Annotated in this window: 39 protein-coding genes and 3 tRNA genes; 34 read left to right on the forward strand and 8 right to left on the reverse strand. The window is 60.7% G+C overall.

Going from position 1 to position 41,727, the window contains the following annotated elements:
- Positions 1-58: 58 nt before the first annotated feature.
- The gene (locus tag FP2506_RS03275; RefSeq protein ID WP_007065960.1) at positions 59-355 is read right to left on the reverse strand and encodes a hypothetical protein; all 297 of its coding nucleotides are present in this window, start codon (positions 353-355) and stop codon (positions 59-61) included.
- Between the two features lie 106 nt (positions 356-461).
- Positions 462-537, reverse strand: a tRNA-Val gene (locus FP2506_RS03280).
- A 333-nt stretch (positions 538-870) separates the two neighbouring features.
- Here FP2506_RS03280 and FP2506_RS03285 point away from each other — a divergent pair.
- The 25 genes from FP2506_RS03285 to dnaE all read left to right on the forward strand — a co-directional run bounded on the left by FP2506_RS03285 (position 871) and on the right by dnaE (position 28,770).
- Positions 871-947: transfer RNA gene (locus tag FP2506_RS03285), tRNA-Asp, on the forward strand.
- Between the two features lie 309 nt (positions 948-1,256).
- Entirely contained in the window at positions 1,257-1,622 is a 366-nt protein-coding gene (locus tag FP2506_RS03290) for an NADH-quinone oxidoreductase subunit A (protein ID WP_007065961.1), read from the forward strand.
- Complete coding sequence (locus FP2506_RS03295; protein ID WP_007065962.1) at positions 1,613-2,197, forward strand: NuoB/complex I 20 kDa subunit family protein; 585 nt, start codon at positions 1,613-1,615, stop codon at positions 2,195-2,197. The genes FP2506_RS03290 and FP2506_RS03295 overlap by 10 nt, the downstream gene beginning before the upstream one ends.
- A gap of 10 nt (positions 2,198-2,207) precedes the next feature.
- The gene (locus FP2506_RS03300) at positions 2,208-2,816 is read left to right on the forward strand and encodes an NADH-quinone oxidoreductase subunit C (protein ID WP_007065963.1); all 609 of its coding nucleotides are present in this window, start codon (positions 2,208-2,210) and stop codon (positions 2,814-2,816) included.
- Positions 2,817-2,829: 13 nt separating this feature from the next.
- Complete coding sequence (locus FP2506_RS03305; protein WP_040488877.1) at positions 2,830-3,255, forward strand: GFA family protein; 426 nt, start codon at positions 2,830-2,832, stop codon at positions 3,253-3,255.
- A 4-nt stretch (positions 3,256-3,259) separates the two neighbouring features.
- Entirely contained in the window at positions 3,260-4,450 is a 1,191-nt protein-coding gene (locus FP2506_RS03310; protein WP_007065965.1) for an NADH-quinone oxidoreductase subunit D, read from the forward strand.
- A gap of 326 nt (positions 4,451-4,776) precedes the next feature.
- The gene (nuoE, locus tag FP2506_RS03315) at positions 4,777-6,279 is read left to right on the forward strand and encodes an NADH-quinone oxidoreductase subunit NuoE (RefSeq protein WP_007065966.1); all 1,503 of its coding nucleotides are present in this window, start codon (positions 4,777-4,779) and stop codon (positions 6,277-6,279) included.
- A gap of 15 nt (positions 6,280-6,294) precedes the next feature.
- Complete coding sequence (gene nuoF, locus FP2506_RS03320; protein ID WP_007065967.1) at positions 6,295-7,599, forward strand: NADH-quinone oxidoreductase subunit NuoF; 1,305 nt, start codon at positions 6,295-6,297, stop codon at positions 7,597-7,599.
- A gap of 101 nt (positions 7,600-7,700) precedes the next feature.
- A complete protein-coding gene (gene nuoG / locus FP2506_RS03325; protein WP_007065968.1) occupies positions 7,701-9,776 on the forward strand; it encodes an NADH-quinone oxidoreductase subunit NuoG in 2,076 nt (691 codons plus the stop codon).
- Positions 9,777-9,788: 12 nt separating this feature from the next.
- Complete coding sequence (gene nuoH / locus FP2506_RS03330; protein WP_007065969.1) at positions 9,789-10,841, forward strand: NADH-quinone oxidoreductase subunit NuoH; 1,053 nt, start codon at positions 9,789-9,791, stop codon at positions 10,839-10,841.
- Entirely contained in the window at positions 10,841-11,044 is a 204-nt protein-coding gene (locus FP2506_RS03335; protein ID WP_007065970.1) for a hypothetical protein, read from the forward strand. Before nuoH ends, FP2506_RS03335 begins: the two co-directional genes overlap by 1 nt.
- A 153-nt stretch (positions 11,045-11,197) precedes the next feature.
- Entirely contained in the window at positions 11,198-11,689 is a 492-nt protein-coding gene (gene nuoI, locus FP2506_RS03340) for an NADH-quinone oxidoreductase subunit NuoI (protein WP_007065971.1), read from the forward strand.
- 97 nt (positions 11,690-11,786) lie between these two features.
- The gene (locus FP2506_RS03345) at positions 11,787-12,404 is read left to right on the forward strand and encodes an NADH-quinone oxidoreductase subunit J (RefSeq protein ID WP_007065972.1); all 618 of its coding nucleotides are present in this window, start codon (positions 11,787-11,789) and stop codon (positions 12,402-12,404) included.
- A gap of 27 nt (positions 12,405-12,431) precedes the next feature.
- Positions 12,432-12,740, forward strand: a complete 309-nt coding sequence (gene nuoK, locus FP2506_RS03350) for an NADH-quinone oxidoreductase subunit NuoK (RefSeq protein WP_007065973.1) — start codon at positions 12,432-12,434, stop codon at positions 12,738-12,740.
- A 7-nt stretch (positions 12,741-12,747) separates the two neighbouring features.
- Entirely contained in the window at positions 12,748-14,754 is a 2,007-nt protein-coding gene (gene nuoL, locus FP2506_RS03355) for an NADH-quinone oxidoreductase subunit L (protein WP_007065974.1), read from the forward strand.
- Positions 14,754-16,262: an NADH-quinone oxidoreductase subunit M gene (locus FP2506_RS03360; RefSeq protein ID WP_007065975.1), complete on the forward strand. Its 1,509-nt coding sequence runs from the start codon at positions 14,754-14,756 to the stop codon at positions 16,260-16,262. Before nuoL ends, FP2506_RS03360 begins: the two co-directional genes overlap by 1 nt.
- A gap of 18 nt (positions 16,263-16,280) precedes the next feature.
- On the forward strand, positions 16,281-17,723 hold the full coding sequence (gene nuoN, locus FP2506_RS03365; protein WP_007065976.1) for an NADH-quinone oxidoreductase subunit NuoN: 1,443 nt from the start codon (positions 16,281-16,283) through the stop codon (positions 17,721-17,723).
- A gap of 6 nt (positions 17,724-17,729) precedes the next feature.
- Positions 17,730-18,473: a biotin--[acetyl-CoA-carboxylase] ligase gene (locus FP2506_RS03370; protein ID WP_007065977.1), complete on the forward strand. Its 744-nt coding sequence runs from the start codon at positions 17,730-17,732 to the stop codon at positions 18,471-18,473.
- Between the two features lie 235 nt (positions 18,474-18,708).
- Positions 18,709-20,319: a ribonuclease J gene (locus FP2506_RS03375; RefSeq protein WP_081448394.1), complete on the forward strand. Its 1,611-nt coding sequence runs from the start codon at positions 18,709-18,711 to the stop codon at positions 20,317-20,319.
- A gap of 10 nt (positions 20,320-20,329) precedes the next feature.
- Positions 20,330-20,734: a methylmalonyl-CoA epimerase gene (gene mce / locus FP2506_RS03380; protein WP_007065980.1), complete on the forward strand. Its 405-nt coding sequence runs from the start codon at positions 20,330-20,332 to the stop codon at positions 20,732-20,734.
- Between the two features lie 84 nt (positions 20,735-20,818).
- Positions 20,819-21,088 (forward strand): DUF1467 family protein, encoded by a 270-nt coding sequence (locus tag FP2506_RS03385; protein ID WP_007065981.1) that lies wholly within the window; start codon positions 20,819-20,821, stop codon positions 21,086-21,088.
- 485 nt (positions 21,089-21,573) lie between these two features.
- Entirely contained in the window at positions 21,574-22,896 is a 1,323-nt protein-coding gene (gene proS / locus FP2506_RS03390) for a proline--tRNA ligase (protein ID WP_007065982.1), read from the forward strand.
- Positions 22,893-24,203, forward strand: coding sequence for a lipoprotein-releasing ABC transporter permease subunit (locus FP2506_RS03395; protein ID WP_425277082.1), 1,311 nt, complete (start codon positions 22,893-22,895; stop codon positions 24,201-24,203). The genes proS and FP2506_RS03395 overlap by 4 nt, the downstream gene beginning before the upstream one ends.
- Complete coding sequence (locus FP2506_RS03400) at positions 24,200-24,883, forward strand: ABC transporter ATP-binding protein (RefSeq protein ID WP_007065984.1); 684 nt, start codon at positions 24,200-24,202, stop codon at positions 24,881-24,883. Before FP2506_RS03395 ends, FP2506_RS03400 begins: the two co-directional genes overlap by 4 nt.
- 431 nt (positions 24,884-25,314) lie before the next feature.
- Complete coding sequence (gene dnaE / locus FP2506_RS03405; RefSeq protein ID WP_007065986.1) at positions 25,315-28,770, forward strand: DNA polymerase III subunit alpha; 3,456 nt, start codon at positions 25,315-25,317, stop codon at positions 28,768-28,770.
- A 15-nt stretch (positions 28,771-28,785) separates the two neighbouring features.
- Here dnaE and FP2506_RS03410 read toward each other — a convergent pair whose 3' ends face one another.
- The 3 genes from FP2506_RS03410 to FP2506_RS03420 are packed head-to-tail and all read right to left on the reverse strand — an operon-like array spanning position 28,786 to position 31,084.
- Positions 28,786-30,090, reverse strand: coding sequence for a DNA polymerase IV (locus FP2506_RS03410; RefSeq protein ID WP_007065987.1), 1,305 nt, complete (start codon positions 30,088-30,090; stop codon positions 28,786-28,788).
- Complete coding sequence (locus tag FP2506_RS03415) at positions 30,087-30,785, reverse strand: hypothetical protein (RefSeq protein ID WP_007065989.1); 699 nt, start codon at positions 30,783-30,785, stop codon at positions 30,087-30,089. The genes FP2506_RS03410 and FP2506_RS03415 overlap by 4 nt, the downstream gene beginning before the upstream one ends.
- Positions 30,782-31,084, reverse strand: coding sequence for a DUF3572 domain-containing protein (locus FP2506_RS03420; RefSeq protein WP_007065990.1), 303 nt, complete (start codon positions 31,082-31,084; stop codon positions 30,782-30,784). Before FP2506_RS03420 ends, FP2506_RS03415 begins: the two co-directional genes overlap by 4 nt.
- A 124-nt stretch (positions 31,085-31,208) precedes the next feature.
- Here FP2506_RS03420 and FP2506_RS03425 point away from each other — a divergent pair, with 124 nt between their 5' ends.
- Entirely contained in the window at positions 31,209-31,580 is a 372-nt protein-coding gene (locus FP2506_RS03425) for a response regulator (protein ID WP_007065991.1), read from the forward strand.
- A gap of 12 nt (positions 31,581-31,592) precedes the next feature.
- Positions 31,593-32,957, forward strand: a complete 1,365-nt coding sequence (locus FP2506_RS03430) for a PleD family two-component system response regulator (protein WP_007065992.1) — start codon at positions 31,593-31,595, stop codon at positions 32,955-32,957.
- A 509-nt stretch (positions 32,958-33,466) separates the two neighbouring features.
- Here FP2506_RS03430 and rpmG read toward each other — a convergent pair.
- From rpmG to FP2506_RS03445, 3 genes are all read right to left on the reverse strand, one after another.
- Positions 33,467-33,634 carry a 50S ribosomal protein L33 gene (gene rpmG, locus FP2506_RS03435; protein ID WP_007065994.1) on the reverse strand — a complete coding sequence of 56 codons (168 nt, stop codon included), beginning with the start codon at positions 33,632-33,634 and terminating at the stop codon, positions 33,467-33,469.
- 210 nt (positions 33,635-33,844) lie between these two features.
- The gene (gene rpoH, locus FP2506_RS03440; protein WP_007065995.1) at positions 33,845-34,759 is read right to left on the reverse strand and encodes an RNA polymerase sigma factor RpoH; all 915 of its coding nucleotides are present in this window, start codon (positions 34,757-34,759) and stop codon (positions 33,845-33,847) included.
- A 150-nt stretch (positions 34,760-34,909) separates the two neighbouring features.
- Positions 34,910-35,929 carry an RluA family pseudouridine synthase gene (locus FP2506_RS03445; RefSeq protein ID WP_007065996.1) on the reverse strand — a complete coding sequence of 340 codons (1,020 nt, stop codon included), beginning with the start codon at positions 35,927-35,929 and terminating at the stop codon, positions 34,910-34,912.
- 72 nt (positions 35,930-36,001) lie between these two features.
- On the opposite strand from FP2506_RS03445, the gene FP2506_RS03450 reads away from it, so the two are divergent.
- The 7 genes from FP2506_RS03450 to FP2506_RS03485 all read left to right on the forward strand — a co-directional run bounded on the left by FP2506_RS03450 (position 36,002) and on the right by FP2506_RS03485 (position 41,589).
- Positions 36,002-36,370 carry a hypothetical protein gene (locus tag FP2506_RS03450; protein WP_007065997.1) on the forward strand — a complete coding sequence of 123 codons (369 nt, stop codon included), beginning with the start codon at positions 36,002-36,004 and terminating at the stop codon, positions 36,368-36,370.
- Positions 36,371-36,495: 125 nt separating this feature from the next.
- Positions 36,496-36,571 (forward strand) — tRNA-Glu (locus tag FP2506_RS03455).
- A 951-nt stretch (positions 36,572-37,522) separates the two neighbouring features.
- Positions 37,523-37,762: a hypothetical protein gene (locus FP2506_RS03465; protein ID WP_007066000.1), complete on the forward strand. Its 240-nt coding sequence runs from the start codon at positions 37,523-37,525 to the stop codon at positions 37,760-37,762.
- Positions 37,759-39,216, forward strand: a complete 1,458-nt coding sequence (locus tag FP2506_RS03470; RefSeq protein ID WP_007066001.1) for a TolC family protein — start codon at positions 37,759-37,761, stop codon at positions 39,214-39,216. Before FP2506_RS03465 ends, FP2506_RS03470 begins: the two co-directional genes overlap by 4 nt.
- A gap of 14 nt (positions 39,217-39,230) precedes the next feature.
- Positions 39,231-40,622, forward strand: a complete 1,392-nt coding sequence (locus tag FP2506_RS03475) for a multicopper oxidase family protein (RefSeq protein ID WP_007066002.1) — start codon at positions 39,231-39,233, stop codon at positions 40,620-40,622.
- Between the two features lie 214 nt (positions 40,623-40,836).
- Complete coding sequence (locus tag FP2506_RS17860) at positions 40,837-41,271, forward strand: cupredoxin domain-containing protein (protein WP_425277087.1); 435 nt, start codon at positions 40,837-40,839, stop codon at positions 41,269-41,271.
- 33 nt (positions 41,272-41,304) lie between these two features.
- A complete protein-coding gene (locus FP2506_RS03485; protein ID WP_007066004.1) occupies positions 41,305-41,589 on the forward strand; it encodes a copper-binding protein in 285 nt (94 codons plus the stop codon).
- Positions 41,590-41,727 lie beyond the last annotated feature (138 nt).

Raw genomic sequence — 41,727 nt, forward strand, 5'->3', positions numbered from 1 at the left:
CCACCCGCCGTTCGGTTCCTGGAGAAGCGAAGGCCGAACACGCGCGACGGAACGAGTTTCAGCGGGTTTGGTCTTCGATGCGGCGGAGGGTCCGCTGGCCTTCCTCCACAAGGCGGCGGCCTTCACGAAGCTGATCTTCGCTGGCGTCGCGACTCGACCGCGCTTCGCTGATCATTGCGTTGCCACGCTCGATGTCTGCTTCGGCAGCCATAGCCTCGCGGCCCAGCCTCTGCCGCCTTTCGCCGTCTGCGATGAGGCGCTCGCCGAATGTCGGCTCATTGGCGCAGCCTGAGAGGGCGAGGCCAACTGCGAGAAGCGCTGCAGGAATAAGGGCGGTTCTGATTAATTGGGCCATAAAGCGACGTTTAACGGGTTCCAACATTCGGTTTTCGTCTAGCTTTGCGAACGTCATGGGGAGATTGGCCGAACAGCCGGGCACCTGTCGTCTATGGCGCTGGACGTGGTGGGCGGTGAGAGACTCGAACTCCCGACATCCTCGGTGTAAACGAGGCGCTCTACCAACTGAGCTAACCGCCCGCTCTGCGTCGGGACCGCTTGTCTATTTGCTTCGCCGGGTTCTTTCAAGAGCGGCAGACCTCCTCGCTTCAATCTCTGGGCTGATATGATCGGCTGGGCAGTCGGCTGGAGAACGCGCGGCACAGGTTTTCCCTGCGCTAGAGCTCATTGCGCGCGCTCCGATTGTTTGGTTCATTCGGCTTATTGCATCCTGGATCGGCACGACACGATCGTCGGAGATTAAAGCCTCGAGCACCCTCATTTCGACACGCTGAATGTTTCTGGAGGGCCGCTTGACTTGCCTCTGACGAGCCCGTAAATGACCGCCATCGCTGCCTTGGCTGGCGATAAAACGCGGGTGTAGCTCAGTTGGTTAGAGTGCCGGCCTGTCACGCCGGAGGTCGCGGGTTCGAGCCCCGTCACTCGCGCCATTTCATCGTGGGATCCTGTTGCGGTCTGCGGAAATGGCTTTGCGTTTATCTTCTTGAAAATCAGTTCTGTTGGGGCATGTCGTTTTGTAGGCATGGCGCGTCCATCTGACAACGCTGCCCGCGCTTGCGCGTTCAATGGCAAGGGGCTAGGTGTTGCCCGAAACAGCCCGTGAGGTTTCGGTCCGCGCTTTCGGCTTCTCCCAAAGGTCGGAACGAGGCGGCGCCGGCTCATGATCGCGGGCCAATTTTTCGGGCGCATCGTTTCTGCAGCGACGTCCGACCGTCGACGAGCGAGGGCCAATCTTTTCGATGGAAGAACTTCTGACTTCGTATCTGCCGATCGTCATCTTCGTCGGCATCTGTCTGGTGATCGGGTTGGCCCTATTGGTCTCGCCGTTCTTGCTGGCCTACAAATCGCCAGATGACGAAAAGCTGTCGGCTTACGAATGCGGGTTCGATGCATTCGACGACTCCCGCATGAAATTCGATGTCAGGTTCTATCTCGTGTCGATCCTGTTCATCATCTTCGATCTCGAAGTCGCGTTCCTGTTCCCCTGGGCGGCGAGCTTCGGCGAAGTCGGATGGTTCGGCCTCTGGTCGATGATGTTCTTCCTGGGCGTCCTCACCGTCGGCTTCATATATGAATGGAAAAAGGGAGCTCTCGAATGGGAGTGATCCACGGAACGAATAAGCCGCTCTTAGCGCCGCAGACGGATGTCGCGAGCGTCGGCGCACCGGGCTCGGTGACCGCGGCACCCGATCCTTTCGTCACGGCGATCAACGACGAGCTGGCCGACAAAGGCTTTCTCGTCACATCGACAGACGATCTCATTCAGTGGGCCCGTAACGGCTCCTTGATGTGGATGACATTCGGTCTTGCGTGCTGCGCTGTCGAGATGATGCAGATGTCGATGCCGCGTTACGATGCCGAGCGGTTCGGTTTTGCACCGCGAGCCTCGCCGCGTCAGTCCGATGTGATGATCGTTGCCGGGACGCTGACGAATAAAATGGCACCGGCTCTGCGCAAGGTCTACGATCAGATGCCGGAGCCCCGCTACGTGATCTCCATGGGTTCCTGCGCCAACGGCGGCGGCTATTACCATTACTCCTATTCGGTGGTCCGTGGCTGCGATCGCGTTATTCCAGTTGATATCTACGTGCCTGGCTGTCCACCGAGCGCAGAGGCGCTGCTTTACGGCGTGATGCTTCTCCAGAAGAAGATACGCCGCACCGGCACGATCGAGCGCTGAGGAGACGCAAATGGCTCACGAGCAAATCAGCTCGGACGTTCGCGACGCGGTTCTCGAATCGCTGGAAGATCGGATCGAGGATCATTTCTTCCGCTTCGGCGAACTCACCCTCGTCGTGACGCCGGAGAACGTCGTGAAGGTGATGACGACCCTTCGCGACGATCCAAAGATGCAGTTCATCAATTTCGTCGATCTCTGCGGCGTCGACTTCCCGCAACGGGAAAAGCGGTTCGAGGTGGTCTATCACCTCCTCTCGCCGCGGCAGAATTGCCGGATCCGGGTCAAGACGATGACGGCTGAGGATGATCCGGTGCCGTCGGTCTCCGACGTCTTCCCGGCGGCCGACTGGTTCGAACGCGAGGCCTATGATCTGTACGGCATCCTGTTCACAGGACATCCGGATCTCCGTCGCATCCTCACTGACTACGGGTTCGAGGGCTATCCGCTGCGCAAGGATTTTCCGCTGACCGGCTTCGTCGAGGTTCGCTACGACGAGGAGCGCAAGCAAGTGGTCTACGAGCCGGTCGATCTGCGTCAGGAATTCCGCAATTTCGATTTCCTCTCGCCCTGGGAGGGCACGGAATACGTGCTGCCGGGGGACGAGAAGGCGCCGAACTGAGCGGAGACGAGCGATGGCGAAACGGCGGCTTCACGCTCACTGCCTCTGCGGCGACATCAAGATCGACGCTAAGGTCGATCGACTCCGGGTTTCCGTATGTCATTGTGACACCTGCCGACGCTGGTGCGGCGGCCCCTTCATGGCGATCGAAGGGGCAGGCGACGTTACGATTGCGGGGATCGACTCGCTCGGGGTCTATGCGTCTTCGGAATGGGGCGAACGCGGCTCGTGCAAAAGATGCGGTTCTGCTCTGTTTTTCCGCACGAAGGACGCGTCCCATTATGGTCTTTCGGCCATGGCATGCACCGATATCGACGACGCTGAACTATCCGAGCAGATCTTCATCGATTCGAAGCCCAGCTGGTACGACCTCGCAAATGACACGAAGAAACTGACCGGCATGGAGTTTCTCGCCCAGTTCGCTTCCGACGAAGGATAGGCCGATGGCTGAAATCGACGTCCGTAACTTCAACATCAATTTCGGTCCCCAGCATCCGGCGGCACACGGCGTTCTCAGGCTGGTTCTCGAGCTCGACGGCGAGATCGTGGAGCGGGTGGACCCGCATGTCGGACTTCTTCATCGTGGCACCGAGAAGCTGATCGAGCACAAGACCTATCTCCAGGCGATCCCCTATTTCGACCGACTCGACTATGTCTCGCCGATGAACCAGGAGCATGCTTTCTGCCTCGCGATCGAGCGGCTGGCAGATGTGGACGTTCCGAAGCGCGGCCAACTTATCCGCGTTCTCTACTGCGAGATCGGACGCATCCTGTCGCATCTCCTCAACGTGACGACCCAAGCCATGGACGTGGGCGCTCTCACGCCTCCGCTTTGGGGCTTTGAGGAGCGCGAAAAGCTGATGGTTTTCTACGAGCGCGCTTCCGGCGCCCGGCTCCATTCCAGCTATTTCCGCCCCGGCGGTGTCCATCAGGATATCGATCAGAAGCTGATCGACGATATCGGCGAGTGGTGTGATCCGTTCCTAAAGGTCTGCGACGATCTCGAAGGCCTGCTCACCGACAACCGCATCTTCAAGCAGCGCAATGTCGATATCGGCGTCGTCAATCTCGACGATGCCTGGGCGATGGGCTTTTCCGGCGTGATGGTGCGCGGTTCGGGAGCGGCCTGGGATCTTCGAAAGTCGCAGCCCTACGAGTGCTACGACGAGATGGAATTCGACATTCCGGTCGGCAAGAACGGGGATTGCTACGACCGCTATCTCATACGCATGGTTGAGATGCGCGAAGCGGTGCGCATCATGAAGCAGTGCATCGAACGGCTTTCCGGCGAGGAAAAAACCGGCCCGGTCTCTGCGCCCATGGGCAAGGTCGTGCCGCCTAAGCGGCCAGAGATGAAACGCTCCATGGAAGCGCTTATCCACCACTTCAAGCTTTACACCGAAGGCTTCCATCTGCCGGAAGGGGAAGTCTATGCGGCGGTCGAGGCGCCGAAGGGCGAATTCGGTGTCTATCTCGTTGCGGACGGCACTAACAAGCCGCACCGCTGCAAGATCAAGGCCCCCGGCTTTGCCCACCTCCAGGCGATGGACGTCATGTGCAAGGGACACTTGCTCGCGGACGTTTCGGCTATCCTCGGCACGCTCGATATCGTGTTCGGAGAGGTGGATCGATGACCGCCTCGGTAATTTCAACGGGAGGGTGTCGATGGGCGGCCGAGGAAGCAATTGCTCGCTCCTCTATGGCGCGTGTGAAACTCGAAATGGTTGACGGAAAGCTCTCGGATAAAGATGAAGAGCGAGAGAAGCGTTTGCCTGCTGTTCGAGACCATCGGCGCAGATCGCGTGTTATGGTTGGCGGTCCGCAGGTTTGCAGTTCGGCATAAACAATCGCCGGCTAGGCAGTAAGGAAACAGAGTTTCCATCGCTGCTTATCCGCGTAGCCGACCACGAGCCTGCATTCGTCCATGCCAAGCCTTTGATGAGAATGAAGAGAAGTCCCGATGTCTGTTCGACGTCTTGCCGATGACAGCATACAGCCCCAAAGCTTCGCGTTCACAGACGAAAACGCGGCGTGGGCCGATGCGACCGTCCGCAAATATCCAGAAGGCCGGCAGCAGTCGGCCGTGATACCCCTTCTGATGCGTGCACAAGACCAGGAGGGTTGGGTCACGAAGGCGGCGGTCGAACACGTTGCCGATCGACTGAAGATGCCGCTGATCCGTGTTCTCGAGGTCGCTACGTTCTACACCCAGTTCATGCTGCAGCCGATCGGCACCCGCGCTCATGTTCAGGTCTGCGGAACTACGCCCTGCATGCTGCGCGGTGCGGAAGATCTCAAGGCGGTCTGCAAGAAGAAGATTCACCCCGTTCCGTTTCACCGCAATTCATCCGGCACGCTCTCCTGGGAGGAGGTCGAATGTCAGGGCGCCTGCGTTAACGCGCCCATGGTCATGATCTTCAAGGATGCCTATGAGGACCTCACTCCAGAACGGCTGGAGGAAATCATCGATGAGTTCGAAGCCGGCAATGGCGCGAACGTCACGACCGGACCCCAGAACGGTCGGCATCAATCCGTTCCGATCGGTGGTCTCACCTCATTGACTGAAGACTACGGCGACCTGATCGCGAAGCAAAAACGCGAAGGTGCGCATGGGCCTGCAAATGGTGCGCCCAGCCAAGGTAACGGCGCGGGCAGGACCATTTCGACGCCACCCTCCGAAGCTGGGCGGCCGGATAGCCACTCAGAATACACCGATCCGTCGATTGCATCCGAGGGCAAAGCGGGCAACGGCAACGCGCCGCAGTCGGCGGAAGACATCGAAAGCGACGAACTCGTACGCGAAGCACAGTCCGGCGCACCCGGGCAGGAGGGCGGCACGGAGAGCGGCGGTACCGATCAGGCCGAGCGGGATGCCGCCGAGTCGGGTGTCGTGACTGGCGACGACGAAAGCGCTGTGGCGCAGATGTCAGGCGGTACATTCCTCGATAAGGAGGCTTCCGCGAGGGATGCCGTCGTCCAGGACTTCAAGGTCGTCGATGACGCAGTGGGTACGGATATCGAACGGGCTCGCGAGGGTGAGGCCAACTCCGATCGGCTGGCAGCCGAAGGTCGCCCGATCGAAGGCAACAGGACCGGAACCCAGGACGAGACTGCCGGCCCGGTCTTCGACGATACGTTCGAGACCAGATCGGAGACGGGCGGCGAATCCGACGATGCGGGCGATCTCGGAGAGGGCGAGAAGCCCGGCGATCTCCTCGATGCGCCGAAGGATGGCGAGAAGGATGATCTGAAGCAGATCAAAGGCATCGGCCCGGTCATCGAAGGCAAGCTCAACGACGTCGGGGTCTACCACTTCTGGCAGATCGCGGCATGGCGACGCGAAGAGCTTATCTGGATCGACAATTATCTTAATTTCCGTGGACGTGCCGTGCGCGATCGCTGGGTCGATCAGGCCAAGGAGCGGGCGGACTATGGTGCCGGCAACGGCAATTCGGACGGGTAAGAAGGAGCGGCTCGCATGCTGGCCGATAAGGACCGCATCTTCACGAATATATATGGGCTTCGCGACAAGAGCCTGAAGGCTGCGATGAAGCGCGGCCATTTCGATGGCACGAAAGAGATCGTCGAGAAGGGCCGCGACTGGATCATCAACGAGATGAAGGCATCCGGTCTTCGCGGGCGTGGCGGCGCGGGCTTTCCGACCGGTCTCAAATGGTCCTTCATGCCGAAGGAAAGTGCAGGGCGGCCACACTATCTGGTCGTGAATGCTGACGAGTCCGAACCCGGGACCTGCAAGGACCGGGAAATCATGCGGAACGACCCATTCACGCTGATCGAGGGCTGCCTCATCGCCGGCTTCGCAATGGGCGCACACACCGCCTACATCTACATCCGGGGCGAGTATATCCGCGAGCGTGAGGCGCTCCAGAAGGCGGTCGACGAGTGCTACGAGGAAGGTCTCCTCGGAGCGGACAACAAGTGCGGCTGGGACTTCGACATTGTCGTTCACCACGGTGCCGGCGCATACATCTGCGGCGAGGAAACAGCGCTTCTCGAAAGCCTTGAAGGCAAGAAGGGCCAGCCTCGCCTCAAGCCGCCGTTCCCGGCCAATGTGGGCCTTTATGGTTGCCCGACGACGGTGAACAACGTCGAATCGATCGCCGTCGCGCCGACGATTCTGCGCCGCGGTGCGGGTTGGTTTGCCGGCATCGGGCGCGAGAACAACACCGGTACCAAACTCTTCTGCATTTCAGGGCATGTCGAGCAGCCCTGCACAGTGGAAGAGGCGATGAGCATCTCGTTCCGCGAGCTCATCGACAAGCATTGCGGCGGCGTGCGGGGCGGCTGGGATAATCTCCTCGCCGTCATTCCGGGTGGGTCGTCCGTCCCGCTCGTTCCCGCCAAGGACATAATCGATGCGCCGATGGACTTCGACGGCCTCAAGGACATCAAGACCTCCCTCGGCACAGCCGCGGTTATCGTGATGGACAAGTCCACCGATATCGTGAAGGCGATCGCCCGCATCTCCTACTTTTACAAGCACGAGAGCTGCGGCCAGTGTACGCCATGCCGCGAGGGCACGGGCTGGATGTGGCGCGTGATGGAGCGCATGGTTGTCGGCAACGCGAAAAAGAGCGAGATCGACATGCTGCTTCAGGTCACGAAGCAGGTCGAAGGCCACACGATCTGTGCCTTGGGTGATGCAGCGGCATGGCCAATCCAAGGCCTGATGCGGCATTTTCGGCCGGAGATCGAGCGCCGCATCGACGAGTTTTCGCGCAATGCCGATCTCGACCGGCCGCATCTGGTGGCGGCGGAGTAGGGCGGTTTATGTGTGCGCTCGCGCCGCAACTTAAGTTTTACCGGGAGCTGGAAGCGCGTTTACAGTGCATTGGCCGCCTGGAAGAGGAAGTTTAAGAGACTATGACACAGCTCAAAGTCGACGGCCGCGAGGTCGAAGTTCCTGACCACTTCACGTTGCTGCAGGCATGCGAGGAAGCGGGTGCAGAGATTCCCCGGTTCTGCTTCCATGAGCGGCTGTCGATCGCGGGCAATTGCCGCATGTGCCTGGTCGAAGTGAAGGGCGGTCCGCCCAAGCCCGCGGCTTCGTGCGCCATGGGCGTCAAGGATCTGCGCAAAGGACCGAACGGCGAGCTTCCGGAAGTTTTCACCACCACGCCGATGGTCAAGAAGGCCCGTGAGGGCGTGATGGAGTTTTTGCTGATCAACCATCCGCTCGATTGCCCGATCTGTGATCAGGGCGGCGAGTGCGATCTGCAGGATCAGGCGATGGCCTACGGCGTCGATTCCTCGCGTTATGTCGAAAATAAGCGCGCTGTCGAAGACAAGTATATCGGCCCACTCGTCAAGACGATCATGACGCGATGCATCCATTGCACTCGCTGCGTCCGCTTCACGACGGAGGTCGCCGGGATCTCCGAGCTCGGCCTCGTCGGCCGCGGCGAGGATGCCGAGATCACCACCTATCTCGAACAGGCGATGACCTCCGAATTGCAGGGCAATGTCATCGATCTCTGCCCGGTCGGTGCGCTGACCTCGCGCCCGTACGCCTTCCAGGCGCGGCCGTGGGAGCTGACGAAGACCGAGACCATTGACGTGATGGACGCGGTCGGCTCGGGCATTCGCGTCGACACACGCGGCCGCGAGGTCATGCGTATCCTGCCGCGCACCAACGAGGCGGTGAACGAGGAGTGGATCTCCGACAAGACGCGTTTCGTTTGGGACGGTCTGCGCGTCCAGCGCCTCGACAAGCCCTATGTTCGTAAAGACGGTCGGTTGCAGCCGGCAAGTTGGCCGGAAGCGTTCGCGGCCGTTAAGGCGCAGCTCGATTCAACAGATCCTTCGAAGGTCGGAGCAATCGCCGGCGATCTTTCGGCGGTCGAGGACATGTGGGCGATGAAGCGCCTGATGGGCGAGATCGGTTCGCCGAACATCGACTGCCGGCAGGACGGATCGATCAGCCATCCGGCGGACGGTCGGGCGTCCTACATCTTCAACACGACGATTGCCGGCATCGAAGACGCGGATGCGCTTCTTATCATCGGTGCCAATCCGCGTTTTGAAGCCTCTCTGCTCAACGCCCGCATTCGCAAACGTTGGCGTATGGACAATTTTCCGATCGGCGTCGTCGGCGAGAACACCGATCTTCGCTACGATTACACCTATCTCGGAGCAGGCACGGATACGCTTTCGGACATAGAGGGCGCTAGCCAAGGGTTCTTCGAGGCGCTGAAGGGCGCCGAGCGACCGATGATCATCGTAGGGCAGGGCGCTCTCTCGGGGAGGAATGGATCAGCCATTCTCGCCTCCGCAGCTGCGCTTGCTCGCGAGATCGGAGCGGTCACGGACAGCTGGAACGGTTTCAACGTCATGCAGACCGCGGCCTCGCGGGTCGGCGGCCTGGATATCGGTTTCGTGCCGGGCGAGGGCGGCCATACGGCAGGCGAGATGGTGTCCGGCGGTGTCGACCTTCTCTTCAACATGGGCGCTGACGAAATCGACATTCCGGAAGGGCCGTTCGTCGTTTACATGGGCAGCCATGGCGACAAGGGTGCGAGCCGTGCCGACGTCATCCTGCCGACTGCGGCCTATACCGAAAAGTCCGGCACTTACGTCAATCTCGAGGGCCGGGCGCAGGTCGCGAGCCGAGCCTCTTTCCCGCCGGGCGAGGCTAAGGAGGATTGGGCGGTGATCCGCGCTTTGTCCGCCGTCATCGGCAGGCAACTGCCCTTCGATTCCCTCATGCAGCTTCGCAAGGAACTCTACGCCGAGCACGGCTTCATGCGAACCGATGCCATCGTTCCCGCGGAGCCAGGTGCGATCACCAGCCTTGCGGACCGGGCCGAAAAGCTGCAATCCATGCCGCTGACTTCGAATGTGACGGACTTTTACCTGACGAACCCAATCGCACGGGCCTCGAAGGTGATGGCCGAATGTTCGCGGCTCGCGAGCCAGGCGCATCTCGAAGCGGCGGAATAAGGACGAAACGGCTTGACTGACTTCTTCTCGCTTTACCTCTGGCCCGGCCTGATCATCCTCGCGCAAAGCGTTCTGTTCCTAGTCGTACTTCTCGTCCTGATCGCCTACATCCTGCTCGCCGACCGTAAGATCTGGGCGGCTGTGCAAATGCGGCGAGGACCGAACGTCGTAGGTCCCTTCGGCCTTTTCCAATCTTTCGCCGATCTTCTGAAGTTCGCGCTGAAGGAGCCGATCATACCGGCGTCTTCGGACAAGCCGGTTTTCCTGCTCGCTCCGCTCGTCGCTGTGACGCTCGCGCTCGCGACCTTCGCGGTGATTCCCGTGGCGCAGGGTTGGGTGATCGCCGACATCAATATCGGCATTCTGTTCGTCTTCGCGATCTCCTCGCTCGAAGTCTACGGCGTGATCATGGGCGGTTGGGCGTCCAACTCGAAATACGCCTTTCTCGGTGCGCTACGTTCGGCCGCGCAAATGGTCTCCTACGAGGTCTCGATCGGCTTCGTCATCGTCACTGTCCTCCTCTGTGTCGGCTCGCTGAATCTCTCGGAAATCGTTCTGGCCCAGACGACAGGCCTCGGAACCATGCTCGGGCTGCCGGCCACGTTCCTCGACTGGCACTGGCTGGGACTCTTCCCGATGTTCGTGGTGTTCTTCATCTCGGCGCTTGCCGAGACGAACCGGCCGCCGTTCGATCTTCCGGAGGCCGAGTCGGAGCTGGTAGCGGGTTACATGGTCGAGTATTCCGCGACGCCGTACATGATGTTCATGCTCGGCGAATATGCCGCGATAACCCTGATGTGCTGCCTGACGACGATCCTGTTCCTGGGCGGCTGGCTGCCACCGTTTGATTTCGCGCCCTTCACTTGGGTGCCGGGCTTCATATGGTTCGTAATCAAAGGTGGTCTGGTCTTCTTCATGTTCGCCATGGTGAAGGCTTTCGTGCCGCGTTACCGCTACGACCAGCTCATGCGTCTTGGCTGGAAGGTGTTCCTGCCGATCTCTTTGGGGATGGTCGTCCTCACAGCGCTGGTGGTCCAAACGTTCGGCTGGGGCGCGGCCGCCTGATGTCGATGGGGTTGATCGGTGCTCTGATCGGCCTCGCCATCGGCATTGCGGATTATTTCGTTCTGGGTCTCATCCGGGACCGGTTCAGGGAGCAGCGGCCGACGGAGCGTGTCGGAGGTGGGCTGATTATCGAGATCGTCAGGATCTCTCAGCTGATCTTCTTCCCGATCGCCGGCTGGTATGTCGAGGCCTATGTGTTTTAGGCTCGACACGAAAACAGACTGAAAGCCATGCCGGTCGGGCAAGAGCGCGACGTTGGCCTGGCCAGAAATCATCAAGCTCTCGTCAAGGCGTGCAGGCTGTCGTTCGGACGGCGAGGCGCAGGAGAGCAGAAGGAAGCATCTGGGACTTTCATCATGTCCGCACTCGCACAAACGGTTCGATCACTCTTTCTCATCGAGTTCGTGCAGGCCTTCGGCCTTGCGCTCCGCTACTTCTTTGCCCCGAAGGCGACGGTGAACTATCCGTTCGAGAAGGGGCCCGTCTCCCCGAGGTTCCGCGGCGAGCACGCGTTGCGACGCTATCCGAACGGCCAGGAACGCTGCATCGCTTGCAAACTCTGCGAGGCGATCTGCCCCGCCCAGGCGATCACCATCGAGGCGGGCCCGCGCCAGAACGACGGCACCCGCCGCACGGTGCGCTACGACATCGACATGGTGAAGTGCATCTATTGCGGCTTTTGCCAGGAGGCTTGTCCGGTCGATGCCATCGTCGAGGGCCCGAACTTCGAGTTCGCCACCGAAACTCGCGAAGAGCTCTATTACGACAAGGAGAAATTGCTCGCGAACGGTGATCGCTGGGAGCGGGAAATCGCACGCAACATTGCGCTCGATGCGCCATACAGGTAAGCCGGGCCGAAACCGGCGAACGGTCTAGCGTTCGACGGTCCGACACCGATTGTGGAAGCCCGATCGGGCCCCGCGAGAACGACTACAGGGAGCTTCAATGCTCGGTCTTCAGGCATTTTTCTTTTACATCTTTGCCTTCATTGCCGTAGGCAGCGCCCTGATGGTCGTCCTTGCGAAGAATCCAGTGCACTCTGTGCTCTTCCTGATCCTGACCTTCGTCGCGGCGGCGGGCCTTTTCCTACTCGCGGGAGCCGAGTTCCTCGCTCTAATCCTCATCGTCGTCTACGTCGGTGCAGTTGCGATCCTCTTCCTGTTCGTCGTCATGATGCTCGATCTCGACGTCGGCCAGTTGAAGAGTAGGGCAATTCAATATGCGCCCTTCGGCGCGATCATCGCCGTGTTGCTCCTCGCTGAGCTCATTATCGCAGGTTCCGGCACGATCGCAGATCCGGTACTCGCGAGCCAGACCGCGTTGCCGATGGCGGAGGCTGGCGGCGCCTCGAACATCGAGGCGCTCGGCAACGTGCTTTATACTCGCTACATCCTGTTCTTTCAGCTGGCCGGCCTCATCCTCTTCGTTGCGATGATCGGGGCGATCGTCCTGACCCTTCGCCATAAGGAAAAGGTGCGCCGCCAGTCGATCCCCGATCAGGTTGCGCGCAACCCGTCGACCTCTATTGAGGTCAAGCAAGTCGAGAGCGGGCGGGGAATATGACGACGAACGAACGAGGGGCCTGAGAACATGGAAGTCGGTCTCAGCCAGTACCTGACCGTTGCGGCGATCCTCTTCGTGATCGGCGTCTTCGGCATCTTCATGAACCGGAAGAACATCATCACAATCCTGATGTCGGTCGAACTGATTCTGCTCGCGGTCAACATCAATTTTGTGGCGTTCTCGGCCTTCCTGAACGACCTCGCGGGGCAGGTGTTTGCTCTCTTCGTTCTGACGGTCGCCGCCGCCGAGGCCGCGATCGGCCTTGCGATCCTGGTGGTCTTCTTCCGTAATCGCGGCTCGATCGCCGTCGACGACGTCAACACGATGAAAGGCTGATCGAGACGTGTATCAGATCATCGTCCTTCTTCCGCTCGCCGGCTTCCTGATCGCTGGCCTCGCGGGCAATACGATCGGCGCGAAGGCGTCGGAATACATCACTTCGAGCTTCCTTGTCGTCGCGGCGATCCTTTCCTGGATCGGCTTCCTGACCTTCGACGCCGACGAGCCGATGGCGCCGATCACCATGCTGCAATGGATGCAGTCGGGTGGCCTCGACGTCGCTTGGGCTCTGAAGATCGACCGCCTAACGCTCGTCATGCTGGTGGTCGTGAACACGGTGTCGGCGCTCGTCCACATCTATTCGATCGGCTACATGCACCACGACCCGCATCGGCCGCGCTTCTTCGCCTATCTCTCGCTCTTCACCTTCGCCATGCTCATGCTGGTGACGGCCGACAACCTCGTGCAGATGTTCTTCGGCTGGGAGGGCGTCGGTCTCGCGTCCTATCTGCTGATTGGATTCTGGTACAAGAAGCCGTCCGCGAATGCGGCCGCGATGAAGGCTTTCATCGTCAACCGCGTCGGAGATTTTGGGTTTATTCTCGGCATCTTCGGCGTCTTCGCGATCTTCCAGTCGGTCAATCTCGACACGATCTTCGCCGGCGCCGCCGATGTCGCCTCCCGCATGGGCGAAGCGGGCGGCGAGGGCGCGGAAGCGGCTGCCGAGGGCGCGGCCAATATGGGCGACGTCGTCCTGAATTTCGCCGGCTATTCGCTGACCATGGGCGGCGCGATCACCTGCGTCTGCCTGCTCCTCTTACTTGGCGCTATGGGCAAGTCGGCCCAGCTCGGCCTCCACACCTGGCTGCCGGACGCCATGGAAGGCCCGACGCCGGTCTCCGCGCTGATCCACGCGGCGACCATGGTTACGGCGGGCGTCTTCATGCTGGCGCGCATGTCGCCGATCTTCGAGCTCAGCCATACGGCGCTGACGGTGGTGACATTCGTGGGGGCGTCGACCGCCATTTTCGCCGCGACGGTCGGTCTCGTCCAGAACGACATCAAGCGGGTCATCGCTTATTCGACCTGTTCGCAGCTTGGTTACATGTTCGTCGCGCTTGGCGTCGGAGCCTATTCGGTGGCGATCTTCCACCTCTTCACCCACGCCTTCTTCAAGGCGCTCCTCTTCCTTGGAGCGGGTTCGGTGATCCACGCCGTCTCCGACGAGCAGGACATGCGACGCATGGGAGGACTGAGGAAGCACATTCCAGTCACCTACTGGACGATGATCATCGGTACGCTCGCCCTGACGGGTTTTCCGTTCACGGCCGGCTATTTCTCCAAGGATGCCGTGATCGAGGCGGCCTATGTCGGCCATAATGCCTTCGCCCTCTACGGCTGGGGCCTGACCGTAATCGCGGCGCTGCTGACGAGCTTCTATTCCTGGCGCCTGATCTTCCTCACTTTCCACGGCAAGCCGCGTGCTTCGGCCGACGTGATGCACCACGTGCACGAATCGCCGTCAGTCATGATCGTTCCGCTGTTTTTCCTTGCGGCAGGTGCGATCCTGGCGGGCTTGCTGTTCGAGCACGAGTTCGTGGGTGATGCCTACGAGCACTTCTGGGGTGCTTCTCTCTTCACCAGTGCCGAGAACCACGTACTGCACGATCTCCACGAGGTCGCGTTCGGCGTCGCGATCATCCCGACTGTGATGATGGCGGTCGGTTTTGCTCTCGCCTACTATTTCTACATCGCCAATCCGGCAATGCCGAAGCAGCTCAGCCAGACCCATCGCGGGCTCTACAAGTTCTTCCTCAACAAGTGGTACTTCGACGAGCTCTACGACTTCCTCTTCGTACGCTCCTCCAAATGGATCGGGCGGACGCTCTGGAAGACCGGAGACGGCCGCATCATCGACGGGCTGGGTCCTGACGGCGTCTCGGCGCGCGTGATCGACGTCACCAATCGGGTCGTGAAGCTTCAGACCGGCTATCTCTACCACTACGCCTTCGCGATGCTCATCGGCGTCGCGGCGCTCGTCACCTGGATGATGATCGGGGGTATCTCCTGATGACCGGTTGGCCGATTCTTTCGACCGTCACCTTCCTGCCGCTCGTCGGGGCGTTCCTGATCCTGCTTATCCAGGACGACAACGAACTTGCGCGTCGCAACATTCGCAATGTCGCGCTGTTGACGACGGTCTTCACCTTCGTCGTCTCGCTCTGGATCTGGGGCGAGTTCGACTACCAGACGACGGGCTTCCAGTTCGTCGAGCAGGCCGAATGGCTTGGCACCGGCATCACGTACCACATGGGCGTCGACGGCATTTCCATGCTGTTCGTCATCCTGACGACCTTCCTGATGCCGCTCTGCATCCTCGCGAGCTTCGAAAGCGTGAAGACACGGGTGAAGGAGTACATGATCGCGTTCCTCGTGCTGGAGACGCTGGTCATCGGCGTCTTCTGCGCGCTCGACCTGATCCTGTTCTACATCTTCTTCGAGGGCGGCCTCATTCCGATGTTCCTGATCATCGGCGTGTGGGGCGGCAAGCGCCGCATCTACGCGAGCTACAAGTTCTTCCTCTACACCTTCCTCGGCTCCGTACTGATGCTCGTCGCAATGATGGCGATGTATTGGAATGCCGGGACGACCTCGATTCCCGAGCTTCTGGCGCACGACTTCCCAGCCTCGATGCAGGCTTGGCTCTGGTTTGCGTTTTTTGCGAGCTTTGCAGTGAAGATGCCCATGTGGCCTGTCCACACTTGGCTCCCGGATGCCCATGTGGAAGCGCCGACGGCGGGCTCGGTGATCTTGGCGGGCATCCTCCTGAAGCTTGGTGGCTACGGCTTCCTGCGCTTTTCGCTGCCGATGTTCCCGATTGCATCTGCCGATTTTGCGCCCTTCGTTTACTCGCTCTCCGTCATCGCGATCATCTACACCTCGCTGGTCGCGTTGATGCAGGAAGACATCAAGAAGTTGATCGCCTATTCGTCAGTCGCCCATATGGGCTTCGTGACCATGGGTATCTTCGCTGCGAATGCGCAAGGCCTGCAGGGCGCGATTTTCCAGATGCTCTCCCATGGCCTGATTTCCGGCGCGCTCTTCCTCTGCGTCGGCGTTGTCTACGACCGCATGCATACCCGCGAGATCACGGCCTATGGCGGGCTGGTGAACCGCATGCCGAAATATGCCGTCGCTATGCTGATCTTCACCATGGCGAATGTCGGTCTTCCCGGCACCAGCGGGTTTGTCGGCGAATTCCTTACGCTTTTGGGCGTATTCCAGGTCAATAGCTGGGTGGCGATCTTCGCCGCCACGGGGGTCATCCTCTCAGCGGCCTATGCGCTCTGGCTCTATCGTCGCGTGATCTTCGGGGCGCTCGAGAAAGAGAGCCTCCGCCAGATCCTCGACCTGTCGCGACGCGAGAAGGCGCTCCTCTATCCGCTGGTCGTTCTGGTCATCTTCTTCGGCGTCTATCCGATGCCGGTCTTCGACGTGACGGCCGCATCGGTCGAAAACCTTATCAATACCTACAGTGCCGGATTGGAAGCTGCCCAGTCCGTTGCGCAGGCCAACTGAAGCGGGGACCGCTAGCACATGGTTTCGGACATGCTCACGAGCAGCCTGTCGATCGCCGGGCCCGAATTCATCCTGACCATCGGGGCGATGGTGCTTTTGATGGTCGGTGTCTTCATGGGCGGCAAGAGCGCGCAACTCGTCACCGCACTTTCGGTGGCGCTGCTCATCATCGCCGCGCTCTGGCTTGTCTTCGTTGCACCTGAAGGCGTCGCTTTCGGCGGCTCGATCGTGAGCGACAGCTTCGCCTCCTTTATGAAGATCCTCGTGCTCATCGGATCGGCGGCAGCGATTGTGATGTCCGCCGGTTATGCCGAGAGCGAGCGCTTCAATCGCTTCGAATTCCCGGTGCTGATCGTCCTGTCGACTCTCGGCATGCTGGTCATGGTCTCGGCCGGTGACCTGATCTCGCTGTATATGGGCCTGGAACTGCAGTCGCTGGCGATCTACGTGCTCGCGGCGATCAACCGGGAGAGCGTGCGCTCGACCGAAGCGGGCCTGAAATATTTCGTTCTCGGCGCTCTGTCCTCCGGCATGCTGCTCTACGGCGCATCGATGATCTACGGCTTCACTGGCCAGATCGAACTGACGGCGATCGCCGAGACGCTGACCGCCGGTGAACGCTCGCTGGGACTTCTCGTCGGCCTCGTATTTCTGTTGGCCGGCCTTGCCTTCAAGATTTCCGCCGTCCCGTTCCACATGTGGACGCCGGACGTCTACGAGGGTGCGCCGACGCCGATTACGGCGCTGCTCGCCGGTGCGCCGAAGATCGCCGCCATGGCGCTCCTTGTGCGGTTCGCCATGGAGGGGTTCCTGCCTGTCGTCGTCGATTGGCAGCAAGTTATCATCTTCATTTCGATAGCCTCGATGGGCTTCGGCGCCTTCGCCGCGATCGGCCAGAAAAACATCAAGCGCCTGATGGCCTATTCCTCAATCGGTCATATGGGCTACGCGCTCGTCGGCTTGGCGGCTGCCAACATGGAAGGCGTGCGGGGCGTCGCGCTGTACATGGCGATCTATCTTGCGACGACACTCGGTACTTTCGCGGTGATCCTCTCCATGCGCCGCGACGACGGACCGGCCGACCAGATCGAGGATCTCGCTGGCCTGTCGAAGACCAATCCGGTGATGGCGACTTTCCTGACGATCATGATGCTGTCGCTCGCCGGACTGCCGCCGCTCGCCGGCTTCTTCGCGAAGTATTTCGTCTTCATGGCGGCGGTGGAAGCTGGCCTCTATGCGCTCGCAGTGATCGGCGTTCTCGCCAGCGTCGTCGGCCTCTACTACTACCTGCGCATCGTCAAGCTGATGTGGTTTGACGAGGAGGCGAAGCCCTTCCTGCCTGCGCCGATCGAGCTGAAGCTCGTGCTCTGGGTGGCGGGGCTCTTCGTCTTCCCGATCTATCTCTTCGTCGGCGGTCCCGTTTTCGCGGCGGCTGGAGAAGCCGCGCAGTCCTTTTTCTGATCGACAATGCGGGCGGGATCGACGCGGTATCGCCGGCTCTCGTTCGCGGCAGTTTCCTCGACCAATACCCTGGCCCTCGAAGCCGCACGATCCGGCGATCCGGGCGATCTCTGGATTACTGGGGAACGTCAACTCGAAGGTCGCGGCCGGATGGGTCGCAAATGGGTTTCCGAAGCCGGCAATCTTTATGCGAGCTGGCTCGGCATCGACGTCGCGCCGCCGGCCGAACTCGCCAAGCTTCCCTTTGTCGTATCGCTCGCCATACGCAACGCTGTGCAGCGCTTCGTGGAGCCGCCGGCTTCCGCACAGATGAAATGGCCGAACGACATCCTCATCGACGGTAAGAAGCTCGTCGGTATCCTGTTGGAGTCGAGCAGGCTTCCAAGCGGGCGGCAGGCGCTTATCCTCGGCTGCGGCATCAATATCGCGCACAAGCCGAGCGATGCGCCCTACGGCGTGACCTCGCTGCAGGACGAGGGGTATCGATCGGGCCCCGAACCGGTCTTCGAGGTGCTAGCGGAAGAGTGGCATCGTCAGCTTCTACGATTTGACGGCGGAGCGGGCTTTGCCCACATTCGCAGCGATTGGCTCGAGCACGCCGTTGGTCTCAGTCGACCCTGCACCGTTCGCCTCCCGGACCGGACGCTAGAAGGCATCTTCGAGACGCTCGACGCGGATGGACGGTTGATCCTCCGGTTCGCGGATGGCACGAGACGACCTATATCGGCGGGCGATGTTTTTTTCAGCTGAGCGCTCTCTTCGGATCGAAGCGCTTGCGACTCGAGTATGCGGAAAGAAGGCTTTCCAGCCCGGTTCCGCACCCTGATGACATCTCGCGACGCGGTTCAACGTGGCGCGGTCAACGAACGAAAACGGAATGATAAACCTGCGACGGCGCATTATCAGCGCCGCGCTGAACGCATGAAAGAATGAAAGCTTGACACAATTGGTATTCGTGCCGCTCGGCGGCATTGGCGAGATCGGTATGAACCTCGCCCTTTATGGCTATGGGCCCGAGCATGACCGCGAATGGATCATGGTCGATTGCGGCATTTCCTTCGCAGGGCCCGATATGCCCGGCGTCGATCTCGTTTTTCCCGATATCCGCTTCATCGAAGACCACGTGAAGGCCTTGAAGGGCATCGTGATCACGCACGCCCACGAGGATCACTACGGCGCGCTCCTCGATCTGTGGCCTCGCCTGAAGGCGCCGGTCTATGCCACCGAATTTACGGCAGGCTTGCTAGCTGCAAAGCGCGAGGGGGAGCCCGGGGCGCCGAAGATACCTGTCGAGGTGTTCAAAGCCGGCGACCGGTTTAGGATCGGCCCGTTCGAGATCGAGGCGATCAACGTGACCCATTCGATCCCCGATCCTGTGGCACTCGCAATCCGAACCGACGCTGGAACGGTTCTCCACACGGGCGACTGGAAAATCGATGCAACGCCGGTTCTAGGCGAGCCGACCGACGAGAAGCGGCTGCGCGAGATAGGCGACGAGGGCGTCATGACCCTCGTCTGTGACTCGACCAACGCCATGCGAGAGGGTGAAAGCCCGAGCGAAGCGGAGGTCGCAGCTTCGCTGACCAAGATCATCATGAGCGCCAAGGCCCGCGTCGCCGTGACGACCTTCTCCTCCAATGTCGGTCGTATTCGGTCGGTCGCACGAGCCGCGACCGACGCCGGGCGTCAGGTTCTGCTCATGGGCCGCTCGATGCGTAGGACCATCGATGTCGCCCGTGAAGCCGGCTATATGGACGATGTGCCCGAGTTCCTGTCGGAACAGGATTTCGGCCATATCCCGCGCGACAAGGTCGTGATCATCCTGACCGGCAGCCAGGGCGAGTCCCGCGCGGCGTTGGCGCGGCTCTCGCGCGATGAACATCCGAGCGTCGCACTCTCGAAGGACGACATGGTCATTTTCTCGTCCCGAGCGATTCCAGGAAACGAGAAGCCGATCATTGAGATCAAGAACGCCTTCCTCGAACGCGGCGTGAAGATCATGGAGGACGGCGACGGGCTTGTGCACGTTTCCGGCCATCCGAGGCGCAATGAGTTGAAGAAGATGTACGAATGGATCCGCCCGCAAACGGCGATCCCGGCTCATGGCGAGCCGGCCCATCTGGCGGCTCACGCTGATCTCGCTCGTGAACTCGGCGTGAAGCACGTCGTCGAGGCCCGCAACGGCCATCTCGTCCAGCTTTCGCCTGGCAAGGGTGCCGTCATCGACGAAGTCCCCTTCGGCCGCCTTTATAAAGACGGTCACTTGCTGGGCACCGCCGAGGACATGGGCATAATCGAGCGCCGGCGCTTGTCCTTTGTCGGTCAGGTCTCGGTGTTGATCGAGCTCGATTCAAAGCGCAACCTGAAGGACGACCCCGATCTCGTCTCCATCGGTCTTCCAATCGAGGACGAAGAGGGAGAAGATCTGGAGGATCTTCTCGTCGACGCGGCCGCAGGCGCTGTGGAAAGCATCCCGCACGGCCGCCGGAAGGATCCGAGTACCGTACGGGAGGCCGTGCGGCGTGCCGTTCGCAATGCGGCTCAGGAGATTTGGGGGAAGAAGCCGATGACCACCGTCTTCATCTCGATGGACTGACGAAGAGCCAATGATCGGACGTCTGAACCATGTCGCTCTCGCAGTGCCCGATCTCGCAGCCGCGAGCGAGCGCTACCGAGACGCTCTTGGCGCAAAGGTCTCCCAGCCGCAGGCGCTGCCTGAGCATGGCGTGACCGTTGTCTTCGTCGAATTGGACAACACAAAAATCGAGCTTCTGGAACCGCTAGGTGAAGACTCGCCCATCGCGGCGTTTCTTGCCAAGAACCCAAAGGGCGGTATGCATCATGTCTGTTACGAGACTTCCGATCTCCGCGCGGCGCGCGATCGGCTGACGGCGACCGGCGCACGTGTCCTCGGCGATGGTGAGCCGAAGATCGGAGCGCATGGCAAGCCGGTGATCTTTCTTCATCCGTCCGATCTGTTTGGGACGCTGACTGAGTTGGAAGAAGTCTGAGTGCTCCGAGCATGGCTCGGGTATATCGAAAGCGTCGGGCGGTCACTGATGATCGCCCGGCTCTCAGGACTGAGGAGGTAATCCATGGGCTGGGTTTCGGGGATCGCGATTTTCTTCATCATCTGGTGGACAGCGCTTTTCGCCGTCTTGCCGTTCGGGAACCGCATTCCCGACGATGAGGCGCAGCTTCTCGGTACTCAGGAAGAGACACCGACCAATCCGCATATGATGAAGAAGGCAGGCATCACGACGATTGTCGCCGTCATCGTATTCGCTCTGTTTTATCTGGTCACCGAAGTCCTCGGGTTCAGCTTGGCCGATTTCCCTGAGATCATCCCCGATCCTTCGACCTGATCGGGTCGCAATCTTCACCCGAAAGTCCAATTGCGCCAGATGCTTTCGCGGGGCAAAAAAAATGCAAGGCCGAAACCTTGCATTTGAAAACTCGCGTGTCTGGATCTCGCACCGATCCGAGTGGATGTGGCAGCGGTTGACCCGCGCCGGAGATCTCGTCCTCCCAAGACTAGACCGCTCAGCCCGGCTTTTCTGACGAAGCCGTGACGACGAGCGGGACGATAGGCAAGTCGTCATGGATTGTCACGCGAAATTTAAGCGCACTTCGTCATTTGAGCAACATGCAGATTTGCACTTAAAATACGCAGATTAAAGTCGTCATCTGAAGTGTTTAAATAACGAATATTGCGTTATCTGCTCGTGCATCACTTGAACTGCATGCGCCATGGAAATGCCGCTTTCCATATGGGTTTCGAACCGGTAAACGCCGGGCTTGCCCCGGATCTGGGGTCGATCCCATCCCGCCGAAACGACGGTAACATTCCATGCGATTGTCGCGCTATTTTCTGCCGATACTGAAAGAGACGCCGCGAGAGGCAGAGATCGTCTCCCACCAGTTGATGCTGCGGGCCGGAATGATCCGACAGCAGGCAGCGGGTCTCTACACTTTTCTGCCGCTCGGCCTGAAGGTGCTGAACAAGGTCTGCGCGATCATTCGCGAGGAACAGAATCGGGCGGGCGCCAACGAACTTCTGATGCCGACGATCCAGTCGGCCGACCTCTGGCGCGAATCCGGCCGGTACGACGCATACGGCGAAGAGATGCTGCGCATCACCGACCGGCACAAACGCGATCTTCTCTACGGGCCGACCAACGAGGAGATGGTGACGGACATCTTCCGTTCCTATGTTCGGTCCTACAGGAGCCTGCCGCTCAACCTCTATCACATCCAGTGGAAGTTCCGGGACGAGGTGCGTCCGCGCTTCGGCGTTATGCGTGGCCGCGAATTTCTGATGAAGGACGCCTATTCGTTCGACCTCGACTTCGAAAGCGCGCAGACCGCCTATCACCGTATGTTCGTCTCCTATTTGCGGACGTTCGACCGCTGCGGTCTACAAGCGATCCCAATGCGCGCCGATACTGGCCCGATTGGCGGGAACCTCAGCCACGAATTCATTATTCTCGCCTCGACCGGCGAGAGCGAGGTCTTCTGCCACCGCGATTATCTCGGGATGGAGATCCCATCCGAGGCGATCGATTTCGACGATGCAGGGCAACTCGCCTCGATCGTTGAGAAATGGACGACGCCCTACGCCGCGACCGATGAGATGCACGACGAGACCGCCTGGAATACGGTGCCGGCAAACCATCAGCTTAATGCGCGCGGCATTGAGGTCGGCCACATCTTCTATTTCGGCACGAAATATTCCGCGGCGATGAACGCGGCCGTCACGGGGCCGGACGGTAAAGACGTGCCCGTACATATGGGCTCCTACGGCATCGGGCCGAGCCGGCTCGTCGCCGCCGCCATTGAAGCCTTCCACGACGAGGCTGGCATCATCTGGCCGCGCTCGATTGCGCCGTTCGATGTGGGGCTGATCAACATGAAACCGGGCGACGCCGAGTGCGACGCAGCCTGCGAAAAGATCTACGAGGAAATGAAACAGGCCGGTATCGACGTGCTCTACGACGATCAGGAAGGCAGGGCCGGCGGCAAGTTCGCGACGATGGACCTTATCGGTCTGCCGACACAGGTCATCATCGGCCCGCGTGGCGCCAAGAGCGGTGAAGCAGAAGTCAAGGATCGCGCAAGCGGCGCGCGCGAGACCATTCCGATGGACCAGGTTATCGCCAAGGTGAAGGCGTGAGCACGACAGCAGCCGATATGGCGAAACCGTCTTTAAAACAGGACAGCAAGGGTGCCTCGGCGTTCTCGCGGTTCGAATGGCTGCTCGCCGGTCGCTACTTGCGTTCACGCAAGCGCGAAGCGGGCGTCTCCGTCATCGCCGGTTTCTCTTTCGTCGGCATCATGCTCGGCGTTGCAGCGCTCATCATCGTCATGTCGGTGATGAACGGCTTCCGTACGGAGCTTCTCAGCCGCATTCTCGGCGTCAATGGCCATGTCATCGTGATGCCGATCGATCAGCCGCTGAGCGATTACGACGAGGTCGCCCAGCGGATCGATCAGGTGCCTGGCGTTGCTTATTCCATGCCGCTCGTTCAGGGCCAGATCCTCTCCCAAGGCATGGGCACGTCCTCCTCCGGCGCGCTCGTGAAGGGCGTTTCGGAGGCTTCGCTGAAGAGCCTCACACCGGTCTCCGACAATATCTCGCAAGGCTCGATCGAGAATTTCGACGGGGGCGAGGGGGTCGCGATCGGTGCAAGGCTGGCCGAGCGGCTGGGTCTTCGCATCGAAGACCGGATCACGTTGATCTCGCCCGAAGGCGACGTAACGCCTCTCGGGACTACTCCTCGGGTCAAATCCTATCCGGTGGATGCGATCTTCGAGATAGGCCTGTCGGAATATGATGCAGCCTATGTCTATATGCCGCTTTCGGAGGCCCAACTCTTCTTCAATTCGGAAGGCGAGACCCAGTCGGTCGAAGTCTTCGTCGATGATCCCGACAATGTCGCCGATCTCCAGCCCGCGATCGAAGCGGCCGCTCAGAGACCCGTCTATTCAGTCACCTGGCAAAGCCAGAACCAGTCCTTCTTCTCCGCGCTTCAGGTCGAGCGGAACGTGATGTTCATCATCCTCACGCTGATCGTGCTGGTAGCGGCGCTCAACATCATCTCCGGCCTCTTCATGCTGGTGAAGGGCAAGGGACGCGATATCGCGATCCTCAGAACCATGGGCGCGACACGCGGCTCGATCATGCGCATCTTCTTCATCACCGGTGCCTCGATCGGCGTCTCGGGCACGATCGCCGGCTTCGTTCTAGGCCTACTCTTCTGCCTCAACATCGAGAGCATCCGCGCATTCTTTTCCTGGCTTTCGGGTGTCGATCTATTCAATTCGGAGATCTACTTCCTCAGCGAACTGCCGGCGGAGGTCCAGGCCTCCGAAGTCACCCTCGTCGTTCTGATGGCGATCGGGCTGTCATTCCTCGCGACGATCCTCCCGTCCTGGCAGGCGTCCCGGCTCGATCCCGTCGAGGCTCTGCGATACGAATGACCGCCGCCCTCGAACTGAAGAATGTCGGACGTAGCTTCATCCAGGGCGAGAAGGAACTCGTCGTGTTGAAGGGCGCTGATCTCGCTATTTCTCGCGGTGAGATGGTGGCGCTCGTCGCCCCTTCCGGTTCTGGGAAATCGACCCTCCTTCAGATCGCCGGCCTTCTGGAGAAGCCAAACAACGGGGAGGTCATGGTCGACGCCCGCGAGTGCTCGAAGTTGGAGGACAGGGCCAGGACGGCTATGCGCAGGCGTTCAATCGGGTTCGTCTACCAGTTCCACCATCTCCTGCCCGAACTCTCGGCCCTTGAGAACGTCATGATCCCGCAGTTGATACTAGGGCGTTCGCGCAACGACGCTTCGGCGAGAGCGAAGACACTGCTCGACCATATGCGGATTGCCGCCCGCTCGGATCATCGCCCGGCAGAACTTTCTGGCGGAGAACAGCAACGGGTCGCCATTGCCCGTGCCGTCGCAAACGAGCCGCAGGTGCTCCTTGCCGACGAGCCTACCGGCAATCTCGATCCGTCGACTTCCGACCACGTTTTCCAATCGCTGACGGAGATCGTCCGCGAATCTGGTCTCGCGGCTCTGATCGCGACTCACAACTACGACCTTGCGGACCGGATGGACCGGATTGTCACACTGGAAAATGGGCAGGTCGTCGCGAAGACCAGTTGACCGCTGCCTGGCCGCCGGCTCATCCGATCCGAACAAATCACGATATTTCAAAGGGATGCCGCTGCGCATGACGTGTGGGGCTGGCGTAAACCCTTCCGTGCTTGACAATTAGAACAAAACAAGAACAAATACAGTCATGCAATGAGAAATCGGGAGAATGTCGATGGTCGGATTGACGAAGGATCTTGCCTCATTGGTCGCGGTTGCAGGGTTCGTCTTGTCTTTGATGATGATCGCACACGGGATCTGAGCCATCGTCGCAGAAGTGCCCACGGCGACCGGCGCACCTCCGAAGGGTCCATCGTCAGTCTTGAAAACTGTGGAAGTGGTGGAGACTGGCGGTTTATCCGAACGCACGTCGCAAGTATTTGAAGAGGGTTAGGCGAGCGAGGTGTCGAAGGCAGCTCGGCAGTGAAGGTAGGAGGTGAGGTATGACCGAGACTACGGATCGCCTGTCGTTCATCCACCTGAGGAGTCACAGCGCGTTTTCATTGCTCGAAGGCGCGCTCAAGCTCGATCAGATCATCAAGTTTGCCCTGGCCGACGGCGCGCCGGCAGTGGGAATCGCGGATACGAACAATCTCTTCGGCGCGCTCGAATTCTCTGAAAAGGCCGCGAAAAGCGGACTGCAACCGATTATCGGTTGTCAGCTCGACGTCGATTTCGAAGACGGCGAAAACGACCGCGAAAAAGCTGCACTGTCGCCTGCACCTGTGGTACTGATCGCGTCGTCGGATATCGGTTACGCCAATCTCGTCGAGATCGTATCCAAGGCCTATCTTGGCCACGAGGCGAACGTCCGACCCCATGTGAAGGCGTCTTGGCTTGACGATCTCGCAGAGGGTGTGATCGCCCTTACCGGCGGACCCTCTGGTCCGATCGGCCTCGCAATTGCCGCCGAACGTCGACCGATCGCCGAAGCCCGGCTAGATCGGCTCAAGACGGCCTACGGCGACCGGCTCTATGTCGAGCTCCAGCGACAGCATGGCTACAGCCGCCGGCTCGAAGCGGGGACGCTTGAACTGGCGTATGGCTGCAACCTTCCGATCGTGGCGACGAACGAGCCCTACTTCTATTGTGCGGAGGACTACGACGCACACGACGCGCTGCTCGCTGTTGCTTCCAACCGGCTGGTCAGCCACGAGGATCGCCGCCGTCTGTCTCGCGACCATTGCCTGAAAAATCAAAACGAGATGGCGGAGCTATTCGCTGATCTACCAGAAGCACTCGAGAATACGATCGAGATCGCCAGGCGCTGCAATTTCCGCCCGAAGGTAAGGCAACCGATCCTGCCACGCTTTGCCGGCGCCGATGCCGATCCCGCCGACGCGGAGAGGGCCGAAGTTGCGGAGCTCCGCCGTCAGGCCTTCGAAGGGCTTGATCGCCGGATGGAGAAGCTCGGCATTGCCGATGGCCATACGGTCGAGGAATACAGGGAACGCCTCGATTTCGAACTGACGATTATCGAGCGGATGCAGTTCCCGGGCTACTTCCTGATCGTCGCCGACTTCATCAAATGGGCAAAGGATCACGGCATTCCAGTTGGGCCGGGTCGCGGCTCCGGTGCTGGCTCGCTCGTTGCCTATGCGCTGACGATCACGGATCTCGATCCGCTTCGCTTCTCGCTTCTCTTCGAGCGCTTCCTCAATCCCGAGCGCGTCTCGATGCCAGACTTCGACATCGACTTCTGCCAGGACCGCCGCGAAGAGGTAATCCGTTATGTGCAGGAAAAATACGGGCGCGAGCAGGTCGGACAGATCATCACCTTCGGAACCTTACAGGCGAGGGCGGTGCTGCGCGATGTCGGCCGCGTGCTGGAGATGTCATACGGCCATGTCGACAAGCTCTGCAAGCTCGTACCGGCCAACCCCGCAAACCCGGTGACCCTTGCCCAGGCGCTGGAAGAAGAGCCACGGCTCAAGGAAGCGCGCGAGAAGGAAGAGATCGTCGATCGGCTGATCTCCATTTCGCTCAAGCTCGAGGGCCTTTACCGACACGCATCGACCCATGCGGCGGGTATCGTCATCGGCGATCGCCCGCTTCAGAAGCTGGTTCCGATGTATCGGGACCCGCGCTCCGACATGCCGGTGACCCAGTTCAACATGAAATGGGTCGAGCCGGCCGGGCTCGTGAAGTTCGATTTCCTCGGCCTCAAGACCCTGACGACGCTGCAGACTGCGGTCTCCTACGTCGAGCTCAACAAGCAGACGAAGATCGATCTGTCGGCGATCCCGCTCGACGACAAGCCGACCTATGACATGCTGACCCGCGGTGAGACAGTCGGCGTGTTCCAGCTGGAATCGGTCGGCATGCGCAAGGCGCTGATCGGCATGCGCCCCGACGTTTTCGAGGACATCATCGCGCTCGTCGCGCTCTATCGTCCCGGCCCGATGGAGAACATCCCGACCTACAACGCACGGAAGCACGGCGAGGAAGAGCCGGACTTCATCCACGAGAAGATTGCGCCGATCCTGAAGGAGACCCAAGGGGTCATCATCTATCAGGAACAGGTGATGCAGATCGCACAGGTCCTCTCGGGCTACTCCCTGGGCGAGGCGGATATGCTTCGCCGCGCGATGGGCAAGAAGATCCGCGCGGAGATGGACAAGCAGCGGGTACGCTTCGTCGATGGCGCGGTCGAGCGCGGCATTCAGAAGAAGCAGGCAGACATGATCTTCGACCTGCTCGCCAAATTCGCCAACTACGGTTTCAACAAGAGCCACGCGGCGGCCTATGCGCTCGTCGCCTATCAGACGGCCTATCTTAAGGCGAACTATCCGGCCGAGTTTCTTGCCGCCTCTATGACCCTCGATGCGGGCAATACGGAAAAGCTCAACGAATTTCGCCTCGATGCGAGGCGGCTCGGCATTGAGGTGGTGCCGCCGTCAGTCCAGACGTCGTTCCGCAAGTTCGAGGTCTCCGGAAACAAGATTTTTTATGCGCTAGCGGCGATCAAGGGTGTCGGCGAGCATGCGGTCGACCACATCGTCGAGAAACGCGGCGACAAGCCTTTCAAGTCGCTGGAGGACTTCTGCGGCCGTGTCGATCCGAAGATCATCAACAAGCGGACCTTCGAGTTCCTCATCGCGGCCGGTGCGTTCGACTGCTTCGGCCACGAACGCGCGGTGCTGATGAGTAATGTCGAGCGGATGATGGGCTATGCGGCCAGGATCGCAGAAAGCCGCACGTCAGGGCAGGCCGACATTTTCGGCGCCTTCTCGTCCGAACCCGAGCCGTTACGGCTGGGCCCGGCGCCCCTGTGGACGGCGTCCGAAAAGCTGTTGCGCGAATTTCAGGCGATCGGTTTTCATCTGTCGGCCCATCCGCTCGACGAATACCGGTCCACGTTGAAACGGCTTCGCGTCCAGTCCCACGCGGATGCCGTCGCAGCGGTCAAGCGCGGGGCCAGCGCTGTTCGGCTCGCGGGCACCGTCACCAGCCGGCAGGAGCGCAAGACGCGCTCTGGCGGCAAGATCGGCATCATCCAGATGTCCGACGCGAGCGCGCAATACGAGGTGGTTCTGTTCTCCGAATCGCTCTACGCCTTTCGCGACGTCATGGAGCCCGGCGCCTCGGTTATCGTGACGGCGCAGGCGGAAGAACGCCCGGAGGGTGTCTCGTTCCGGGCGAGCAATGTGCAGTCGCTCGAGGACGAAGCGGTCCGCATGCAGAAGGCGCTGCGCATCTTTCTGCGTGACGAGAACCCGATCGACGCCTTCCAGAGCCATCTTCAGCCGAACGGCGACAGCGAGGTCTCAATCGTCCTCCTGCGCGATGACGGCGGCCGCGAGGTCGAAATTATGCTGGCCGACAAATATCGGGTTTCGCCGCAGATCGCGAGCGCCATCAAGGCAGCTCACGGCGTGGTCGACGTCGAACTGGTCTGAACATCGCTGCCAGGCTCAGGGCCGCCGCGGCTCCGATTTCGGGGAGGGGGCGCCGTAGGTATAGCCAGTCTCGATCGCCTTCTGGCCGAAGCGGTTGCGCAGACTGTCGAGAGCGGCCTCGGCCTTGGCGCGCTTGGCGAAACCCGGATCCACGAGATCGTCCGGATCGGCACTCGCAGCCGGCGCGAAACCGGAGCAGCCGATGCCGATTAGCCGGAAGCGTGTCCCGTCGAGTTCATGTTCGAGCAGCGATCGGCCGGCGGCAAAGATGCGGTCGGCGAGGCGGGTCGGATCCTGAAGCTTGCGCTGGCGCGTGCGCAGCCTGAAATCGCTGGTCTTCAGTCTGAGGGTGATGCCAGTTGCCGCCAGATCGGTGGCCTTGAGACGGCCCGAGACCTTCTCGCAGAGACGTCTTAAAACTGGAACCAGATCGTCCGCCCGGTGAAGATCGCAGTTGAAGGTCGTCTCGGCAGAGATGCTCTTTGCTTCGCCGTCCGGTTCGACCGAGCGATCGTCGATACCGTGCGCAAGCTTGGACAGCCGCAGCCCCATCGCACCGTACCGACGGATGAAATCCGTGTCGTCCATGTCCTGAAGCTGCGAAATCATTGTCAGCCCGTCGGCTTTGAGCTTTGCCGCCATGGCATCGCCGACACCCCAGATCGCGGAGATCGGTTTCGCGCGCAGGTAGTCGCGCGTCTCCGCCCGTCCGATGACCGAGAAACCGCGCGGTTTCTCGAGATCGGACGCCATCTTCGCGAGAAACTTGTTGTGTGAAAGACCGATCGAGACGCTAACCCCGATCTCGTACTCGATCCGCGCGGCGAGACGCGTGAGCGTGACGGAGGACGGCTCCCCATGCAGCCGTTCGGTGCCTTTGAGGTCCATGAAGGCTTCGTCGATCGAGACCGGCTGCACGAGAGGCGTCAGATCGCGCATCATCTGCCGAATCTCGCGGCCGACACCGGCATATTTTTCCATGTTCGGGCGGATGACGGTCGCTTCGGGGCAGAGCTTCAGCGCCTTGAACATCGGCATGGCCGATCTGACGCCGCGAATGCGGGCGATGTAGCAGGCAGTGGTAACGACACCGCGTGTGCCGCCGCCGACGATGACGGGCTTTTGCGCAAGGCTCGGATCGTCGCGCTTTTCGATACTGGCATAGAAAGCGTCGCAATCGAGATGGGCGAGGCTTAGGCTGCCGAGTTCGTTGTGAGCGACGACACGCGGGCTGCCGCAAGCCGCGCAACGATGCCGGTTCTCGCCGCCGATCCGGTGGCAGTCGCGGCAGACGCTGAACGCGGCGGTCGGGGCTGTCATCCCGCCCGGTTCGCGTTCTGAGGTCGAACGAGATTTTCCGCGATCGGTGCTCGGAGGATCGCCTCGATATGACCAGCAGCATCCCACCAATCGTTGGCAGAATAGACGCCCTTAGGCAGCGGCGGCAGGTGCGGGCGAAAGCCAGGATGGGCCATGATCTGCACCAGACGGGCTCGCGGAACGCTGCGCTGGACCGTTTGCAGATTGGGCGCCAGATCGTCGACGAAAACGACCGGCCCTTGCCAGCGCTCCGAAAGCTCGGCGACGACGCCGCCTTTGGAGCGCTCGGTGGCGATCATCGGATGGGTCAGGCCTGCTTCGTCGAGCGTCCGCCGCCTCTCATCGTAGAAACGCGGCTCCATCGCCGTCAGGAAGACGATGTCGGCATGCGCGGCGAGCCGTGCCAGTGCTTCGCGGCTTCCCGCAACCGGTGCCTGCCGCGTCTCCTGCTCGGCATAAAGGCGTTGCATGATGCCGTCGAGATCACCCCCACTGAGCGCAGCGCCTGTCGACAGCGAGCGAGCATTGCCGGTCAGTTTATAGCTGTCGAAGTGCAGGCGGGCGCCGTGTTCGGCGAGGAGGTTGTCGAACGGCCCGATGAATTCGAGAATGACCTCGTCGATATCGAGTACGACGAGCGCATCACATGTCTTGGGGATGTCGGCTATCGGAACGCCGCGAGTCTCCGGCTTCATGGGTGGTCCCAGCCGTGCGGAGTAGCGCCGGGAAGTTGCCGGGCAGCTGCGCCGATTGCCTGTGGCGCATGTCCGCTTTCGTCCGAGAAGGCCATCAGCGTGGGTTCATGCGCCAGGATAAAGTCCAGGACGCCGGCAAGGAAGCCGGGTTCGGATGCAGCGGCGCGCATCTCGCCGGCCGTCAACCCTGTAATCCCGCAAAAGCGCGAGAACAGGTGTTCGTCGGAGGCGATGAACGACAGTCCGTCGATCGCGATCGTCTCGGCGCCAGCCACGCTGCTCGATTCAAGTGCCGCCAAAGATTAACTCCCTGTTATCGTTAATGAACGGAGGGGTTCCGATTCCCAAATCTTCAACGAAATGCGCGTAATGATCGAACGCGATAGCGAATATTCGGCCGAAGGTCGAGGCAGGAGAAACCCGATGGCGAAAACCGTGATGATCGTTGAGGACAACGAACTCAACATGAAGCTTTTTCGCGATCTGATCGAAGCTTACGGATATGAGACGATCCGGACAAGCAGCGGTCTCAACGCAGTCGATCTTGCCCGCAAACACCGACCCGACCTCATTCTGATGGATATACAACTGCCCGAGATTTCCGGCCTCGATGTGACGCGACAGCTGAAGGCCGATCCGGAACTGCAACGCATTCCGGTCATCGCGGTCACGGCCTTCGCCATGAAGGGGGACGAAGAGCGTATCCGGGAGGGCGGCTGTGAAGCCTACATCTCCAAGCCAATCTCGGTCCCAAAATTTATCGAGACGATACGCTCCTTTCTCGGCGAGGGCTGACGGGGAACCAAGATGAGTGGACGCATTCTGATTGTCGACGACAGCGCGATCAACCTGAAGCTGCTCGAAGCGCGGCTCACGGCAGAATATTTCGACGTGGTTCAGGCGTCGAATGGCGAGGAGGCTCTCGCGATCTGCCGTTCGGAGCCACTCGATCTCGTGCTGAGCGATGTCATGATGCCCGAGGTGGATGGCTTCGAACTGTGCAGGGCGCTCAAGTCCGATCCGCGAACCACCCATTTGCCGGTCGTTCTGATCACTGCGCTCGACCAGCCGTCCGACCGGGTTCGTGGGCTCGAAGCGGGAGCGGACGATTTCCTGACGAAACCGGTTCGCGATTTGCCGCTGTTCTCCCGAGTGCGAAGCCTTACGCGCCTCAAGCAGATGACGGATGAATTGCGGCGACGTGCCGATACCGCAACCGAAATTTTGACAGAAGCCGAATTTGCGCCGAGTTCCGTTTCGGAGCTGCCTGAAATCGTTGTGGTAAGCGACCATGCACGACTGCAGGCGCGCATCGCCCGCAGTCTGCAGACAATCGGAAGCGTCCGCGAGTTCGCCGATTATGACACGGCCTTCGCGGCGGTTCAGAAACGACAGGTGATGCTCACAGTCGTTGATCTGGTCGGCGGCAACGGCACCGACCCCATACGCTTTCTTGCCCGCTGCCGGGCAAGTGAAAAGTCCCGCGGAATGCCGATCATCGCGATCACGGCCGCCGACGACGATAGGACCGCGGCGAAAGCCCTCGAAATCGGTGCGTACGATTATGTTCAGCGGCCGGTCGACTGCAACGAGCTCGTCGCTCGGTCGCGCACGCAGCTGGCACGTTTCCACTATGGGGAAACACTGCGGATGACTCTCGAACGCACCTTGGAACTCGCCGTCATCGACGGGCTGACCGGTTTGCACAACCGTCGCTTCTTGAACACCCATATGTCGCGTGCGGTGACCGAGGCCGAACGACGGCAAGGCACGTTCTCACTCATCGTCGCCGACATAGATCATTTCAAGCGGATCAACGACACCTACGGTCACGACGGTGGCGACATTGTCTTACGTGAATTCGCTCGCCGGCTGGAGGCCAGCGTTCGCGCCAGCGATCTTCCTTGTCGGATCGGAGGCGAGGAATTTGCGGTGCTTCTGCCGAACGCCGACGAGCGCACGGCCCGGGTCACCGCAGAGCGTTTCAGGGCCGCCATCGAGGCACGACCGTTCATAATCTCGGATGCGCTGGAGCTTCCCGTCACTGTCAGTGTCGGACTTGCGATCTTCCCTCGGGGAGGGCAGGAAGTCTCGACGCTGATGCGTGCAGCGGACGCTGCGCTCTATCGGGCGAAGTCCGCAGGCAGGAACCAGATCGCAATTGCGGCGTGACGCGGCTGAAGATAGCCAAACTTCCCACCAGACCTTCAATCAAAGAGCACTGCGAAGATTTAGATTACTTGTTCTCGTCGATCGCAGCGAGTGTTTGTCAATTGATGGCCCGCAACGACATCTGAAGCCTTACAATTCTGCAAGATTATTAACTACGTCCATACGGAACCGCTGCAATTGCGACGATTCTCGTTGCAAACGACTCATATATCGGCCACGTTCAATACAAGGGTTTCAACGCTTATCTGTGAACAGAGATGCGTTTTAGTCACCCCATGGAATGCTCAGGTCCGCCGCATCTCCTGGGTCCCGTGGGGCGGTCGGTCAGCCTCGCTCGTATACGGTGTCCTCGTGCCGTTGAGCAGGCTGGCCGGCCACTTTCTCTTTTCTCTCGAAAATCGACGTGAACTGCTTCTGCATTTTACGGCGTACGCAAAAAAACACCGCCCTCACGGGCGGCGTTGCATTTCACCTTGCGGGCCGTCGATGACCAACAATCGATCGCGAACCTATTTGATCTTGGCTTCGCGAAAATCGACGTGCTTTCGTGCGATCGGATCGTATTTCCGCTTGACCATTTTGTCGGTCATCGTGCGACTGTTCTTGCGCGTCACATAGAAATACCCGGTGTCTGCCGTCGAAAGCAGCTTGATCTTGATCGTGGTCGCCTTGGCCATCGTATCTTCCGTCGTTCTTCAAAACCTCCGAGCGGTGCGGCGATTGCCGGCAGCGGGGAGGGCGGTTTTTCAATCTGGAGATCACGTGAGCCGCGCATCCCAACAGGACCATGGCGCAAACGCGATGCCGCCGACGCGCGAAGCGCCGGCGGATTTCGGCGGGACAATACTCACGCGCCTCAGCAAGTCAAGGCGGGCGAGCAATTTCGATCAGGCCGTCGCACCGCCCTCTACGGGTCGGAGCGCCTGTCGATCGGCGACTACGTTTTCCTGCACCGCTTTCTGCACCTTTTCAAAGGCGCGGACTTCGATCTGTCGAACGCGCTCGCGGCTAATGTCGAACTCACCGGAAAGCGCCTCAAGCGTGATCGGATCCTCCGACAGTCTGCGAGCTTCGAAAATGCGGCGCTCGCGATCATTGAGGATGCCCATCGCGCGCTTGAGCATGCCGCGGCGTTGGTCGAGCTCGTCCTGCTGCGCGAGGACGTCCTCTTGAGACTCGTTTTCATCGACGAGCCAGTCCTGCCATTCGCCAGACTCGCCCTCGGTCGCCCGCAGCGGCGAGTTCAACGATGCATCGCCCGAAAGTCGGCGATTCATCGATATGACTTCGTCGTCGGAAACGCCGAGTTGCGTCGCGATCTGTTTGACCTGATCGGGGTTGAGATCACCGTCTTCGAGCGCTTGAATTCTGCTTTTCATCTTGCGCAGGTTGAAGAAGAGGCGCTTCTGATTGGCGGTCGTTCCCATTTTGACAAGGCTCCACGACCTCAAGATATATTCTTGGATCGAAGCCTTGATCCACCACATCGCATAGGTCGCCAATCGGAAGCCGCGTTCCGGGTCGAAACGCTTTACAGCCTGCATGAGGCCGACATTGCCTTCCGAAACCACCTCGCCGATCGGCAGGCCGTAGCCGCGATAACCCATCGCGATCTTTGCCACGAGCCGCAGATGGCTCGTGACGAGCTTATGCGCGGCATTCCGGTCGTCATGCTCGGCATAGCGCTTCGCGAGCATATACTCTTCGTCCGGTTGAAGCATCGGGAACCGACGAATCTCCTCGAGATACCGGTTGAGCCCGCCTTCGCCCGAAGCAATGCTGGGTAAATTCATCTGGGCCATGAAGGTCCCTCCATCCTTTTCGCCCGCTTTTGAAGCCGGACATCCACGGGCCCGATTCAGCACCCGCTATCTACCATATGGGTATTCGAACGCCCGAATGTACGGTTCAGCGAGGAAAATCGCGTTGACGGGCGTTCACTCGCTACCCACCTAAGGCTGTTGATTTCCTGAAAGTGCAATCCCGAGTGCCGCCGCAAGTTCCCGCATGTCGGTTGGCAGATCGCTCGAAAAGCGTTTTGCGTCTCCAGTGACTGGATGGACGAAGCCGAGTTCCGCCGCGTGCAGCGCCTGCCGTCGAAAGGCTTCGACTGTCGTACGAGCTGGCTCTTCCAACGCCTTGGCTTTGCTCGCAAAACCGGACGCGTAGACGACGTCGCCGATGAGCGGATGGCCGATATGTGCCATGTGGACACGTATCTGATGCGTGCGCCCAGTGGCGAGGCGACATTCGACAAGCGAGGCTTCCGCGCCGGCTGCCCGGCCGGCTCCGGCAAGAATGCGATAATCGGTGATAGCCTGTCGGGCATCAGGCTGCGTTGCAGCGACGACATCGCGTTTCAACCGGTCTGATGACGAACGGCCTAGCATCGTCTCGATCCGTCCGACCGCCGGCACGGGGGTACCCCAGACGATCGCCCGATAAGACCGCACCATCCGACCATCCGAGCCGTGCGCTGCAAACTGTTCGGCGAGGCTACGATGGGCCATGTCCGTCTTTGCGATCACGAGCAGTCCGCTCGTATCCTTGTCGAGCCGGTGGACGATGCCGGGGCGCTTTACGCCGTTGATGCCGGACAATTCCTCTCCACAATAATGGAGCAGCGCGTTGACCAGCGTGCCACTCCAATTACCGGGTCCGGGATGGACGACGAGACCAGCGGGCTTGTCGACCACGACGAGGTCGGCATCCTCGAAGACGATGGTCAGCGGGATGTCCTCGGGCTCGGGCTCGGGTTCGGCCGGCGCCGGAACGCGCAATGCCACGGCTTCGCCCTCCTTCACCCTACGTTTCGCCGCTGCCGTATCCACTCCGCCCACAGTCACGTCTCCGGCGCGGATTAGCGACTGTATGCGTGCCCGGGAGAGTTCCGGCGAACAGCGGCCCGCGAGGAATGCGTCGATCCTCATGCCGGCTTCTTCCGCCTCGACCGTGTACTCTCTTGTCTCCATGACCGTCCCGCCTGTAGTGCGATGTGTCACTCCGCTTATCGCGCGACTGGACGGGACAGGCAAAGACGACCCATGACCATCGACGACGCAAACCAAGACGAAAAGCCTCTCGATCCCGCGGCCGAAAGGCTGCGGCGCAAGCTGGTCCGGCTGCTCGTGTTCTCGATGGGGTTTCTGATTCTGTCGGTAATGACTGTCTTCGGCGTTATAATCTATCGGACGATGGGAGCGCCTGCGCCGCAGCCGGCCCGGACCGGAGACCCGATCGCCATCGCGCTCCCGGCTGGCGCCGAGATTGTCTATACCGCGATTGACGAAGGCCGGATACTTCTCACCGTGCGCCAGGCGAGCGGGATAAGTCTCTTCAGTGTATCGGAGGCAAACGGCGAAATCCTCGCCGAATATAGGATCGAACCTGTGCCGACGGATCCTAACGAATGAAGCGCGGCTTCAGGCACATTTTCGACGTGCCGGCCTCGTGAAGATTTCACAAAGAAATTCGAATGCCGGGGTTTGAAATCTCTTGCGCCCGCCTTCAGCGGCTTCTATGTCAAGCCGGTCTGAACGCTCCCATCGTCTAGCGGTCTAGGACGCCGCCCTCTCACGGCGGAAACACGGGTTCGAGTCCCGTTGGGAGTGCCATCTTTTTCGCGACGCATAGTTTGCCGGTTACCTGGCAAAGGATGACCTTCGCGTAGGCTTTGATCTTCTGCGCGCAAAGACTGCCGCTTTCCAGAAACGACGGCAACTCAGCACCGCATCGCATATCTGTTGCGGTAGCCCCATGGCCATCATGTCATTCGGCATGTTGATGTTTGGCTGCTAGAACTCGACAGGCTCTCTCGAACCCGGCACGAGTTCTGCGTAGTCCGGATCGTCCCGAGCAAAGCTTTCCGTCCGAATGGCCTCGCCTAAAGGGACGAGCCAGTTGTTCCGATATACACTATCCGGCGGATCCTTTGATCAGCCGAGCACTGTGGCATCAACTCCATTGCGGCAGGAGACCAAGATTGGTATCTGAAAGTCATGGACCGATCGCTCGCTTTTCTGAGATGCATGACACGGCTTTTTGCCGTGTTCATACTCTTGGCTAGTGCGATCCTTCAGGCCCCCTCCGCTGTCGCCGGCGAACACTTTGACCATTCAGTGATCGAAGTCTCGATGGGAATGCACGCTCATGGGGCGGAAAATTCTCATGCTCCGCATCATTCGAGTAACGATCGACATTTAACGCCGTCGCACTTCCCTGCGAACGACACGAGCGACGATTGCGGCATCCATTGCGTCAGCGCACTGCCCCAGATTCTGGTGCCGCAGACTTCGGTGCCGATCGTCCTGGCAATGACTTTCGCGACATTTGAGGACGACATCGCTGGCTTGCCGGCGCCGACCCTCGAACGCCCTCCACGCGCCTGAACCCTTCGCGTCTCCTCTGACGCGTCAGCGTGCCGTTCCGCTTTGAGGCGAACCGGCTCGCGAGTTCAGGCCGCGAATTCACATACACACCGCGGCCGACCCTGCAACGCTCCGCCCGACCATTCCGGCAGCATCCGTGCTTGCCGCTCCATGGTCCGGCACAGGTGTACGAATGCCATGAACTTAATTCGAAGGATCGGCCTTCTCGCCGGTCTTGCTCTCGCCGGCTGCGCGCCAGCCCCGCGTGGACTGCCGGACATTGCGGCGTTTCCCTCGCCAGACGATCCGTCGATCGTTTCGCCGATGGGTGGCGCGGGTTCCGTCGTTGGTTCCTATACGCCACGATCCGTTGCCGAACCTCAGGCCTGGCGAAATCGCGGAGTGCCGCTCGAAGCTGTACCGGAGGCAGGCCAATGAGGCGGTTTCTGAAACTTGCAGCCCTCGCCTGCCTGCCCTTCGCCCTTTCGGCCTGCATTTCCGCGACGCAGGACTATGAGACCGAGCTCGGCTTTTCTCTCGTTTCCGGCCAGACCGCCCAGCGGCTCGGCAAGGAGGCGATGTGGATACAGAACTCCGCCGACGCCGCCGCGGCCCGCAGCCGCGTAAACGGCCTTCTCGCCTCCCGCTATGTCGGCGTCGATGCGGCGATCCAGGTCGCGATCCTCAACAACAAGAACCTCCAGGCAAGTTATGCCGATGTCGGCATGTCGGTGGCCGATCTCTGGCAGGAGGATCTCCTCGCTAATCCGACGATTTCCGTCGGATATAGCGGTATCGGTGTGGGGCGCACGATCGAGTCCATCGTCGCCGCCAATCTGACCCGGCTTTTGACCCGCGAAAGGCGGCTCGATGTCGCGGAAGTGCGGCTTCTTCAGGCCCAGCTGCGGGCCGTCGATGCGACGCTGGCACTCAGCGCCGAAACCCGCCGCGCGTGGATCGAGGCGGTCGCCGCCTGGGAGGCGGTGTCCTCTCTCAATCAAGCGAAGACCGCCGCCGACGCCGCCGCCGAACTCGCCCGCGAACTCGGGCGGACCGGCGCCATGCCGAAGGCCGATCAGGCTCGCGAACAGGCCTTCTATGCCGAGATTACCGGTCAGACGGCCGAGGCGCGCCTAGCGGCCAATCTCGCCAAGGAGCGTCTCTACCGGGTGATGGGCGTCTGGGGCAAAGACCTCGACTTCGAGGTGCCGAACTCGCTGCCCGGTCTGCCGGGCGGTCTGAGGGGTTACAGCTCGGTGGAAGCCGAAGCCCTGCGCAACCGGGTCGATCTTCAGGTCGCCCGGCTCAAACTGGAAGCGCTTGCGCGGTCCTACGGGCTCACCAACGCGACGCGCTACGTCTCCGATCTCGATCTCGCCGCTGGTATCGAGGTGGAAGAGGAGGTCGAGGAGACAGAAGAGGGCGGCGAGGAGACGAACAACATCGTCTCCGGCATGATCGAGGCCGGCATCGAGATTCCGATCTTCGACAGCGGCCAGGCGCGTTTGCGCAAGGCCGAGTTCCAGTATCTGAAGGCGGCGAACCTTCTCGCAGCCAAGGCTGTCGATATTCGTGCGGAGGCGCGGGCCGCCTACAAGGCCTATCGCGGACGTCACGACATCGCCCGGCATTACCAATCGAGCGTCGTACCCCTGCGGGTGACCGTCGAGAAGGAATCCCTCCTCACCTACAACGGAATGATCACCAACACCTTCGACCTTCTGGCCGATACGCGGGCGAAACTCGGCGCGATCCTGACCGCGCTGCAGGCCAAGCGCGATTTCTACCTCGCCGATGCGGACCTGACGGCCGCCATCACAGGCGGTCTCGGCGGTGCGCCGAGCGCCGAGACCGAAACCGCCGTCGCCGAAGGCGGCGGGGCCGAACACTGATCCGGAGAGACATCATGGTATCGAGACGCAATTTCCTCGGCGCCGGCGTGGCGCTTGCCGGCGCGACCGCCTGGTCGCGAACCTCCGCGATGGGGCTGCCCGAGGCCCCGGTCATGGAGAGTGCGGCCACGCAGCCGCCGGTCCATCCGAGCGAGGGGCCGCATTACAATCCTGTCGTTACCCTCAACGGCTGGTCGCTGCCCTTCCGCATGAACGGCAACGTCAAGGAGTTCCACCTCGTCGCAGAGCCCGTCGAGCGCGAGATGGCCGAGGGCATGACCGCCTATCTCTGGGGCTACAACGGCCAGTCGCCCGGTCCCACGATCGAATGCGTCGAGGGCGACCGGGTGCGCATCTTCGTCTCCAACAAGCTTCCCGAACACACGACTATTCACTGGCATGGCATGATCCTGCCCTGCGGCATGGACGGCGTCGGCGGCCTCACCCAGCCGACGATCCCGCCCGGCAAGACCTTCGTCTACGAGTTCGACGCGGTGAAGAGCGGCACCTTCATGTACCATCCGCACGCCGATGAGATGGTGCAGATGGCGATGGGCATGATGGGCTTCTTCGTCATCCACCCGAAGGACCCGGACTTCATGCCGGTCGACCGGGACTTCGTGTTCCTGCTCTCTTCCTACGACATCGAGCCGGGCTCTTATTTGCCGAAGGTCATGGAGATGACCGACTTCAACATGTGGACGATCAACAGCCGCATCTTTCCCGATGTGGCGCCGCTGGTCGCGGGGACCGGGGACCGGGTGCGGGTGCGGGTCGGCAACCTCACCATGACCAACCACCCAATCCACATGCACGGCTACGATTTCGAGGTGACTTGCACGGACGGCGGGTGGGTGCGGCCCGAGGCACGCTGGCCCGAGGTTTCGATCGACATTCCCGTCGGCGCAATGCGGGCCTACGAGTTCGACGCCGTTCATCCCGGCGACTGGGCGCTTCACTGCCACAAGTCGCACCATACCATGAACGCCATGGGCCACGACGTGCCGACCTTCATCGGCGCGGACAAGTCGGCGGTCGCGCGCAAGATCAAGGCCGTCCAGCCCGACTACATGCCGATGGGAACCAAGGGCATGGCGGACATGGCCGAGATGTCGATGCCGCTACCCGACAACACCATCCCGATGATGACCGGCTGGGGCCAGTTCGGCTCGCTCGAAATGGGCGGCATGTTCACCGTCATGAAGGTGCGCGACGGGCTCGAGGCCGGGGACTACGAGGATCCCGGCGATTACGAGCATCCCCCCGGGACGGTCGCCTGGGAATGGACGGGCGAACTGCCTGAGGCAGCGACGGCGCCGGACGGCAGCGCTTCGGGATCGAGCCTGCCGAACACGCCGGCTGCCCACCAAATGCCCGATCATGGCGCCGGCCACTCAGGTCACTGACCGGCATGGTGCCGAAGGACCTCTTCTCAAGGAGACGAACCATACGATGCGAATGACAACTGTCTTGACCGCGCTCTCGCTTGCGCTGCCTCTGGCCTCGGTCGCTAAGGCCCAGGAACACCACCACACGGGCACGATGGAGCATGGCTCCATCGCGCATGGTGACGGCCACAAAGCCACAAGCGAAGACGTGCATCGCGACATGCATGGCTCGATGGGCCACGACCACGCGCCTGCCGAGGCAGGCCACGATGCGGAGTTGGTGGTCGGCGTGCCAGGCGAAGCCGAACAGGCAAGCCGCACGATCGATGTCTCCATGAAGGAGGACGACGACGGCGCGATGATCTTCGAACCGGCCTCGATCGCCGTCGAAGAAGGCGAAACCGTTCGTCTTACGATCCGCAACGACGGAGAACTCGAACACGAGTTCGTCCTCGGTGATCGCTCGCATATAGCTGAGCACAAGGGGCTTATGGAGCGCTTTCCGGAAATGGAACACGCCGATCCCAATGCGGTGCGTCTGCAGCCGGGCGAGAGCGGCGAGATCGTCTGGACCTTCACCAAGGCCGGCGACTTCGAGTTCGCCTGCCTCATCCCTGGCCACTACGACGCGGGCATGCACGGCAAGCTGACCGTCGCATCGAAATAACCCGTTCACAATCGGACAGAACAGGAGATACCCATGTCCAAAATCATAAAAACGCTGGCATCTGCATGTTTCGCCCTTCTGCTGGCTGTGCCGGCCTTCGCCGCCGACTTCACGAAGGGCGTCGTACAGAAGGTCGACGAGAAGGGTCAGAAACTGACAATCAAGCACGAGGAGCTGACCAATCTCGACATGCCCGCCATGACGATGGTCTTCTCGGTCGCCGATCCGGCGATGCTCGAGAAGGCGGCGGAAGGCCAGTCGATCGAGTTCGTAGTCGAGCGCGTGCGCGGCAAGCTGACCGTCACCGAGTTGAAATAAGCGTGCCGCCTGCCGGGTCCGTGACGGGTCTGGCAGGCTCGATGCAGAGGAGGAACCCGAGATGAAGAGACTGATCCTGACGACCGCACTCGCAAGCCTTGTCTGCGGTGGCGCTCTCGCCCATTCCAAGAAGGAAAC

Origin of the sequence: Fulvimarina pelagi HTCC2506 (genome assembly GCF_000153705.1) — a bacterium.
In the GTDB taxonomy this organism is placed as follows: domain Bacteria; phylum Pseudomonadota; class Alphaproteobacteria; order Rhizobiales; family Rhizobiaceae; genus Fulvimarina; species Fulvimarina pelagi.

Bases quoted from the DNA above. Each gene is read 5' to 3' on its own strand.
- FP2506_RS03275 (WP_007065960.1), bottom strand. From the start codon at position 355: ATGGCCCAATTAATCAGAACCGCCCTTATTCCTGCAGCGCTTCTCGCA.
- FP2506_RS03290 (WP_007065961.1), top strand. From the start codon at position 1,257: ATGGAAGAACTTCTGACTTCGTATCTGCCGATCGTCATCTTCGTCGGC.
- FP2506_RS03295 (WP_007065962.1), top strand. From the start codon at position 1,613: ATGGGAGTGATCCACGGAACGAATAAGCCGCTCTTAGCGCCGCAGACG.
- FP2506_RS03300 (WP_007065963.1), top strand. From the start codon at position 2,208: ATGGCTCACGAGCAAATCAGCTCGGACGTTCGCGACGCGGTTCTCGAA.
- FP2506_RS03305 (WP_040488877.1), top strand. From the start codon at position 2,830: ATGGCGAAACGGCGGCTTCACGCTCACTGCCTCTGCGGCGACATCAAG.
- FP2506_RS03310 (WP_007065965.1), top strand. From the start codon at position 3,260: ATGGCTGAAATCGACGTCCGTAACTTCAACATCAATTTCGGTCCCCAG.
- nuoE (WP_007065966.1), top strand. From the start codon at position 4,777: ATGTCTGTTCGACGTCTTGCCGATGACAGCATACAGCCCCAAAGCTTC.
- nuoF (WP_007065967.1), top strand. From the start codon at position 6,295: ATGCTGGCCGATAAGGACCGCATCTTCACGAATATATATGGGCTTCGC.
- nuoG (WP_007065968.1), top strand. From the start codon at position 7,701: ATGACACAGCTCAAAGTCGACGGCCGCGAGGTCGAAGTTCCTGACCAC.
- FP2506_RS03335 (WP_007065970.1), top strand. From the start codon at position 10,841: ATGTCGATGGGGTTGATCGGTGCTCTGATCGGCCTCGCCATCGGCATT.
- nuoI (WP_007065971.1), top strand. From the start codon at position 11,198: ATGTCCGCACTCGCACAAACGGTTCGATCACTCTTTCTCATCGAGTTC.
- FP2506_RS03345 (WP_007065972.1), top strand. From the start codon at position 11,787: ATGCTCGGTCTTCAGGCATTTTTCTTTTACATCTTTGCCTTCATTGCC.
- nuoK (WP_007065973.1), top strand. From the start codon at position 12,432: ATGGAAGTCGGTCTCAGCCAGTACCTGACCGTTGCGGCGATCCTCTTC.
- FP2506_RS03360 (WP_007065975.1), top strand. From the start codon at position 14,754: ATGACCGGTTGGCCGATTCTTTCGACCGTCACCTTCCTGCCGCTCGTC.
- nuoN (WP_007065976.1), top strand. From the start codon at position 16,281: ATGGTTTCGGACATGCTCACGAGCAGCCTGTCGATCGCCGGGCCCGAA.
- FP2506_RS03370 (WP_007065977.1), top strand. From the start codon at position 17,730: ATGCGGGCGGGATCGACGCGGTATCGCCGGCTCTCGTTCGCGGCAGTT.
- FP2506_RS03375 (WP_081448394.1), top strand. From the start codon at position 18,709: ATGAACCTCGCCCTTTATGGCTATGGGCCCGAGCATGACCGCGAATGG.
- mce (WP_007065980.1), top strand. From the start codon at position 20,330: ATGATCGGACGTCTGAACCATGTCGCTCTCGCAGTGCCCGATCTCGCA.
- FP2506_RS03385 (WP_007065981.1), top strand. From the start codon at position 20,819: ATGGGCTGGGTTTCGGGGATCGCGATTTTCTTCATCATCTGGTGGACA.
- proS (WP_007065982.1), top strand. From the start codon at position 21,574: ATGCGATTGTCGCGCTATTTTCTGCCGATACTGAAAGAGACGCCGCGA.
- FP2506_RS03400 (WP_007065984.1), top strand. From the start codon at position 24,200: ATGACCGCCGCCCTCGAACTGAAGAATGTCGGACGTAGCTTCATCCAG.
- dnaE (WP_007065986.1), top strand. From the start codon at position 25,315: ATGACCGAGACTACGGATCGCCTGTCGTTCATCCACCTGAGGAGTCAC.
- FP2506_RS03410 (WP_007065987.1), bottom strand. From the start codon at position 30,090: ATGACAGCCCCGACCGCCGCGTTCAGCGTCTGCCGCGACTGCCACCGG.
- FP2506_RS03415 (WP_007065989.1), bottom strand. From the start codon at position 30,785: ATGAAGCCGGAGACTCGCGGCGTTCCGATAGCCGACATCCCCAAGACA.
- FP2506_RS03425 (WP_007065991.1), top strand. From the start codon at position 31,209: ATGGCGAAAACCGTGATGATCGTTGAGGACAACGAACTCAACATGAAG.
- FP2506_RS03430 (WP_007065992.1), top strand. From the start codon at position 31,593: ATGAGTGGACGCATTCTGATTGTCGACGACAGCGCGATCAACCTGAAG.
- rpmG (WP_007065994.1), bottom strand. From the start codon at position 33,634: ATGGCCAAGGCGACCACGATCAAGATCAAGCTGCTTTCGACGGCAGAC.
- rpoH (WP_007065995.1), bottom strand. From the start codon at position 34,759: ATGGCCCAGATGAATTTACCCAGCATTGCTTCGGGCGAAGGCGGGCTC.
- FP2506_RS03445 (WP_007065996.1), bottom strand. From the start codon at position 35,929: ATGGAGACAAGAGAGTACACGGTCGAGGCGGAAGAAGCCGGCATGAGG.
- FP2506_RS03450 (WP_007065997.1), top strand. From the start codon at position 36,002: ATGACCATCGACGACGCAAACCAAGACGAAAAGCCTCTCGATCCCGCG.
- FP2506_RS03465 (WP_007066000.1), top strand. From the start codon at position 37,523: ATGAACTTAATTCGAAGGATCGGCCTTCTCGCCGGTCTTGCTCTCGCC.
- FP2506_RS03470 (WP_007066001.1), top strand. From the start codon at position 37,759: ATGAGGCGGTTTCTGAAACTTGCAGCCCTCGCCTGCCTGCCCTTCGCC.
- FP2506_RS03475 (WP_007066002.1), top strand. From the start codon at position 39,231: ATGGTATCGAGACGCAATTTCCTCGGCGCCGGCGTGGCGCTTGCCGGC.
- FP2506_RS17860 (WP_425277087.1), top strand. From the start codon at position 40,837: ATGGGCCACGACCACGCGCCTGCCGAGGCAGGCCACGATGCGGAGTTG.
- FP2506_RS03485 (WP_007066004.1), top strand. From the start codon at position 41,305: ATGTCCAAAATCATAAAAACGCTGGCATCTGCATGTTTCGCCCTTCTG.